Origin of the sequence: Pelagibius sp. (genome assembly GCF_965227505.1) — a bacterium.
Classification (GTDB): Bacteria; Pseudomonadota; Alphaproteobacteria; order Kiloniellales; family Kiloniellaceae; genus Pelagibius.
In genome coordinates this window covers 1,859,703-1,915,996 of the sequence record NZ_OZ245757.1, presented here as the reverse complement: position 1 = coordinate 1,915,996, position 56,294 = coordinate 1,859,703, and the positions used below count along the sequence as shown (strand labels likewise).

Here is a 56,294-nt window from a genome sequence, read left to right as displayed (position 1 = left end):
GCGCTCACCGGCATGTTCGCTGCCAAGTTCTTCGGGCCCTACCAGACCGCGCGGGCCGCCCTGCCGCAGATCGGCGACGGGGGCTCCATCACCTTCTTCTCCGGCGTCCTCAGCCGCCGTCCCGGCCTCAACTGCGCCGGCCTCGGTGCGGTCAATGGCGCCGTCGAAGGCCTCACGCGGGCGCTGGCGCTGGAGCTCGGCCCCGCAATCCGCGTCAACTGCGTTTCGCCGGGCATGGTGCGCTCGGAGGCCTATGCCGCGATGCCCGCCGAGACGCGCGAGCGCATGTACGAAGCGACCGGCGAATCCCTGCCGCTCGCCCGCGTCGGCGAAACGGATGAAGTCGCCGAGGCGGTCCTGTTCCTCATGACAAACAGCTTCACGACCGGCGCCGTGCTCGACGTCGACGGCGGCCACATGGTCCGCCAGTACGCGACGCGCTGAGGGTCTCTGGTGATCCGCGTTTCGCTTGCGGGCCGCAGTTCGACGCCGCACACGGGTTTTTCGGTCGAGCAACCGCCAACCTGTTGAGTCTCATCAACGGTTTCTTTGGTAAGCCTAGAAGTCCGTTGTCCACACCGTCTTCTGCTTCTCGTCTTTCTCCCATCCAGCAATCAATGCGTCTCCAAGGCCTGCGAAATCATTGTCCAAGACGCTGCAACGGATGATGCGGTCCAGCCTGAAGTGACGCAGTCCTTGGCGCAGCTCACACCAGGCGACCATCAAGGCGTTGTCGACATAGTAGATCAATGCCAGCGGCCAGATGATGCGTTTGGTCTCCCGCTCTTCCGCATCGCGATAGACCACATCCAGCTTCGTTTCGCTTCGGATTGCCTGGCGGAGCGCGGACGGATCGACGCTCAGGACGTTCCCGACACCCCAGGATGATGTCAGCAGTCTGCGCGTCGCGGGTGCGGCTTCATGCAGTTTTCGCGCTGCCCGGCCAGCCGCCTGCCACAGACCGGGATCGCCCGTGCGCGCGATGAGACTGAGGCCAACGGAAATCGCCTCGGCCTCATCCGCATCGAAATTGATGGGCGGCAGGTCGTAGCCCTTGCGCATGACATACCCCACACCGGGCTCCCCCAGGATGGGTGTTTGCATGGCCTGCAGGCTGGCGATGTCCCGGTAGACGGTCCTCACCGACACCTCGAGCGTACGGGCAATGTCGCGCGCCTGGACCGGACCGTCGGCGGCGCGGAGCAACTGGATCACGTCAAAGAGCCTGGTCGTCTTAGGCATTCCACCACCTCCAAGTTTCAGCATTCTGGCACATCACTCCTGACACACAGATGGCAGGAGTGATTCGCTATTGATGGCGCCGCCCGGTAAGCGCGGCATCAAAGAGGCAGTCGATGAAAACGCCAGGAACCGGAAACGACATCGCGCGCGGGACGGTCTACATGATCCTCGCGGCGCTTTTGTTCTCACTAGGGGCTACATCCGCAAGGTTTGCGGCCAGCGACTTGAACGTCCTTGTCCTGGTGTTCTGGACGAACCTGGGGATGTTCATTCTGATGTGCGGGGCAGTCTTGTTCAGACGGCCGAACGGCGGGCTCGGAACCAGGAGGCTTCCTCAACATTTTCTGAGGGCGGTGTTTACCTATGCGGCTTTGGTGACCTATTTCTATGCCTTGGCAAGGATACCCTTCGCCAATGCGGTCATCCTGCAGTCTCTGGGACCGTTGTTCGTTCCGGTTTTGGCTTTCCTGGTCTTTCGCCGCCTGTCGGATCGCTACGTCTGGCTCGGCGTGGCGATCAGTTTTGCCGGCGTGACGCTGATCATTCAGCCGGGGCAGGTCGGGATGTCCTTGGGGGATGCCGCAGCCGTCCTTGCTGCCCTCGGCGGAGCGGCTGCTGCGCTGGTTATCTGGTCGCTGTCGGCGACCGAGCCTGCAGACAGGCAGATGTTCTACTTCTCACTCTTTGCGTTGCTGCTGTCAGCCCTTCCGCTCCCCTGGACATGGCAATGGCCCGGTATCCTGCAATCGATGCAGATTATCTGCGTGGCGGCCTTCACGATTGTCGGACAGTTCTTTTACGCAAAGGCGTTCTCCGCTGCACCGGGTGACAAGGTCATCACCTGGAGTTACATGGCGATTGTCTTTGCCGCAGGGATCGGGTTTGTCGCGTGGGACGAACCAATCCTGGCGACGACCGCCGTCGGGGCTGCTCTGGTTGTCGGCGGTGCACACCTTGCGACGCGGGAGCGCAAGACGTGGAAACCGCCGACGCCTTCAGTCCGGAAGACCAAGTGGCTGCGCTCACCGGCCGACCACCTCTAGGTGCCGCCTTCGCTTCCGCCAGACCGCGCTCACCCGATCAGCGTCTGCCATTCCTCTTCGCTGAGCATCTCCACGCCGAGCTGTTCGGCCTTCTTGGCCTTGGAACCGGCGTCGGCGCCGACCACCACGTAGTCGGTCTTCTTGGAGACCGAGCCGGCGACCTTGGCGCCGAGGGACTCGGCCTTGGCCTTGGCCTCGCTGCGGGTCATGGTGACCAGGGTGCCGGTGAAGACCACGGTCTTGCCGGCGACGGGTGAGTCGGTCGTGGCCGCGGCCACGGCTTCGACCTCCAGCTCCGCTGCCAGGTCGTCGACCATTGCCTTGTGCTGCGGATCGCGGAAGAAGGCGCCGATGTCGTCGGCCATGTTCATGCCAATGCCCTCTATGTCGCAGAGCTCGGCATAGGCCTCGCCGACCTCGGCCGGCTTCTTGGCCTCCGGCGCGGCGGCGCGCTCCGTGGCGGCCTGGATCATGGCGGCCTGCCAGGCGGCCAGCTCGCCATAGCTGCGGGCCAGGAGCTTGCCGGTCGACTGGCCCACCTGGCGGATGCCGAGGGCGTAGATGAAGCGGTCGAGGCCGATGCGGCGCCTGTCCTCGATGGCCTGCAGCAGGTTGGCGACGGACTGCTCGGCCCAGCGCTCGCGCTCCAGGATCGCCTCGCGGTGGTCCCTGAGACGGAAGATGTCGGCAGGGGCCTTGATCAGGCCGGCGTCCCAGAACTCCTGGATGTTCTCCACGCCCAGGCCTTCGATGTCGAAGGCGTCGCGGCTGACGAAGTGCATCAGCCGCCGTACTTGCTGATACGGGCACTCCAGGCCGCCGCTGCAGCGCGCCACGGCCTCGCCCTCGGGCCGCACCACCGGGGTCGCCAGTGGGCAGGGGCAGGTGGTCGGAAAGACGAAGGGCTTGCTGCCCTTTGGCCGCTTGGCCTTCACCACCTCGACCACCTGGGGAATCACGTCGCCGGCGCGCTGGATGATCACGTGGTCGCCTTCGCGGATGTCCTTGCGGGCGATCTCGTCCTCGTTGTGCAGGGTGGCGCGGGCCACCACCACGCCGCCGACGCTGATCGGCTCCAGATTGGCGACGGGGGTGAGGGCGCCGGTGCGCCCGACCTGGATGGTGATGGCGTTGAGGCGCGTCTCCGCCTGCTCTGCCGGGAACTTGTGGGCGACGGCCCAGCGCGGCGCACGGCTGACGAAGCCGAGGCGCTGTTGCAGGTCCAGGCGGTTGACCTTGTAGACCACGCCGTCGATCTCGAAGGGCAGCTCGGCGCGCTCCGACATGATGCGCTGGTAGTAGGCCAGCAGGTCGTCGAGGCCGCTGCAGAGCGCCGCCGGCTCGTTCAGGGTGAAACCCCAGTCTGCCAGACGGTCCCGCGCCTCGGCCATTGTGGCGCCCAGCGGCGCGGAGATCTCGCCCCAGGCATAGCCGAAGAAGTGCAGGGGGCGTGACGCCGTGATCTTGGGGTCGAGCTGGCGCAGCGAGCCGGCGGCGGCATTGCGCGGGTTGGCGAAGACCTTGGCGCCGGCCGCCTCCTGGCGTTCGTTCAGCGCCGCGAAGTCGTGGCGTGACATGTAGACCTCGCCGCGCACCTCCAGCACCTCGGGCCAACCCTTGCCCTTCAGGGTCTGGGGCAGGTCGGCGATGGTGCGCACATTGGCGGTGATCTCTTCGCCCGTCGTGCCGTCGCCGCGGGTGGCGCCCTGAACCAGCTTGCCGTCCTCGTAGCGCAGCGCGCAGGACAGGCCGTCGATCTTCGGTTCCGCCATCACCTCGACCGCTTCCTCCGCGTCGAGGCCGAGGAAGCGGGCGATGCGGGCGAGGAACTCGGCCACGTCTTCCTCTGCGAAGGCATTGCCGAGGGACAGCATGGGCACCGTGTGCTGCACCTTGCCGAAGCCCGCCGCCGGGGCCGCACCGACCTTCAGGCTGGGGCTGTCGGCGCGCTGCAGCTCGGGAAAGCGCGCCTCGATGGCCTCGTTGCGCCGGCGCAGCGCGTCGTAGGCTGCATCGCTGATCATCGGCGCATCCTGCTCGTGGTAGAGCCTGTCGTGCTGGGCGATCAGCGCGGTGAGGCGCGCCAGTTCGGCCCCGGCCTCGGCGGCGGTCAGCTTCTCGACCTCTTTCTCCGCAGTGGCGGTTCTGGATTTGGACGGCGGCATAGGTGCGGTGCGTATCCTCCTAGGCGGCGCCGATCAGACGGTCGGCCGCGGCGCGGGCTTCGTCGGTGATCTCGGCGCCGGAAAGCATGCGGGCGATCTCTTCGCGGCGTTCCCTGTCGGCCAGGTGTTGAACACGGGTCGCCAGCTGGCGCCCGGCCGGCTGCTTCTGCACCTGCCAGTGCCGGGAGCCGCGGGCGGCCACCTGGGGACTGTGGGTGACCACCAGCACCTGGCGGTCGCCGGCCAGCCGGGCCAGCCGTTCGCCGACGGCATGGGCGGTGGCCCCGCCGACGCCGCTGTCGACCTCGTCGAAGACCAGACTGCGTTCCGGATTGATGCTGGCGAGCACCACCTTGACCGCCAGCAGGAAGCGCGCGAGTTCGCCGCCAGAGGCAATCTTGCCGATCGGCCCCGGCGTACTGCCGGGGTTGGTCGCCACTTCGAAGGCGATGCGGTCGAGGCCCTGGGCCGACCAGTCGTCTTCCTCCAAACGGGTAATGGCCGTGGCAAAGCGCGCCCGTTCCAGCTTCAGCGGCGGCAGCTCGCGGGCGACCGCCTTGTCGAGGCGTTTGGCGGCCTTCTGCCGCGCCTCCGACAGCGCTTCGCCGGCGGCCAGATAGTGGCGCCGCGCAGCCGCAGCCTGCTCGGCCAAGGCCGTCAGTTCGGCTTCACCGCCGTCGATGGCGGCCAGACGGGCGGCCAGGTCCTCGCGCAGCGCGATCAGGTCGTCGCAGGCGCAGTGGTGCTTGCGCGCCATGTCCTGCAGGGCGAAGAAGCGCTCCTCCACCGCCTCCAGGCTGTCGGCCTCCAGTTCCATGTCGCCGGCAAAGGCGTTCAGCTGGGCGGCCGCCTCCTCGCACTCCAGCAGGGCGCGCTCCAGGGTCGCGATCGCGGGGGCCAGCGCCTCGCCGCCGGTCTCGGCAATGCGCGCCAGGGCACGCTGGGCGCGGGCAAGGCCGACAGTGGCGCCGGCCTCCTCGTCGTCGATGGCCTGGCGCGCGGCATTGATGCCTTCGATCAGCTTCTCGCGATGCATCAGGCGGTTGCGCTGCGCGGTCAGGCGGGCTTCCTCGCCGGGCTGCGGCTCGAGAGCCGTCAGTTCCTCTACCGCATGGCGCAGAAAGGCTTCGTCGCGCTGGGCCTCGGCCATGCGCCGGGCGGCGTCCTCGCGGGCCGCCACCGCGTCGCGCCAGCCGCGCCAGGCCTGGGCGACCGCCTGGGCCTTGGGCTGCAGGCGGCCATAGGCATCCAGCAGGCCGCGGTGGGTGGCGGAGTCCATCAGGCCGCGCTGGTCGAACTGTCCCTGGATCTCGATCAGGCTGTCGGCGAGGCGGCGCAGCAGTCCGGCCGCCGCCGGCTGGTCGTTCACATAGGCGCGGCTGCGGCCGTCCTTGGCGAGCACGCGGCGCAGGATCAGCACCGCGTCTTCGACCTCCAGGTCCTGCTCCTTCAGGATCGACCAGGCGGGATGCCGGGCCGCGATGTCGAAGGTGGCCGTCACGCTCGCCTGTTCGGCGCCGGAGCGCAGCAGCCTTGCGTCGGCGCGGTTTCCGAGGGCGAACCCCAGGGAGTCCAGCAGGATCGATTTGCCGGCGCCGGTTTCGCCGGTGAGGACGCCCAGTCCGCGATCACCCAGTCCGCGATCACCCAGTCCGCGATCACCCAGTCCGCGATCGTTCTGTTCGGCGTGCGCTCCGGGCGCGCCACCGTCGAAGGTCAGGTCCAGTTTCTCAATCAGGACAATGTTGCGGATCGACAGGGAAACCAGCATTCACCTGTTCCGGTGCAGCGCCGGCCCCTGTTTTAGAAGATGCTGGAGATCCAGGATTCTTCGCTGTCCTCGGGCCGCAGGTTCTCGCCGGTCAGGAGCGCATAGCTGTCGATGTACCAGTCACTGCCCGGGAAGTTGTGACCCAGCACGGCGGCGGTTGCCTGCGCTTCGTCGATGATGCCGAGCGCCATATAGGATTCGACCAGCCGATGCAGGGCTTCGGGCACATGCGTCGTGGTCTGATAGCGCTCGATCACCATGCGGAAGCGGTTGATCGCCGCCAGGTATTCGCTGCGGGACTGATAGAAGCGGCCGATGTCCATGTGTTTGCCGGCCAGATGATCGAGGGCCAGATCGATCTTCAACTCGGCATCGCGGGTGTACTTGCTGTTCGGGAAGCGCCGCGCCAGCTCTTCCAGCGAGTTCAGCGCCTCCGTGGTCATACTCTGGTCGCGCCCCACGTCGGAGATCTGCTCGTAGTAGGAGATCGCCTTCAGGTAATAGGCGTAGCTGACATCGGGGCTGCCCGGATGCAGTTCGATGAAGCGGTCCAGCGCGTTGATCGCCTCGTCGTAGCTGTTCTCCTGATAGAAGGCGTAGGCGGCCATGAGCTGGGCCTTGGAGGCCCAGGCGGAATAGGGGTGCTGGCGCTCGACCTCGTCGAACAGCCGGGCGGCCTCCTCGTACTCCCCGGCCTGCAGGGCATCCAGGGCGCCGTTGTAGAGCTCCTCGACAGGGCGCTCGACGTAGGCCGGCGGCTCGTCGGAACTGCAGGCGGCAACGAAGACGGCGAGCAGAAGGAAGGCTGCAAAACGCCGGAATGGCGCCCCGAAGCGGCGCATGAGGTTTCTCAAGATCATGTCTCTCTACGTGCGTTTGCACGCACCCCGAAGGTCTCGACCTGGAGTTGGAGGCTCGCCATCGCTGGCGGGCCCGGCCAATCTCGCCTGACTGAATCTTGCCTGACTATAGGTCCTCGCGGCGGGCGTCTCAAGCAACCTCGTAGGCTCGGAAACCCTGGAGCGGCCTGCAAAAAAGAGACCGGCCCGGCATCGAAGATGCCGGGCCGGCCCCCTTGGCCCCTAAAGGCCCCTCACCAAACCGTAAAAGCCTTCTCAGGCCCGCGCAGCCACCGCCCGGTCCGGCTGCACCGAAGCGGCGCGGCCGCTGGTCACCGGGACCTCCGACCACTCCCAGGCCTCGGAATCGGCGAACAGCGTATTGAGCAGCCGCAGCGTCAAAGCGTGGCCGGCCTTATCCCCCTGGAAGTGACCGATGATCGGACCGCCGGCCAGGTAGAGATCGCCGATCGAATCGAGCACCTTGTGGCGAACGAACTCGTTGCCGTAGCGCAGGCCTTCTTCGTTCATGATCTCCTTGCCGTTGACCACGATGGCGTTGTCGAGCGACCCGCCGCGGGCCAGGCCCATGGCGCGCATACGCTCGATATCCTGCACGAAGCCGAAGGTGCGGGCCCGGGCGACGTCGCGTTTGAAGGCGCTTTCGGTGACCTCGGTGAACCACTCCTGCTGGCCGATGAGGGTATCACCGAAATCGATGTCGAAGCCCACCGTATAGCCGGCGCCCGGCGACAGCACCGCCGAGCGGTGCGGCTCGGAAACGGTCGTCTCGCTGAGGATACGGATAGCCCGGCGCGGGCTGTCCTGCACCGCCACGCCGGCACATTCGACCAGGAATACGAAGGGCGCGGCGCTGCCGTCCATGATCGGCACTTCCGGCCCGTTCAGCTCGACCACCGCGTTATCGATGCCGCAGCCGCAGAGCGCAGACATCAGATGTTCGATGGTGGCAATCTGGTTGCCCCTGCCGTCCACCAGCGTGGTGCAGAGCGGGGTCTCAACGGCATTGCTCCACAGCGCCTGTACCTCGGACCCGCCGTCGGCGTCCGTGCGCCTGAAGACGATACCCGTGTTCGCCTCAGCCGGATGCAACGTCATGTTGACCTTCGCACCGGAGTGCAAGGCCACGCCCGAACAATGGATGGAATTCTTCAGCGTCTGTTGGCGGACAAAACCACCCGCCGAGGCGCGATCGCTTACCATAGTGCCAGTCTCAATCCTTAGGTTCATCTACCCGTAAAACACCCGAACAGCCGCCGATTTTGTCCTTTACCCCGGCGCACCTCGTGGGCGCGCAATGCAGGGCAGCACGCAGTCTGCTCGGGCAAAGCCACGAATTCAGCCGTTTTCCGCGGGTCCGGACCGTCCGATCCAGCCAGCAACAGCCGCTTCCCTTATTGGATTCCCCCCTTTGGAATCGACCTACGTAAAAACAACTAGGGGGACTATAAAAAGTCCCCCTGAAGTACTCAAATCACTCTTTGTTACAGTATGTTACCGCGCTGCACAGCGGGTTTTGGCCGTTCTTTTGTGCATTTCTTGCTGTCGCGGCGGTCTGACTAGTTTGCCTGGCGGCGCAGGAAGGCCGGGATATCCAGCAGGTCCTCCTCCGCCTGGCTCTGCCCGATGCGCTCGTTGGGGTCCAGGCCGGCCAGGTTCGGCTGAGCCGTGCCCGTGGAGGTGCTACGGGCCGCTGCCGGCGTCTCGCGCTGGGGCTGGGCAATGTTGCTGCCGCGGGCCGGGGCCGGCTGGGGCATCGGCTGCGGACGGGCCTGCCCTGCCTGGGCGGCACGTGCGGTGCTGTCCGACCCCTGGGTCGCCGCCTGCAGTGCCCGGGCCGCGCCGCCGGTGACCTTGGCGAAGAGGCTCTGACCACTGCGCTTGGGGGCCGGCGCCGGTGCCGCCTGCGCGGGTGCGGGGTTTGCGGCGGGCGTGGACGCGGGGGCAGGGGCTGGAGATGGCGCCCCAGACGGCGCTGTTGTATCGAGCGAAGGATAGCGCGTCTCCTTCAGCGGCGGCGGCGCCGCGGGGCTCTCCACGGTCCTGGCCTCGGGCCGCACCGCGTTGGCGATGGCGGCTTCGGCAAAGGGATCGGGTTCGGCGTGGATGATCTGCTGATCCGGTGCCTCTGCCTCCGGCGTCATCGGCGGCGGCGCGATGAAGCTGTCGGCCTCCATGCGGGCACGAACCGGCTCGTTCCGGGGTGCCGGCTGAGCTGCCGCGGCGGCATCGAAACCCGCCTGGACTTCCGGCTCGGGTTGGGCGAGAGCGGTCTGCCCGACGACCATCGGTGCCGCAGTTCCGGCGGAAGGGGCCTGACCGGCGGGAATGGTCATTGCCGGGGCCGCCGGCTGACTCGCCATCTGGGCCGTAGTCTGGGCCGTAGTCTGGGCCGTGGTCTGGGCCGTGGTCTGGGCCGTCGTCTGGGCGCTGGGCGCCTCGGCAAAGAGCCCCGGGTTGCCGCCCGGCTGGGCCGCAGCGCTCTGACCGGCCGCGACTGCCGCACCGCTGTCCGGGGTGCCTTCGCCCAGATCGCGCTGTCCGGCCGGCCTCTGGCCGCCGACGACGCTGAGGGTGATCGGCTTCGGCCGCGCCTGGGCGTCGACGTCGATCCCGGTGGCCACGACGGAGACCCGCATGCGGCCTTCCATCGACTGGTCGAAGGTGGAGCCGAAGATGATGTTGGCTTCGGGGTCCACCTCGTCGCGAATGCGGTTGGCCGCTTCGTCGACTTCGAAGAGGGTCAGGTCCATACCGCCGGTGATGTTGATCAGCACGCCCCGCGCGCCCTTCATGGACACATCGTCGAGCAGCGGGTTGGAGATCGCCGCCTCCGCCGCGCCGACGGCCCGGTTCTCGCCGTCGGCCTCGCCGGTGCCCATCATCGCCTTGCCCATCTCGGACATGACGGCGCGGATATCGGCGAAGTCCAGGTTGATCATGCCCGGGTTCACCATCAAGTCGGTGACCCCGCGCACGCCGGAGTTCAGCACGTCGTCGGCCATCTTGAAGGCGTCCGCGAAGGTCGTCTTCTCGTTGGCGACGCGGAAGAGGTTCTGGTTGGGGATGATGATCAGTGTGTCGACGTACTGGGTCAGTTCGTTGATCCCCGATTCCGCCAGGCGCATCCGGTGCACGCCCTCGAAGTGGAAGGGCTTGGTCACGACGCCGACCGTCAGGATGCCGGCCTCGCGTGCGGCCCGGGCGATGACGGGGCCGGCTCCGGTGCCGGTGCCGCCGCCCATGCCGGCGGTGATGAAGACCATGTGCTGGCCTTCCAGATCGGTGAGGATCTCGTCCAGCGCCTCCTCGGCGGCGGCGCGGCCGATGTCCGGACGCGAGCCGGCACCCAGGCCCTGGGTGATGTTGCGGCCAAGCTGGATGCGCCTTTCGCAGAGCGATTGGCTGAGGGACTGTGAGTCCGTGTTGCAGATCAGGAACTCGACCCCTTCCAGGTTGGATTGGATCATGTTGTTGACGGCATTGCCGCCGGCACCGCCCACGCCGATCACCGTGATCCGCGGAGACAGGTCTGGTGTGGTCGAAGGTACGTTCAGGTTAAGGGTCATATCTGCCTCCAGTCGCCCTAGACTTTCGTAAATCTTGGGATAATCCCCAGCCGGCCTTGCCGGTTCTCGTTGCTCCGATCCGGCCGGAACGTCCGCATAGCCTTTGCAAAACCTCTAAAAGTGTTCACGAAACCAATGCCCCAGGCGGCCGATCAGGCCGCCCATCTCCTGTGCCTCCAGCGAGGCTTCGCCCGGCACCGCGGCATCCGCCGTGACGGCATAGTTCAGTAGGCCCGCGCAGGTGGCGAAAGCGGGGCCGGAGGTGGCTTCCGCGAGGCCCAGCACGCCGGCCGGCCGGCCGATGCGCACCTGCTTGTCGAGCACCATCGACGCCAGTTCGCGGGTGCCCGGCAACTGGCAGCCGCCGCCGGTCAGCACGACGCGGCGGCCGGCGATCTTGTCGAAGCCGCTGAGTTCGAGGCGCGAGCGTACGAGCTCCAGCGTTTCCTCGAGCCGTGGCTGAATGATGCCGACCAGCAGCGAGCGTGGGATCTGCTGCGACTCGGCGCTGTCCTCTTCGCCCACCTGGGGCACGTCGATCAGTTCGTTCTCGTCGGTGGGCACCGCGACGACGTGGCCGTAGAGCGTCTTCATGCGCTCCGAGTGCGCCAATGACGTGGAGAGGCCGCGGGCGATATCGCTGGTCACGTGGTTGCCGCCGACCGGAATGACGTCGGTGAAGATCACGTTGTTTTCGTAGAACACGGCGATGGTGGTGGTGCCGCCGCCCATGTCGATGACGGTCACCCCCAGCTCGCGCTCATCGTCCACCAGGCTGGCGAGGCCGGCGGCGTAGGGCGAGACGACGAAGGCCACCGGGTCGAGATGACAGCGCTGGATGCAGGTGGCGACATTGCGCACCGCGCCGGAGGCCGCGGTGATGATGTGCATGTGCACGCCCAGATGCTCGCCGTACATGCCGCGCGGGTCGCGGATGCCGCGGCTGCCGTCGATGGAATAGCCGGTGGGGATGGAGTGAATGAGTTGGCGGCCGTGATCCTCGCGCTGACGCATCACCTGGGTCTGGTGCCCATGTTCCAGCGCACGGCGCAGGTCGGCCTCGCCGACCTCGTGACCGTTGAGCGAGACCTCGACACCGACGGTGGTCGAGGCCGGATAACCGCCGGAGAGGTTGACGACGACCCGGTCGATGGTCTCGCCGGCCATCTGCTCGGCGGCGTGGACGGCGTTCAGCACCGAGGTTTCGGCCAGGTCCATGTCGATGATGGCGCCGCTCTTGATGCCGCGGCTGATCTGCTGGCCGATGCCGATCACCCTCGGCACCTCGTTGTCGTCGACGCGCGCGATGAAGCAGCAGACCTTGCTGCTGCCGATATCTAACGCTGCGACAACGCCGCCTTTCACGAGGCCCTTTCTCATTCTGCGACTTGCGCTCCTTTCTTCTGCGTCAGCGGATCGAAGCTGCTCACGTGTTTTCACCCTCTTCGGCGCCGTTCTCGAGATCGCTGTCCGGCGAAGTGCGGACCACCAGGCGGTCCGGAAGCCGCAGGTCGATCACCACCACGTCGCGCGACAGCAGGCCCTGCCGGCGCTCGATTTCGGCCAACTGCGCCCAGGCCGCCGCCGCGTCGTCCTCCGGCAGGCGCACGTCGATGCGGCCTTCGATCTGAACGTTCCAGCGCCGCCCGGCGACCAGCACTGCTGAGGTCACGCGCTCGCGCAGCTCGGGTTCGCTGTTCATCACCGCGATGACTTTCGAGGCATGGCTGGCTGCATCGGGCCCCACCACCAGAGGCAGGTGGGCAAAGCGGCGCGGGTCGATCCCCTGAATGACGCTGCCGTCCCGGTCGATCACCGCCACCTTGCCGCGCTCCTGCCAGAGCGCCATGGGCTCGCGTTCCTGCAGGCGGATGTAAACGGTATCCGGCAGCTGACGCTGTACGCTGGCCTGCTGCACCCAGGGCAGGGCCTCCAGCGCCTGCTTGGCCTGCTGCGGATCGACGGCGAGGATGGGAAGGCCGCGCTCCAGGCCCAGGCGCGCCAGAATGACATCGCCCGCGGTACGGTTCCGGCCCTCGATCAGCACATCCTCGACCCGCAGGCCGATGTCGGCCGTGCCCTGCAGCGCGGCGGCCTGCAGCGCGTCGGCCTGGCGCCCGAACCAGCCGTCCTGCCACAGCCAGACCAGACCGCCGACCAGGGCGACGGCAGCGCCCGCCGGCAGCCCGCGGCGGACCAGGCGCCAGTTGATGCCGGCGCGCGGCCGGCGCTGGTTGCGCTTGCCGCGCTTACCACGCTTGCCACCGGGGGCCTTGGTCTTCTTGGTGTTGCGGGCAAAGGGGTTCAGGAATCGCATGCGGCGTTCTCCACCATCCAGGCGCAGAGGTCGGGAAAGGACAGGCCGATGTAGCGGGCCTGCTCGGGCACCAGGCTGGTCGCGGTCATGCCCGGCTGGGTGTTGGTTTCCAGGTAATAGAGGTCGCCCGGCTGGCGGGCAGTGTCGTCGTAGCGGAAGTCGGAGCGGCTGACCCCGCGGCAGCCGAGCGCCCGGTGCGCGGCCAAAGAGGCGGACATGGCCTCGTCGTAAGTGCTTTCCGGAATCTCCGCCGGGACCACATGCACTGCGGCCACGGCGTTGTCCTCGGAGTACTTGGCGTCGTAGTCGTAGAAGCCGTCGCCGAGGGGGCGAATCTCGGTGACCGCCAGAGCGCGGTCGCCCATCACGCTGACGGTGAGTTCGCGCCCGGGAATGAAGGGCTCGACCAGAATGTCCTGCTCGGGGCGCCAGCCGTGCACTGTGATCGGTGGCTGATTGTCGCCCTCGCGCACGATGCGCACGCCGACGCTGGAGCCTTCGCGCAAGGGTTTGGCGACATAGGGCCGCGGCAGCGGGTCGCTGTTGCTTTCCAAGTCCTTGGCCTTGATCACCCGGCCCTCCGGGCTGGTCACGCCGGCGGTGGCGACCACGGTCTTGGCCATCACCTTGTCCATCGCCAGCGACGAGGCCAGCACGCCGGAGTGGGTGTAGGGAATCTGCAGCAGCTCCAGCAGGCCCTGGACGCAGCCGTCCTCGCCCCAGCGGCCGTGCAGGGCGTTGAAGATGGCATCCGGCGCCGGCGTGAGGGCCGCCACCAGCGCGCCCATGTCGCGCGACACGTCGATCTTGCTCACCTCATAGCCCGCTTCGCGCAGAGCTGCGGCGCAGGCGTGACCGGAGTTCAGCGAAACCTCCCGCTCGGCGGAGAGGCCGCCCATGAGAACGGCGACCGACTTAGCCATGATCGCCTCCCTCGGTTGCGGGCACGCCGAGACGGCGGATCTCCCACTCCAGCTCCACGCCGCTGTCGTCCTTCACCCGGCGGCGCACCTCTTCGCCCAGGGCTTCCAGCTCTGCGGCGGTTGCCGTGCCCGTGTTGATCAGGAAGTTGCAGTGCTTCTCGGAGACCATGGCGCCGCCGATCTTGAGGCCGCGGCAACCGGCCGCGTCGATCAACTGCCAGGCCTTGTGTCCCTGCGGATTTTTGAAGGTGCTGCCGCCGGTGCGGGTCTTCAGCGGCTGGCTGTCGGCGCGCTGGCGCTGGATCTCGCGGATCCGGGCCTCGATGAGCTCGGGGTCGCCGGGCTCGCCGGCCAGGCGTGCACCGAGGGCGATCCAGTCCGCCGGCAGCGCCGAGCGCCGGTATTGAAAGCCCATCTCGTCAAGGCCCAGGCGGTGGACACCGCCCTGCGGATCAGCGGCTTCGGCCCAGACCAGAACGTCCTTGATCTCTTTGCCATAGGCGCCGGCGTTCATGCGCAGCGCACCGCCGATGGTACCGGGCACGCCGGAGAGGAATTCCAGCCCGGCGATGCCGAACAGCTTGGCGCTGGTCGCCACGTTGATGTCGAGGGCGGCGGCACCGCAAATCAGGTCACCCGCCTCCGCCTCGATGTCGGCAAAGCCGCGGCCCAGGCGGACCACCACGCCGGGCAGGCCGCCGTCGCGAATCAGCACGTTGGAGGCGACGCCCAGCACGGTCACGGGCACGTCTTCCGGCTTGCCGGCGAGGAAGGCCAGCAAGTCCTCGCGGTCGGCAGGCCGGAACATGACCTCGGCGGGACCGCCGACCCGGAACCAGGTGACCTGGCTCAGCGGCGCCTGCTCGCTCAGGCGTCCGCGCACGGCCGGCAGGCGGTCGATCAGGCGGTCCTTTTGCATGGCTGCCATCGCGGTCATCGCCCCCCTCCGGCCGAAGAGGGGGCGGAACCGCCCTGCAGGGTCTGCAACTCCGCCGGCAGGGCATTGGCCCAGGCGGTGATGTTGCCGGCGCCCAGGCAGACGACGAGGTCACCCGGCGCCGCAAGCTCGTTGACCACTGCCGCCAGCGCCTGGGGAGACTCCAATGCGATCGCCTGGCGATGACCGCGGGCACGCAGGCCCTCGACAAGACCGTCGCGGTCGGCACCCTCGATCGGCTCCTCCCCGGCGGCGAAGACATCGGCGACGATTACCGTGTCGGCGTCGTTGAAGCAGGTGCAGAACTGCTCGAAGAGGTCGGAGAGGCGGCTGTAGCGATGCGGCTGAACCACCGCGACGACCTTGCCCTCGGCAGCTTGGCGGGCGGCGGCCAGAACGGCGGAGATCTCCACCGGGTGATGGCCGTAGTCGTCGATCACCGTGATGCCGCCGGCATCGCCGGTGCGGGTGAAGCGCCGCTTCACACCGCCGAAGCCCGAGAGCGCCGTGCGGATGTTGTCTTCCTCAAGCCCCATCTCGCGGGCCACGGCAATCCCTGCCAGGGCGTTCATTGCGTTGTGCTGGCCCAGCATCGGCAGACGCAGGTCTGCCATCCGTGCTTCGCCGCCGCCGCCGCGCTCGGTGATCGCAACGTCGAAGGTAAGACCGCCGCCTTGGACCCGGATGTCCTCGGCGCGATAGTCCGCCTGCGGGCTGATCCCATAGGTGATCATGCGGCGGTCTTCGATGCGCCCCATCAGGGCCTGCACCGAGGGATGGTCGATGCAGAGCACGGCAAAGCCGTAGAAGGGGATGTTCTCGACGAAGGCCTCGAAGGCGCGGTGCAGCGCCTCTTCGCTGCCATAGAAATCCATGTGTTCGGGGTCGATGTTGGTGACCACGGCGATGGTGGCCGGCAGCTTGACGAAGGAGCCGTCGCTTTCGTCGGCCTCCACCACCATCCAGTCGCCCGCGCCGAGCCGCGCGTTGGTGCCGTAGGCATTGATGATGCCGCCGTTGATGACGGTGGGGTCCAGGCCCGCGCCGTCCAGCAGGGTGGCGATCATGGAGGTCGTGGTGGTCTTGCCGTGGGTGCCGCCGACGGCGATCGACCACTTCAAACGCATCAGCTCGCCCAGCATCTCGGCACGCCGCACAATGGGGATGAAGCGCTGGCGCGCGGCATCGACTTCCGGATTGCCCGATTTGATGGCCGAGGAGATGACGACGACCTGGGCATCGCCCAGGTTCTCGGCGCGATGGCCGACAAAGATCTCGACGCCCATGGCGCGCAGGCGCTGGACGTTGGCGTTCTCCGACATGTCGCTGCCCTGGACCTGATAGCCCAGATTGCACAGCACCTCGGCGATGCCGCTCATGCCGATGCCGCCGATGCCGACGAAGTGGATGGTGCCGAGGTTGAGGGGAAGGCCTCTCATGCGGCCGCCTCCTTGCCCGGCTGCGTGCCCGGACGCAGGCGCCCCCCGCCGCCGTTTTCGATGTCGCAGACCAGGTCCGCCAGATCGCTGGCCGCGTTCAGGTGCGCGGCCGCCCGCGCGCAGGAGGCGGCACGCGCCAGCAGCGCCGGCGTCGAGAACAGCGAGGTCAGGCGGTCGCAGAGGCTCTCCGCGTCCAGACCCGACTGCGGCATCAGCCAGCCGCCGCCGACCTCCACCAGGGCCTGGGCGTTGCCGGTCTGATGGTCGTCGGTCGCCAAGGGGTAAGGCACCATGACCGCCGGGCGCCCGGCCGCGGCCAGTTCCGTAACGGTAGAGGCGCCGGCGCGGCTGATCACCAGGTGGGCCGCCGCCAGCCGCTCGGGCACGTCATCGAAGAAGGGGGCGAGGTCGTGGGCGACGCCGCAGTCGCTGTAGATCTTGGCGACGGCGTCGCCGGCTTCGCCGGGTACCTGCTGGTGCACTGTCAGGCGGCGGCGCAGCGCCTCCGGCAGCCTGGCGATGGCCGCGGGAACCACGTCATTGAAGACCCGCGCGCCCTGGCTGCCGCCGACGACCAGCAGGCGCAGCGCGTCCTGCTCGTTGGGCACCGAATAGGGCCGCGCGCCGATGGCGGCGATGGCCGCGCGCACCGGGTTTCCGGTGATGCGCAGCTTGTCGCGGTCGCCGGCGTTCACGCCGTCGACCTGCTCGAAGGAGATGGCGAGAATATCGGCGCGCGGCGCGAGCAGTCGGTTGGCCCGCCCGAAGACGGAGTTCTGTTCGTGCAGAATAACGCGCAGCCCGCGATGTGCCGCGGCCAGAATCGTGGGCACCGAGGGGTAGCCGCCGAAGCCGACGGCGACCTGCGCCCCGCTGCGCTTCAGGTGGCCGCGCGCCTGTAGATAACCAAGGGCAAGCTGCGTGACGGACTTCAGCTTCTTGGTCAGCCCGGCCCCGGCCATAGCCCCGGCAGGGATGCGGAAGGTTTCCACCTGCGGCAGGTCGGGGCCGAAGCCGCCGCCGCGCTGGTCGGTAATGAGCATGACCTCGACGCCGCGTGCCAGCAGCTCGCGGGCGAGCGCCTGGGCCGGGAACATGTGGCCGCCGGTGCCACCGGCTGCCAGGGCCACTTTTTTGGGAAGCTTCGCCGTCTCGGTCATGGCTTCGCCTCCCCGCCGACCCGGCGCCGCGTGAGCGCCAGCAGCATGCCCATGCCCAGCGCCAGCGCCATCAGCGACGAGCCGCCGTAGCTGAGGAAGGGCAGGGTCATGCCCTTGGTGGGCATGAGGTGCAGGGTCGAAGCCATGTTGATGAAGGCCTGAAGGCCGAACTGGACCAGCAGGCCGCTGGCTGCCAGGAGGACGAAGAGCGAGTTCTCCTGCAACAGGCGGGCGAAGCCCCGCAGCACCACGAAGGCGAAGAGCCCGAGGATCAGGAGGCAGGCGATGAGCCCCAGTTCCTCGCCCGCCACCGCGAAAATGAAGTCGGAATGGGCGTCGGGCAGCTGCGCCTTCACAGTGCCTTCGCCGGGCCCGCGACCGAGGAGACCGCCGTTCATGAAGGCTTCGATGGAGCGGTTGATCTGGTAGCGGTCGCCGGCTGCCGGATCGAAAAAGCTGTCGACCCGGGCAGAGACGTGGGGCAGCGCGAAGTAGGCGGCGACGAGGCCGCCGGCACCGACCACGGCCAGCACCGCGATCCAGGCCAGAGGCAGGCCGGCCAGGAAAACCTGGGTGCCCCAGATGGCGGTCAGCAGCACCGCCTGTCCGACGTCCGGCTGCAGCAGCAGCAGGGCGACCATCATCAGCCAGAGGGCCACGGCGATCTTGGCGCCAGGCACGCCGGTTTCCTCCGACTTCAGCGAGAACATCCAGGCCGCGACCACGGCGAAGCAGGGCTTGGCGAACTCGGACGGCTGGATCGACAGGCCGCCCAGGGAAATCCAGCGCGTTGCGCCTTTGATCTCCGGTCCGACGAAGAGCGTCACGATCAGCAGCACCACAGACCCCAAAAGGCCGACGCAGGCGATGCGGCGCACCCAGCGCGGCGTCGCCAGGGAGACCGCGATCAGCACGGCCGCGGCAAAGGGCAGCAGAACGATCTGGCGGCTGGCGAGCTGAAAGGACTTGAGGCCGATGCGCTCCGCCGCGGCGGGGGAGGCGGCCAGCATCAGCACGGCGCCGAAGCCCATCAGCGCGATCAGCGACAGCAGGGTCCAGCGGTCGACGGTCCACCACCAGCGGCCCAGCAGGCTGGTATCGGTGCGCGCGAAGCTGCTCATGACGCGCCCTCCGGGCTGAAGGCAGCGCCGACGTCGCCGCGTTCGCCGGGCAGGGCGGCCACGAGGTCGCGGAAGGCATCGCCGCGGATCTCGAAATTCCGGTACTGATCGAAGGAGGCGCAGGCCGGCGACAGCAGCACCACGGCGCCCGGATGCCGCGCCGCTTCGGCGGCGGCGGCCGGCACCGCCTCTTCCAGCCGGCCGCTGAGGGTGAAGGGCGCCTGGCCCTGCAGAATGCCGGCGATTTCCTCCGCCGCCTCGCCGATGAGAAAGGCATGGACGATGCGGGGGAAGTAGCGTTCCAGCCCGGCGATCCCGCCTTCCTTGGCGCGGCCGCCGGCAATCCAGACGATCTTGTCGTAGCAGGCCAGCGCCATGGCAGCCGCCTCGGCGTTGGTGGCCTTGGAATCGTTGATGAAGGGCACCCCGTCGATGACGTCCAGAATCTCCTGGCGGTGCGGAAGGCCGGGAAAGCTGCGCAGGCAGGCGGCGATCACCGGGGCGTCGACTCCGATGGCCCGGCAGGCGGCATAGGCGGCCGCGGCGTTCTGCCAGTTGTGGACGCCCGGCAGGCTGGCAATCTCTTTCAGGTCCAACGCCGGAACCCGGGCGCCATCCATGTCGTCGATCAGCACGCCGTCCTCGACGTAGACGCCGCCCGGCACGATACGCTGGCCGGAGATCGGAACGACCTCCTGCTCGTCGGCGGCCTTCAGGGCGCTGTAGATCTCCGAACAGGTCTCGTCGTCGACCCCGATGACGGCGCTGCGCGGCTTGGTCTGGCGGTGAAAGATCATGCGTTTGGCGGCGACATAGCCCTCGAAGCCGCCATGCCGCTCCAGATGGTCGGGGCTGATGTTCAGCAGGACCGCCACGTCGAAGGTGATGGAGCGCGTCAGTTCCAGCTGGTAGGACGACATCTCCAGCACGTAGACGCCTTCGAGATCGAGCGGCTCCAGCGTCAGGGCCGGCGTGCCCAGGTTGCCACCGACCGCGACCGCCCGGCCGGCGAGCTGCAGGATGTGGCCCACCAGCGCCGTGGTGGTCGACTTTCCGTTGGTGCCGGTGATGCCCAGGAAGCGTGCGTTGCGCTGGGCGCGGCCCAGCAACTCGATGTCGCCGATGATCTCCACGTCATGCGCGCGCGCCGCCACCACCACCGGGTGCGGCTCAGGGTGGGTGTGGGGAATGCCGGGTGAGAGGATGAGGCTCGTCACCTCCTGCCAGTTCACCTGATTGAGGTCGACCAGCGGAATCTCCGCCGCGCGCGCGGCGGCGCGCTGGTCTTCGCTGTCGTCCCAGGCCCAGACCTCGCCGCCGCCGGCCTGAAGGGCCCTGGCCGCAGCCATGCCCGACTTGCCGAGGCCGAGCACGGCGACGGGCAGACCGGAGAAGAAGGAGAGGTCGATCATCGTCCGGCCGGCCTCACCGCAGCTTCAGGGTGGAGAGCCCGGCCAGCGCCAGGACGGAGGCGATGATCCAGAAGCGGATCACGATGGTGGGTTCGGCCCAGCCCTTCTTTTCGAAGTGGTGGTGCAGCGGCGCCATACGGAAGACGCGCTTGCCGGTCAGCTTGAAGGAAGCGACCTGGACGATCACCGAGACCGTTTCCAGAACGAAGAGCCCGCCGATGATGCCCAGCACCAGCTCGTGCTTGGTCACCACGGCGATGGAGCCCAGCGCCCCGCCACAGGAGAGCGAGCCGGTATCGCCCATGAAGACCATGGCCGGTGGCGCGTTGAACCAGAGAAAGCCCAGGCTCGCCCCCACCAGCGCACCGCAGAACACCGCAAGGTCGCCGGTGCCGGGCACGTAGTGGACTTCCAGGTAGTTGGCGAAGAAGGAGTTGCCGACCAGGTAGGCGATGAAGGCAAAGCAGCCGGCGGCGATCATCACCGGCACGATGGCGAGACCGTCCAGGCCGTCGGTCAGGTTCACCGCGTTGGAGGCGCCGACCATGACGAAGACGGCGAAGGGCACGAAAAACCAGCTGAGGTTGATCAGCAGGTCCTTCAGAAAGGGCACCGCCAGGTGGGTCGCCATCTGCGGCGGTGCGATGTAGGAAATCCAGACCGCCGCGGCGGTGCCGATGATCACCTGGACCAGAAGCTTCAGCCGCCCCGGCAGGCCGTCGCTGGAGCGCTTGGTGAGTTTCAGATAGTCGTCGAAGAAGCCGATCATGCCGAAGCCGACGGTGACCAGCAGCACAGCCCAGACGTAGGGATTGGCCAGATCCGCCCAGAGCAGGGTGGAGATCGTGATCGCGATCAGGATCAGGAAGCCCCCCATGGTCGGGGTGCCCTTCTTGGTCAGCAGATGGGCTTCCGGCCCGTCCTCGCGGATCGGCTGGCCTTCGCCCTGCTTCGACTTCAGCCAGGCGATGATGCGCGGTCCGAGAAGAAAGGAGATGACGAGCGCCGTGATCACCGCTCCGCCGCTGCGGAAGGTGAGGTAGCGAAAGAGATTGAAGACGATGTGCTCATCGGCCAAAGGGGTGAGCAGGTTAAAGAGCATCGAGGTGCTGTCCCCTTACTGTCCGTTTGCCGCGCGGGGCAGGTCGGTGCCGAGCGCCAGCAGCGCCTCGACCACTACGGCCATACGCGACCCGAGCGAGCCCTTCACCAGCACGCTGTCGCCGGGCCTGACGGCTGCGGCGACCTGGGGGGCCAGCGCCTTGGAGTCTTCGCAGTGAACCGCGCGCAGGTCTTCCGGCAGTGCCGCGTGCAGGGCCGCCATGTCCGGCCCGCAGGTGAAAACCAGATCGATGCCGCAGTCCCTCAGGGCTTCGCTGAGGCTGGCGTGCATCTCCTGCGACTGGTCGCCCAGCTCCAGCATGTCGCCGAGCACGGCGATGCGGCGCCCATCCTCGCCGACGGACGAGCGGCCCAGCACTTCGAAGGCCGCACGCATGGAGGTCGGGTTGGCGTTGTAGCTGTCGTCAATCAGTTTGAAGCTGCCGCCCGGGGTTTCGACGCTGTGGCGCTCCCCGCGTCCCTTGATGGGCCGCAGGCTGGCCAGCTGCGCGGCGGCCTTGGCCACGTCGCCGCCGGCGGCCCCGATGGCCGTCAGCACGGCCAGGGAGTTCATCACCCAGTGGGACCCCGGCATGGCCAGGCAGTAGTCCAGTTCCATCCCGCGGACCGCGGCCTTTACCGAACTGCAGGTGGCATGCAGCGACTCCTCGATCACCCGGGTGTCGGCCTCACCGTGGCGGCCGAAGCTGAGGATGCGGCTCAGGCCCGCCGCCTCCGCCTTGTCGCGCAGGTGATGAAAGAAGGCGTTGTCCCGGTTCAGCACGGCGTAGCCGTTGGCATCCATGCCTTCGAAGATCTCGGCCTTGGCATCGGCGATTCCGGCGATGGAATCGAAATTGCCGAGATGCGCCGGCTCGATGTTGGTGATGATCGAGACGTGAGGGCGGACCAGGGCCGTCAGCTCGCTGATCTCGCCGGCGTGGTTCATGCCGAGCTCAAAGACCCCGTAGACCGCCTGACGCTGCATGCGCGCGAGGCTGAGCGGCACGCCCCAGTGATTGTTGAAGCTGCCGACGCTGGCGGCGGTGAGGCCTTGGGGCTCCAGGCAGTGGCGCAGAGCCTCCTTGACCCCGGTCTTGCCGGCCGATCCGGTCACGGCGATCAGGCGGGCCTGGGTGCGTTCGCGCGCCGCGGTGCCGAGGCGCCAGAGCGCCGCGAAGGTGTCGTCGACGATGATCAGCGGGTCGCTTTCGTCGATGCCGTCGGCGCGGCGGTGCACCATCGCCGCCGCGGCGCCGGCCTTCAGGGCCTTGCCGGCATAGTCGTGGCCGTCGAACGTGGGCCCTTTGAGGGCGATGAAGAGGTCGCCGTCTTCGACGCTGCGGGAATCGATGGAGATGCCGCTGGCCCGCCAGTCGCCGGTCAGGCGCCCGCCGGTGGCCTGCGCCACCTCTTCCGCCGTCCAGAGACCCGCTTCGATCATCGCGCGGCCTCCGCGTCGGCATGAATGGCGGTTCGGGCGACGTCGCGGTCGTCGAACGGCAAGACTTGTCCCCCAACAATCTGGCCAGTTTCGTGGCCCTTGCCGGCGATGACCAAGACATCGCCCGAACCCAGCGCGGCCACCGCGGTGGCGATAGCCGCCCCCCGATCGCCGATCTCTTCTGCTTCCGGTGCCGCGGCCAGCATCTCCCGGCGGATCGCCGCCGGGTCCTCGCTGCGCGGATTGTCGTCCGTGATGTAGGCCTTGTCGGCCAGGCGCACGGCGATTTCGCCCATCTGCGGGCGCTTGCCGCGGTCGCGGTCGCCGCCGCAGCCGATGATGACCGCCAGCCGGTTGCGGGTGTGCGGCCTGAGCGCGTGCAAGACGGTCTCCAGCGCATCGGGCGTGTGGGCGTAGTCGACATAGACGTGGCCGCCGGCGGCGGTCTCGCCCACCAGTTCGACGCGGCCGGGGACGCCTTCCAGGCCGGACAGCGTGGCGGCGGCGCGGTCCAGGTCCTCGCCGCCGGCGATGACCAGTCCCAGGGCCGCCAGCACGTTGCCGGCCTGAAAGGCGCCGGCCACGCCAAGCGACACGGTCATTTCGCGCCCCAGCAGCTTCAGGGCCAGATCCTGGCCGGTCGCCGTGGGCGTCTGTTCCAGCAACTGCAGGTCGGAGACTGCTTTGCCGTAGGTGAGGATCTTCAGGCCGCGGGCCTTGCAGACTTCGACCACCTGCACCCCGGCCGGGTCGTCCAGGTTGACGACCGCCGTGCCATCGGGCTGCAGCAGTTCGGCGAAGAGCCGCATCTTGGCGGCCAGATAGGCCTCCATGCTGCCGTGATAGTCCAGATGGTCGCGCGTCAGGTTGGTGAAGGCTGCGACGCTGACCCGGATCCCGTCCAGTCGAAACTGGTCGAGTCCATGGCTTGAGGCTTCCAGCACAACGTGATCGACGCGATCACGGGCCAGCGACGCAAGACAGCGGTGCAGCTCCACCGGATCGGGCGTGGTCAGCGACGCCGGTGCATCGGCACGCGGCGGCTGCAGCCCGAGGGTGCCGAGACTGGCGGCCTCGTGGCCGAGGGCGCGCCAGATCTGGCTGGTGAAACTCGCAACCGAGGTTTTGCCATTGGTGCCGGTCACGGCCACGGCCGTCGCCGGCTGGCGTTGGTAGAACCGGGCCGCCAGCAGGGCGAGGCGCCGGCGCGGATTCTCATCGGTGATGAGCGCAACCGCCGGCGTGCCGGCAGGCAGCGTGGTGCCCTTCGGCGCCAGGACAGCGGCGGCCCCTCTGTCCAATGCCTGGGGGATGAAGTCGCGGCCGTCTGCGCGGCTGCCGGGCAGGGCGGCAAAGAGGGAGCCGGCGGCGACCTGCCGGCTGTCCGCCGTCAGTCCGCTGATCTCTACCTCTGCGAATGCCGCTGCGGGCTGCATTCCGTTGTCTTCCTCTGCGAGCAGGTCAGTTAGACGCAAGCTGGCGCCCTTCCACGCTCTGGTTCACTTCCATCAGCAGGTCGGCGATCATCGCCTCGCCGTCGGCCTCGGGCATGACGCCCATCAGCGGGGCCATGCGCTGGACGATGCTGCGCATCACCGGTGCGGCAACCCAGCCGCCGGTGGCGTAGCCGTGGGTTTCCTTGGTCGGCTTCGGTTCGTCCACCATGACGAAGACGACGTAGCGCGGCGCGGTCATGGGAAAGGCGCCGACGAAGGAGGCGATGCGCGAATTGCGGGAGTAGCCGCGACCGGCCAGCTTCTCGGCGGTGCCGGTCTTGCCGCCGACGATATAGCCCTCGGCGTTGGCCTTGCGCGCGGTGCCCTGGGAGACAACCAGACGCATGAGCCTGCGCACCGTCGCCGAGGTGGACTCGGAGATCAGGCGGGTTCCCTCCGCCGCCCGCGCGGGATCGCGCTTGAGCAGCGTCGGGCGTACCGCCGTGCCGCCGTTGACCATGGCCGACATGGCCGCAGTGAGCTGCACCGGCGAGACCGCCAGACCGTGCCCGAAGGAGATGGTCATGGTGTTGATCTCGCGCCAGGGCGAGGGGATCAGGGGCTGGCCCACTTCCGGCAGTTCGATGCTGGCCGGCTGCAGGAGGCCGAGGCGCTTCAGGAAAGCCTGCTGCGCCGGCGTGCCCGCGTCCATGGCCATGTGGACGGTCCCGATGTTACTGGAATACATCAGAATTTCCGGGATCGAGAGCCACCGGTTCTTGGGCTTGAAGTCGCGGATGGTGAAGCGCGAGATCCGGATCGGCTTGCGCGTGTCATAGCCGTCCCGGAGCGTCACCACGCCCTCGTTGAGGGCCATGGCGGCGGTGAAGATCTTGAAGACCGAGCCCATCTCGTAGATGCCCAGGCTGGCCCGGTTGAAACGGGCATCGGCCGGGGCGGCGGCGGGCTTGGCGGGATCGAAGCTGGGCAGCGATGACAGCGCGACGACTTCGCCGGTCCTGGCATCCATCACCACGCCGGCCGCGCCGATGGCGCTGAAGGTCTCCATGGCCCCGGCCAGTTCCTCGGTCAGGATGTGCTGGATGCGGATGTCCAGGCTGAGTTGCAACGGCTTGGCCGAAGAGCGCAGAACGTCGTCGAAGGACTGCTCGATGCCGGCCAGGCCCTGGTTGTCGACGCCGGTGAAGCCGACCACGTGCGGGGCCAGCGGGCCGTGCGGATAGAAGCGGCGATGCTCGCGCTGAAAGTAGAGACCGGGAATGCCAAGTCGGTTGACCGCATACTGCTGGCGCGGCGTGAGATTGCGCTGCAGCCAGACGAAGGAGCGGTCGCTCGCCAGCCTGGCGCCGAGCTGGGCGGGGCTGGCTTCCGGCAGGACCGCGGCCAGCCGCTCGGCCGCCGCCTCCGGATCGCGGACATGACGGGGATTGGCGTAGAGCGACGCGGTGGGCAGCGTCGTCGCCAGCACGATGCCGTTGCGGTCGACGATGTCGGCACGGCCGGTCTCCAGGCCCTCGGCGCCCAGCGAGCGGGCGATGGAGGGCTCGTGGCGGTCGGTCATGAAGCCGAGATCGACGAGGCGCCAGCCGATCAGCGAGAAGGCCAGCGCAAAGCTGACCGCCGCGACCAGCAGCCGGGTGCGCCCGATCTCCAGGGCCTGTTTGCGGGTGCCGTCCAGGCGCAGTTCGGCCGGGCGCCCGCCCTGCAGGTCGAAGCTCGGCAGGTCGGCCGGTGTTGCCGGGGGCAGGGGCTTGGACTGCGCGCGGACCAGATAGCGACGGATCATCGGGCAAGTCCTTCCCGAGTGTATGCCGGGGCCTCAAAGGACGCCGGTGCGGTGACCAGGGTGGCGGTGCCGCCGGCGGCGGGCGGGGCCGGCTGGTTTTCGGTTTCGCCGGCGTTTCCGGTGCCCCCGGGGCCGTCTTCATCCTCCCCGCGCGGCAGCGGCAGGTCGGCGAAACCGACGATCCGCTCGGCCGGGATCGGGCCGAGCTTAAGGTGGCGCTCGGCCAGCGAAGCGATCCGCGCCGGGTTGTTCAGATAGCTCCACTCCGCTTCCAGGACGTGGATGGCTTCCTGATCGCGCAGGATGTCGCGGTGCACGCCTTTGATTTCGGCTTCCAGCTCCGTCACCTCTTGCTTGATCTGAAAGAGCGTGAGGGCGGTGACCGAGCCGGCGAGCACCCAGCAGAAGATGACGAAGCGCCTCATGACGGCCTCGCTTCCCGACGCGGCGGGCTGGCGCTGCGTTCTGCGGCGCGCAGATGGGCCGAGCGGGCGCGGGGGTTGTCCCGGCACTCCGCCTCGCCGGCACGCTTGCTGCCGCGGAAGAGCAGGCGAAAGGTCGGTTGCTGGTCAGGGTCCTGGCGCGCAGGCGGCAGATGGCGCGATCCGCCCGCGGTCTCGCCGCTGCGCGCGCGCAGAAAATGCTTCACCTGGCGGTCTTCAAGGGAGTGAAACGACACAACCGCCAGCCGGCCGCCGGGGGCCAGCAGCGCTTCGGCTGCTTCCAGCCCGCGCTCGAGCTCGCCCAGCTCGTCGTTCACGTAAATGCGCAGGGCCTGAAAGGTGCGGGTTGCCGGGTCGATGGCCTTGGCGCCGCCATGCCGCGGGCCCGGCTTCACCGCGCCGCGCACCAGGTCAGCCAGTTCCCCGGTGCGCGTGATTGCCTTGTCGCGCCGCGCCTCGACGATGGCCTTGGCGACCTGCCGGGAACGCCGTTCCTCGCCGAAGCGATAGATAATGTCAGCCAACTCCGTCTCGGGCAGGGAGTTCACCACCTCGGCGGCGCTTGGCCTCTGGTCCGGGGCCTCGCCGTCTTCCGGTCCTTCCATGCGCATGTCGAGCGGGCCGTCGAAGCGGAAGGAAAAGCCGCGTTCGGGTTCGTCGAGCTGCATGGAGGAGACGCCGAGGTCGAGGGCGATGCCGTCCACCGGCCGCGCCACGCGTCCGGCCAGCAGGGCCTCCATCTCGCCGAAGCGGCCTTCGAGGATATGCAGGCGGCCGGGATAGTGCTCCGCCATCCGGCGCCCCTGCCGGACGGCCTGACGGTCGCGGTCGATGCCCCAGACAGTGCAGTCGGCGGCCTCCAGAATTGCGCGGCTGTAGCCGCCGGCCCCGAAGGTGCCGTCAACGTAAATGGCGCCGTCGCGCGGCGCCAGGGCTTCCAGCACTTCGGCAAGCAGGACCGGCTTGTGTGGACTGCCGGGCATGTCGGTCCGCGCCGTCATCGCGAGCCTCCGGCCCCGGCGGGGATGGTCAGGCGCTGCGCGCGGGCGCGGTCGCGGGCGGAAGCCTTGTGGCGCTCCAGGGCGCCGGGCTCCCAGATCTGAAACAGCTGACCCATACCGACGAAGGCGGCGCGGTCGGTGATGCCGGCATGCTCGCGAAAGCCCTGCGGCAGCATGATGCGGCCGGTGCCGTCGAAGGGCAGCTGCTGGGAATCCGAAAAGATCGTCGTCGCCAGGTCGTCGTGGATTTCCGAGAACAGGTCGATCTCCGACACGCGGGCGATCATCTGCTCCATGAAGTCCATGCCGCAGCCCTCGATCGCATCGGCGCGATGCGAGCGGAAGGCCACAATGCCGCTGAACGACAGGCCGGCGAGCGACTGGCGGAAGACAGCAGGGACGGAAACCCGCCCCTTCTGATCCACCTTGTTCTCGAAGGTGCCAATAAAGACCGCCACCTTTTGCCCCCGCGGCTCCTTTCCAGCCGTTGCCCAGGTCTAGCCGTTCCTCGGACTGCCCTGCCCACATGCCTGCTCTTTCCGGCCCCACGATCCGGCAAAAATCGCCGGAGCCTACCCCTAAAATGGGATGATTTGGGATATCATGGGATTTCATGGGTGTCAATGCCGCAACAAGTAATTATTGCGGGTTAACAAGAGCTTAAAGCACTCATTCTGGGGCATTTTTCTGTACTGAAGCCAGTCCTTGTGGGTCAGTTCAGAATATCCACAAGTAAGAGTGACAAGAGATTGGGGCGACAATATGTTCTTTCTTCGTTCCAATCCGGTCAGGCAGTAGGCCTCGGCACGGCGGTGGAGGGGTGGCGGCCGAGGGATCGCGAACGAGATTCCCGTGCCTCGCCAAGGACCCAAGGGCGGTCAAAGCCACAGCTAAGCGGTTGATTTATATAAAGGTAAGCGCCAGACGGCCTGTAAGCCGGGTTCTGTCCCGCGCTTGCGCGCGGGGATGGCCATTCATCTGGGGCGCCCGTTGCCGGGCGCCTCGCGCGATCGACCCGGACGGCGGCGCGAAAACCCGCCTGGCCCCGCCCCCGAAAGGGCTGGCCCGGCCGTCCCTACTTGATCTTGCTCCGGGTGGGGTTTGCCCTGCCGCCGCCGTTGCCGGAGGCGCGGTGCGCTCTTACCGCACCCTTTCACCCTTGCCGGCGCGAGGCCCGAGAGCCTTGAGGCCGGCGGTTTGCTCTCTGTGGCACTTTCCCTGGGGTCGCCCCCGCCGGGCGTTACCCGGCACCCTGTCTCCGTGGAGCCCGGACTTTCCTCCCCCGCCGCCGCAGAGCGCCGGCAAAGGCGGCCATCCGGCCGTCTGGCTCCTGCTAGCTAGGCCCTCTGCCGGCGGGCGTCAACCACTGCCCGTAAATGAGGCCCGTAAAGAGTCTGTTAACACTTCGGTAAGCTCTAGGGGAAATATGAGGCAAAGAGCGACCCTGGGTTGCGCCTATGGAGTAGAGCGGTCAGAACTGCGTCATCAGAAGCAGAAAGACCGCCGACGGCCCGGGGGAGACGGCTGCGGCGGCAACAGGGAAGGCTTGTGCAACACATGAAACGCAGGATCGCGACACCATATGAGCACAGTCTTGAACGCCAGGGGGGTTCCCCTTTCTTACAGCGCTGCAGCTGAGGCCAACCTTTCCGCCAACGCCGGCACGCCCGAACTTCAGGGCAGCGACGCCAATGAGATCTTCTGGGGCGATGCCGGTGTCACCGTCACGATGTACGGCCAAGGCGGCGACGACTTCTACAATCTCTACGCGGCCGGCAACCGCGCCGTCGAAAACGCCAATTCCGGGGTCGACACGGTCAAGACCTGGATGAACTACAGCCTGCCGGACCACTTTGAGAACCTGGTGGTCACCGGCGACGGCCGCTATGCCTTCGGCAACGACGCCGACAACATCATCACCGGCGCCGACGGCCGCCAGACCCTGGACGGGCGGGCCGGAGACGACGTTCTGAAAGGCGGCGCCGGCTCCGATGTCTTCGTCATCGAAAAGGGCATGGGCAGCGACCTGATCCTCGATCTCGAGGGCGGTGACGTCGTCCGCCTCGCCGGCCACAGCTTCAAATCCTTCGGCGATGTTCTGAACAAGGCCACCCAGGTCGGCGACGACCTGCGGATCGGCCTGGGCGACGGCGAGATCCTGGTGCTGGCCGACACCAGGGCGCAGGATCTGAGCGCAAGCCAGTTCCAGGTCGGTATCGACCGCTCCGGGCTCGAACTGACCTTTGCCGAAAACTTCAACACCCTGGACCTGTGGAACGGCCAGAGCGGGACCTGGGACTCGAATTATTGGTGGGGGGCGGAGAACGGCACCACCCTGAACGACGAACTGCAGTGGTACGTCGACCATGACTATGCGCCGACCGCCAGCGCCAACCCGTTCAGCGTCAACAACGGGGTCATGTCCATCACCGCCGAGCGCGCGGCGTCCAACATCAAGCCGGAGATCAACGGCTACGATTACACCTCCGGCATGCTCACCACCTATGAAAGCTTCGCGCAGACCTACGGCTACTACGAGATCCGCGCCGACGTGCCGGATCAGAAGGGTCTCTGGCCGACCTTCTGGCTGCTGCCGGCGGACGGCGGCTGGCCACCGGAGCTCGATATCCTGGAGATGCGCGGCCAGAACCCCACCGAGCTGGTGCTGACCGCCCACTCGGAGGCGACCGGGAGCCATACGCGGGACATCAACATCGCCAAGGTGGCCGACACCTCGGGCTTCCATACCTACGGCGCGCTGTGGGATGCGGAAAAGATCGTCTGGTACTTCGACGGCGTCGAGGTGGGGCGCACCGAAACCCCCGACGACATGCATGACCCGATGTACATGATCGTCAACCTCGCGGTCGGGGGCTTTGCCGGCGCGCCGGTCGAGGGGCGGGAGACTCTGGGCAGCCTCAAGGTCGACTACATCCGAGCGTACTCCTTCGAGGGGGCGACCTATGATCCGGACCGCGACCTCTCCGGCAACGACCGGCTCGTCGGCACCGCGGAGGACGATGTGCTCGCCGGGGGCGCCGGCAAGGACATGCTGCTCGGACGGGCCGGCGACGACCGACTGCTGGGTCAGGGTGGCAACGACACGCTGCGCGGCGAAGCGGGCAGCGACACTCTGGACGGCGGCAGCGGTATCGATACCGCCGACTACAAGACCGAGACGAAGGATTGGCTGATCGACCTGGACGCCGGGGAGGCCAGCGGCGGCAACGATGTCGAGGTTCTGATCTCCATCGAAAACGCCCTCAGCGGCAAGGGAAACGACACCCTCATTGGCGATGACGGCGACAACAGGCTGGTGGGCAATGGCGGGCGCGACCGCATCGAAGGCGGTCTGGGCGACGACCGCCTGACCGGCGGGGGCATGGCCGACACCTTTGTGTTCGGCCGGCTGGACCGGGCCGGCGGTGACGGCGACGACCGCATTTCCGACTTCAACAAGTGGGGCGACAAGCTCTCGTTCAAGGATCTCGTCGACCGCGACGATGACTCCGACGTCGACCTCGACGATCTGCTGGCCAGTGTGTCCAGGGTCGCCGACAAGGGTGCGGGGAAGTCTGTGGTGGTGGACTTCGACAACGGCGCCTCGGTGGTCTTTGCCAAGGCTGGCACCGGGGCCGTGGAGTCGCTCACCGATCTCGTGAACGACGCGGAAACTCAGATCCTGATCAGCTCGACGAGTTGAGGCTAGGCGGCTAAGCGCCGCCACCGGCCTCCAGCATCGCAAGGAGGCCGGCCAGGCGGCCGCGCGTTTCCGCGTCGGCCTCGCCGGTGACCGCGGCCGGGCGGTAACGGCGTTGGAAGGCGCGGATGACCGCCGGCAGATCCTCCTCGACATAGCCGTAGCCGACGGCGCTCAGGCCCGAAGCCACGGCGTCCGCGGAGAGCGCCCCGGCCTCCCTTTGCTCTCCGGGCCAGAGACCGATGCCTGCGGCGGCCAGGGCGGGCCAGTCGAACAGTTCGCCCGGGTCCTCCTTGCGCAGCGGCGCGACGTCGGAATGGCCCAGCACCCGCGCCGGCGGGATCGCATGGCGCGCGACAATGTCTTCGGCGAGCTGTATCACCGCCGTCATCTGGGCGGCGGGGAAGGGGCGGTAGCCGAACTCGTGGCCGGGATTGACGATCTCGATGCCGATGGAGCGGGCGTTGATGTTGCTCGCCCCCTTCCAGAGCGCGACGCCGGCGTGCCACGCGCGCCGGTCTTCGTCGACCAGTTGAAAGATGCGCCCGTCCTCTTCGACGCAGTAGTGCGCGCTGACCTTGGCCGCAGGGTCGCACAGGCGCGCCAGCGCCGCCGCGCCGCTCTCCATGCCGGTATAGTGCAGCAGCAGGATATCCACGGCCGGCCCGTCCGGTCGCGGGTCGTGGTTCGGCGAGGGGCGCTGGAGGATCGAAAGGGCGCTCATTGACCGTGTGGTGACGGTCTGAAGCGCCCGAGTCAAGTACCGGAACCCGCTTCAGCCCAGCGCAGAGAGAATCGCGGGGCTGTCGACGACCCTTGCGAACTCGGTGTTCAGCGTCGTCAAGTGGACACGGTGGACAACCTCGGCGGGGATCGTCTGCCGGTCCCGCGTCTTCAGGTCGAAGGTGGCGCAGGCATCGGCGACGACCAGCACCTCGAAGCCCAGATTGGATCCGACCCGCACCGTGGTCGAGACGCACTTGTCGGTGGTGAAGCCGAAGACCACGATCTGTTCGATCTCCTCTTTGCGCAAGTCGGCCTCAAGGCCGGTGCCGATGAAGGCCGCATTCACGGTTTTCTCGACCAGGGCTTCGCCGTCCCGAGGTCCGAAGCCGGGCTTGAAGGCGTTGCCGCGTCTTTCGGGGCGCAGCGGGGAGTTCGCTTCGACGGAGTTGTGTTTGACGTTGACAACCGGCCTGCCGGCGCCGCGCCAGGCCGCGATCAGGGCCAGCGCCTTGCGCTCCATCTCCGGATTGTTGCGCCGGCCCCAAAACGGGTCATCGAAGGCCTGTTGGATGTCGATGGGCATCAGTACGGACTTGCTTGCCAGCATCGCTAGACTAAGCTCCCTCTTCGGTCAACGGCGCGGCGAGCCTAGGGTAGATCACGGACTACCGGACCGCCTGCGGCAGTCCGGTAAACCCAGTGACTCCACTCTAGGGCCTCCGGGCGCCGGCCGGCAGTCGGCAATGTGACCGGCAGCCCGGCATTCCGCCGGGAAGAAGCCGGGAAGAGGCCGGGAAGAGGCCGGAACGAGAAGGACGATCCAGATGAAACGCCGGCTTGACGACATAGACCGCGCAATTCTCGGCCGGCTGCGCGCCAACGCGCGTGAGCCGCTTTCCGCGCTGGCCGCCAAGGTGGGGCGCTCGCGCAGCGCGGTGCAGGAGCGTCTGCAGCGTCTGGAACGGGACGGCGTCATCGCCGGCTATACGCTTCGGTCCGGCACGCCGCGGCAGGCCGCCGGGCTGCAGGCCTATCTCTTCATCAAAATGACCGGCCCTCTCTGCGCGCGGATCGCGCCGCAGATCGAGCGCTTTCCCGAGGTGCAGCGCTGCGTCAGTCTGGCCGGGGACATAGACATGGCGCTGCTGGTGGATGTAGAGGACATCGCCGCGTTGGAGGAACTGCGCGAGCGCATCGCCCGGATGGCCGATATCGTTACAGTCACCACCGCCCCGATCCTCTCGGTCCATTTCGACAGGCGCTGAAACGCCTTACAGCCGCCCCGCCTCCGGGGACGTGGCCTTGGGACGTCTGAGGATGATGATCGCCACGCCGGCGACGGTCACAAGGCCGCCGATGACGAGATTCACGGTCAGCGTCTCACCCAGAAAGACAATGCCGGAGAACACGCCGAAGACCGGGATCAGCAGCATCGCGGGCATCACCTGGTTCATCTGGTAGCGGCGCAGCAGCCAGTACCAGGCGCCATAGCCGACCACCACCACCGCCACGGCCTGGTAGACGATGGCGAAGTAGGCCCAGAAGCCGGCGTTGCGCAGCGCCTCGACCTGCCCTTCCTCGATCAGCAGGGAGGCCAGCGCAAGCTGCGGCGTCGCGAAGACGGCGATCCAGGCATTCAGGGTGAAGCCGTCCACCGGCGGGTCCAGACGCTTGATCTGAACGTTCGCGACCGACCACATGCAGGCGGCGAAGATGACGAAGGCGAGGGCCAGGTACTGTCCGCCAAGGCGCGGCTCGCCCGCGATGATGGCGACGCCGGCGAAGGCCAGCAGCATGGCGAGACCGCGGCGCCAACCGAGCTTGTCGTTGAAAAAGAACGCGGCCAGCAGCGCGGCGAAGGGCACCTGCAGCTGGATCGCGATGGCTGCCGTCGCCGCGTCCAGCGTCGTCAGCCCGGTGAACATAAAGGCGAAGTGGAGGATGCCCAGAGTGAAGGAGATGGCGATCAGCGGCAGCCATTGACCGTGCGGGCGCTTGGCGAACGGGAGGAGGAGCGCGGCCACCAGCAGGAAGCGCAGGGCCATGAAGATGAGGGGCGGAAGCTCCTCCAGCCCGGTCTTGGCGACGGCGAAGTTCAGCCCCCAGACCGCCATCACACCGAAGAGCACGACGGTGTCGAGGGCGCGCAGCTGACCCTCCGCCACAGGGGCGCCGCTGTTCATTGGGTCAGGGCTTCCCGCAGCGACTCCAGCTCCAGCCAGCGCTCTTCGGCGGCCTCAAGCTCCGCATGCAGTTGTGCCAGGTCTTCGGTGGCGCGGGTGAAGGCGCCGGGGTCGCGGCTGAAAAGCTCCGGATCGGCGAGGTTGCCTTCCAGCTTTGCGACCGCGGTCGTCAGCTTCTCGATGCGTGCCGGCAGCGCGTCCAACTCCCGCTGGTCCTTATAGCCCAGCTTGTTGCGGCTGCGCGCCTTTGTTTCGCTGCCTTTTTGGGTTTCGCTGCCTTTTTGGGTTTCGCCGCCTGTCTTGCCGGCCTTTGCCGGCGATTGCCTGGCGGGGCGTGTCGCTGCACCGGCCGCCTTGCGATGGCGCTGGTAGTCGCTGTAGCCGCCCGGCACCTCAAGCGTGCGGCCGTCCCCCTCCATTGCGATGACGGCGGTGACCAGGCGGTCCAGGAAGTCGCGGTCGTGGCTGACCAGGATCAGCGTGCCCTCGTAATCGTCGATCACCTCCTGCAGCAGATCCAGGGTTTCCATGTCCAGATCGTTGGTCGGCTCGTCCAGAACGAGGAGATTGCTCGGCCTGGCGAAAAGCCGCGCCAGCAGCAGGCGCGCTTTCTCGCCGCCGGAAAGGGCCTTGACCGGCTGGCGGGCCTGGCCTTCCTCGAAGAGGAAGTCCTTCAGATAGGAGACGACGTGGCGCTGGCGGCCGCGCACCAGAAGCGTGTCGCCGCCGTCCGGGATGAGGCTTTGCCAGAGGCTGGCCTCCGGGTCCAGGCTCTCGCGCCGCTGATCGAAGTAGAGCGGCGCCACGTTGCTGCCGAGGCGCAGGCTGCCGCTGTCCGCCGCGAGGGCGCCGGTCAGGATCTTCACCAGGGTGGACTTGCCGGCGCCGTTGGGCCCGATGATGCCCAGACGGTCGCCGCGGCGGATGCGGGTGGAGAAGTCTTTGAGGATCGGCAGAGGGCCCTCCGGCCCTTCGAACACCTTGCTGATGTCCGTCGCTTCGATGACGAGGTCTCCGCTGCGTCCGCTGCTCGCGCTTTCCAGCTTCGCGGTGCCGGTCTGGCGCAGCCACTCGGCGCGTTCTCTGCGCAGGCCCTGCAGCCGGGCGAGGCGGCCCTGGTTGCGCTTGCGCCGCGCGGTGACGCCGCGCTGCAGCCAGCGCTCCTCGCGCACGATCTGGCGGTCCAGCTTGTGCTGGGCTTCCGCTTCGCGCTGCTGCAGTTCCTCGGCCCAGGCCTCGAAGTATCGGAACGACTTGTCGAGGCGCCGCAGCCGACCGCGGTCGAGCCAAAGGGTTGTGTTGGTGAGGTTACCCAGAAAGCTGCGGTCGTGACTGATGACCAGCAGTGCGCCGCGGAAGCGCTGCAGTTCGCCTTCGAGCCACTCGATGGTCGGCAGGTCCAGGTGGTTGGTCGGCTCGTCGAGCAGAAGGATCGCCGGGTCGCCGAGCAGGCAGCGGGCCAGCGCCGCGCGGCGGCCTTCGCCGCCGGAAAGACTGTTCAGGCGGCGCGTGCCGTCCAGACTGAGCCGCAGGAGGGCCGCCTCCACGGCGTGCGGCGGGGCGTCGGGGCCGCCGGCCGGGTCCTGCGCCACATAGTCGGCGACACTGCCGCCGCCGGAGAAGTCGGGGTCCTGCGGCAGATAGGAAACCACCGTGCGCGGTTGTACGAAGCGCTCGCCGCCGTCCAGATCCTGCAGCCCGGCGATCACCTTCAGAAGGCTCGACTTGCCGCTGCCGTTGCGCCCGACGAGGCAGGCCCGCTCCCCCTTCGACAGCGTCAGGGAAAGGCCGTCGAACAGCGGCCGGTCGCCGAAGCGCAGCCGCGCGCCGTTCAGCGCGATCAGCGGGGGATCGGTCGCCACGGTCAGCGAATCCCGCGCAGCTTGCGGATCTCGTCGTAGGCGGCGTTGATCTTGGCCAGCTTCTCGTTGGCCATCTCCACGAACTCGGGCGGCATGCCCTGGGCGACAAGGCGGTCCGGATGGTTCTCCACGACCAGCTTGCGGTGGGCGGCCTTGACGGCTGCGTCGTCGGCATCGCGGTCGACACCCAGGATGCGGAACGGATCGCTGTCCGCGGCAGCGACATTGGCGGCGCGGATGCGGTCCCAGTCATGGGCGTCGAAACCGAAGATGACCGCCAGGCTCTCCAGATAACCCAGTTCGTCCGCGCTCACGGTCCCGTCGGCCCGGGCGATGTGGAAGAGGCCGCCCAGGAGTTCTTCCAGGACCGCGGGGTTGTCGGCGAACATGCGCGCCAGCTGCTTGGCATAGGGTTCGTAGCCGCCCGCGTTCTTGCGCGCCTGATCGAAGACGCGCCCGACGTTCTTCATCTCCTCCGGCGGAATGCGGAACACCTGCTTGAAGGCGTCGACCTCGTCGCGGGTCACCTGTCCATCCGCCTTCGCCAGCTTGGCGCCGAGCACGATGACGCCGATGGTAAAGGCGATCTGCTTGGTGGCATCGGCCGTCTCGGCCGTGGCCGTGCCGCCGCTCATCTTGTCGACGGCATGGCCGGCGACGGCGCCGATCAGCGCACCGAGCGGACCGCCCAGGGCAAAGCCTGCGGCGCCTCCGAGTATCTTCCCCCAAACGCTCATGATTTCGCTTAGTTTTCGAGATGCAACATGCGGACTGCGCTATCAGCATGGCGGCGGTGGCCCGGCCGCGTCAAGCGTACAGCAATGTGCCCGGTGTTCTCTTCCGCAAATCGGGCTGCGGTTCCGCAATTCAGCCGGAAAGCGCGGACATGCGGCCCAGGCCGGGCAGTTTCACCGCGAGGTCCAAGGGGTCGATCCCGAAGGTGAGGCCCAGGATGTTGATCTCCAGCCCTTCTTCCACCGCGACCAAACCGCCGAGCAGCCCGAACAGCGAAACCTGGTATCCGGTGCCGCTGGGGGCCGGCGCCACAAACTCCGTTGGCCCAAGGTAGTCCTTTCCGACCGCCGTCGGCGGCAGGTCCAGGTTCAGCGCCGGCACCTGGCGGGCAATGGTGGCGGTGAAGGTGTTGGAATTGGGTCCCGGCCAGGTCTTGTACTCCCGGGCATAGGCATAGCTGGCGATGGCCGCATTGATCTGATCGATCGCCGCCTCCGCCTCGGACCCGCGCAACTCGGCATAGAGTTCCGGCTTGGCGCCGAACCAATAGCGGTCCGGCGGGCCACCGCGCTGTCTGACGGCTTGCCCGCTGTGCCAGAAGCGCCAGCCGGTGACCTCGTGGGTCGTGTAGCTGTCCGCGCCCTGGGGCTTGACGGAGATCCAGGTATGCACGGCGAAGGCGCCGCGCCAGCGCACGGTGCGGGCGCCGTAGACCTGAACGATCGCTTCCGGCGTCGCGGCCGGGTCGGGCGCAAGGCCAGCGCTCCCGCGGGACCCGGTCTGCCAGCTACGGTCCAGGGACACGTCGTCGGTCATCGTCGCCAGCGCCGGGCCTGCCAGCAGGAAGGCCAGCAGCAGCACCAGACGGCGCAGGTTAAGGGCAAGTATTGCCAAGGTCGGATCTCCCGAACGCGACACCCTATCATTACCTAAGGCGCGAGGCTGGCCATGCAATGTGGCAAGGTGATGGCGGAACCGACCTGGGGTTTCGTTGCCGCGTGCTTCGTTGCTCCGCGCGGATGCTCTCGAGAGCCAGGCAACGGCCGCCTGGGCACCGCCGGGCCGCTTCCGCCGTCTTTCATTAAAGCTTTGTGACATCGTGACTTTTCGCGCTTCGGCTTGATCTGCGTCATGGGCGCTGGAAGGTGGCTCAAGCACATTCCGGGCGAACGATCCGAAACCGGATCAGCCATGGGAGGAGGCAGACGATGCGGAGCATTGACAGGTTTGCCAACAAGTTTGCCGACAAGACTCTAGACAAGGTGTCTGGAATGACCCGGCGACAGGTTCTGCGGTCTTCTCTGGCGGCTGGCGTGTCAGCGGGACTGGCGGCCTTGCTGCCCGGTGCCGCAGCAGCCCAGACCTCCGGGGCCACCGCGGGCAGCGTCCGGGTTCTCACCAATTCCCACTGGGGCGCTTTCGAAGCCATCGTCAGCGAAGGGCGGCTGACCGGGGTGATTCCCTTTGCAGCCGACACCCATCCCTCGCCGATGATCCAGAACTTTCCGGCGCTGGTCACCGACCGCACGCGCATCGCCCAGCCCATGGTGCGCGAGGGATGGCTGCGGCGGCGTCTGGACAGCGACCGCACCGCCCGCGGCAGCGAGCCCTTTGTCGCGGTGGGTTGGGACGAGGCGCTGGATCTTGTGGCCGAGGAGCTCACGCGCATTCGCGCCGCGTATGGCCACGAGTCGGTCTTCGGCGGGTCCTACGGCTGGGGCAGCGCCGGGCGATTCCATGTCAGCGACAATCTCACAAACCGCTTCCTGGCGCTCACCGGGGGCTACACCGGCAGTGTCGGCAACTACTCCTACGGTGCGGGCATGGTGTTGCTGCCGCGCGTGCTGGGCTCCAACCAGGCGATCAGCGGGCCGTTGACCAACTGGTCGGTGATCGCCGAGCACAGCGACCTGGTCGTCCTGTTCGGCGGTGCGGCCTTCAAGAACGGACAGATCAGCTGGGGCGGTACCGGCGCGCACACCACCGAGCCCGCCATGCGCGCCGCCCACGCGGCCGGCGTAAAGTTCGTCTCCGTCAATCCCGTGCGTGAGGACGACGCCGAAACGGTGGGCGCGGACTGGCTGAAGATCCGCCCTAACACCGACACCGCCTTGATGCTGGCGCTCTGTCATGAACTGCTGTCCGGTGGAAAGGCCGACGAGGCTTTTCTGGCCCGCTGCACCGTCGGCTGGGAGCGCGTGAAGGCGTATCTGACCGGCGAGAGCGACGGTGTTGCCAAGAGCGCCGACTGGGCCGCAACGATCACCCAGATCCCCGCTGAAGAGATCCGGGCTCTGGCCGCCCGCATGGCCCGGGGCCGCACCATGATCATGACGGCCTGGTCGCTGCAGCGCGCCGATCATGGCGAGCAGCCCTGGTGGGCGACGATTCTGCTGGCCAGCGTGCTGGGGCAGATCGGCCTGCCCGGCGGCGGCTTCGGCTTTTCCTACACCTCGACCAACGGCGTGGGGATGCCGGTCGGCGGCCACTCTTTCCCGAGCCCGAGACGCGGGCGCAACCCCGTGAAGCGCGACATTCCCGTTGCGCGCGTCGCCGACATGCTGCTGCAGCCCGGCGAGACCGTGGACTTCAATGGACGCGAAGTCACCTATCCGGAGATCCGCTACATCCACTGGGCCGGCGGCAACCCCTTCCACCACCATCAGGACCTCAACCGGCTGAGCCGCGCCTGGGCGGTGCCGGAGACCATTGTGGTGCAGGAGCCCTGGTGGACGGCAACCGCCAGGCGCGCCGACATCGTGCTGCCGGTGACCACGACGCTGGAGCGCAACGACATCGGCGCTTCGGTGCGCGACCGCTGGGTGGTGGCCATGAAACAGGCCATCGCGCCGGTCGGCCAGGCGCGCAACGACTTCGATATCCTCGCCGACCTTGCCGAGCGTTTCGATCAGCGCGCCGCCTTTACCGAGGACCGGAACGAGATGCAGTGGCTGCGCCATATCTGGGACCGGGGCCGCCAGCGCGGCGCGCGCAGCGGCCTGACGATGCCCGACTTCGATACTTTCTGGGCCGAAGGTGCGTTCGAGGTTCCCGCCGGTAACGAGGACTTCGTCTTCCTGGCCGACTTCCGCGCCGACCCCGAGGGCAATCGGCTGCGCACGCCCTCCGGCCGTATCGAGCTGTTCTCGGAGACCATTTCAGGCTTCGGCTATGCGGACTGCCCGGGCCACCCGGCCTGGCTGGAACCGCGGGAGTGGCTCGGCGCGGCTGCACAGACGCAGGCGGCACCGCTGCACCTCATCTCGAGTCATCCGCGCCTGCGCCTGCACAGCCAGATGGACAACGCGCCTCTGGCGCGCGCCGCCAAGATCGCCGGGCGCGAGCCGGTCATGATTCATCCGGAAGATGCCGCGGCCCGCGGGATCGAGGCCGGTGAGGTGGTGGAGATCTTCAACGCGCGGGGCCGGCTGCTGGCCGGCGCCACCTTGACGGAGCGGGTGCGCCCGGGGGTCATCGTGGTCTACGAGGGGGCCTGGCTCGACCGCGACCCGGAACGCGGGCTCGACCGCCACGGCAATCCCAACATGGTGACCGCCGATCATGGCACCTCGAGCCTGACTCAGGGCTGTGCTGCGCAAAGCTGCCTGGTGCAACTCCGCCGCCACGATGGCCCGGCGCCGCCGGTCAGGGCGTTCGAGCCGCCTGCGACGGTGCGATCGCCCGCCCCCTAAGCCTCGCCCCGACATGCAGAGACCGAGAGACTGGAGAGACAGACCATGCCCCTCGTGACACCTGGAGACAGCGCCTTGCAGCGGTTGCGCCGGACGATCCGCGAGACGGCGCCGCGCCCGGTCGGCCGCCGTCATGCGATCCTCTCATTTGCCGGCGGGCTGGTGCTGCTGGCCAGCCCCCGCTTCGCCGCGGAGGTCCTTGCCGCCCCCGCGCTGCCGCCCGTGCGCTGCCCGGACACCGAGTGCGGTTACCTCTACGATCCTTCCTTCGGCGATCCCGATGGCGGCATCCCGCCCGGCGTCGCATTCGAAAACCTGCCGGACGACTGGGAATGCCCGGAATGTGGCACGCCGAAAGAGCTTTGGTAGAGATGTTTCAGCGTCGACGCCGACCGCCACTGACGCAACCCCGGCTGCCGACCGCATCTCGCCCTCGGGTTGCTTGGCTCTAAAGAATTATTAACCATAGGATTTGCATACTCGGCATTGCAGAAAGCAGTGCCCGAACGCCGCACCGCGCGGGGTCCAGGGCGGAACGTCCCAAGGACACAAGCACCCGATGTCAGGCACCAACGGCGAAGCGCGGATCATCGACGGATTGGCCGAGGAAACCGCCGGTCTGGGAGTCGAGATCGTCGATGTCGCCGGCGATATCGAAAAGGTTTCGCAGCAGATTGCCCAGCAGGCCGAAGCCTTCCGCGGCATGGTGCACTCTGCCGGGCAGGTGAACGAAAGCAACAGCCGGATCGCCTCCGCGGCGGGCCAGGCGCGCGAAAAGGCCTCGCAGACCGCCGAAAGCGTGCGCAACTCGGAGCAGACGGTGCAGACGGCGGTCAAGGACATCCATGCCTTGGTCGAAGCCGTGGCCGTTATCGAATCACAATTGGGTGGTCTTCAGGAGGCCCTGGCCGAGGTCGCGCAGGTCGCCTCCGGCATCGAAGCGATTGCAAAGCAGACCAACCTGCTGGCGCTCAACGCCACCATCGAAGCTGCGCGGGCCGGCGATGCGGGCAAGGGCTTTGCCGTGGTCGCCGGCGAGGTCAAGGCGCTGGCCGCCCAGACCGCGACCGCCACGGCGCAGATCGACGACACCCTGAAGCGGCTCACCGGGCAGGCCGAACAGTTGATCGCACAAGGGAGCGAGACGACCGGTAGGGCCGAGTCGGTGCGCAGCGGCACCCAGACCATCGGCGCAGTGATCGGCGCCGTCGGAGAGGCCGTGACCGGCATCGAGGAGGACACCGCGGCGATTGCCGAGAGCGCGCGGAGCATCGACGAGGACTGCGGCGGTTTCGTCGCCACGCTGGAATCCATGAACGGCGAAGTGGCGACCGCCAGCGACACCCTGAGGGCCGCGCGCGACCGGGTGAACCGCCTGATCGCTGTGAGTGAGAAGGTGATCTCTCTCACCGCCCAGAGCAGCCTGAACAGCGTCGACGGACCCTTCATCGCCAAGGTGAAGGCGGTGGCTGCAGCGGTGTCGGAGGCTTTCGAGCGGGCGCTCAGCGAGGGGCGCATCGCGGAAGCCGCGCTGTTCGACCAGGACTACAAGCCGATTCCCGGCAGCGATCCGGAACAGCTGATGGCAGGCTGCGTCGCGCTGACGGACGACGTCCTGCCGGCGATCCAGGAACCGGTGCTGGACTTCGACGAGCGGGTGGTGTTCTGCGCCTGCGTCGATGTGAACGGCTATCTGCCCACCCATAACCTGAAGTTCGCCCAGCCCCAGGGCGACGACCCGGTGTGGAACGCCGCCAACTGCCGCAACCGCCGTATCTTCGATGACCGCGTCGGCCTTGCCGCCGGACGGAACACCGAGCCCTTCCTGTTGCAGACCTATCGCCGCGACATGGGGGGCGGCACCTTCGTGATGATGAAGGATGTTTCGGCCCCGATCATGGTTGCTGGCAAGCACTGGGGCGGTCTGCGCCTGGCCTACAAGGTCTGACGCTCCGCGGCGGCGGGCGCTGCCTTCCGCTTGCCTATCGACCCCGTGGGGCGCATCGCCTAAGCTGGCGCTGCCGCGCGACACCCGTCCCGGGTATCGCCGTTCTCTCGCAGGACTTTCCGCTTTTGCTGTCGGAGGCTGACATGCAGCTTTTCTACTCGCCCACGTCGCCCTATGCCCGCAAGTGCCGCGTCGTCGCGCGGGAGCGCGGCCTGCAGGACCGGATCGAGGAAACGTCGCTCAATCCCTATGACGACCCGGGCGAACTGCAGGCGAAGAACCCGCTCGGCCGGGTTCCGGCCTTGGTGCTGGACGACGGCACGGCACTCTTCGACAGCCCGGTGATCTGCGAGTATCTCGACGGCCTGGGATCGGCGCCGGCGATGATCTCCGCGAGCGGCGCGGAACGCTTTCGGGTGCTGGTCGCCGCCGCGCTGGCCCAGGGCATGACCGATTCCGCCTTGAACGTCACCATGGAGGGGCGCCGGCCGGAGGGCGAGCGCTCCCCCGCGGCGGTCGCGCGCTGGGAAGGCTCCATCCTGCGCGGACTGGACGCGATGATGGATCATCTCTCCGGGCTGCCCGGCGACCTGACCCTGGGACACGTCGCCTGCGGCTGCGCGCTCGGCTATCTGGATCTGCGCCACGGCCACCTGAACTGGCGCGGTGGCCGTGAGCCCCTGGCCGCATGGTTCGAGGCCTTCAACGCCCGGCCCTCCATGCGGGAAACCGACCCCAACTGAGACGCTTGGAGGGCAGCAGGCCGAGGGCCGTCACCATGCCGAGGGTCACCAGTCCGCCGCCGAGGAGTTCGCGCCAGCCCGGCACCTCGCCGAGCAACGGATAGGCCAGGGCCAGGGCGATGGCGGGGACCAGGGTGACGAAGACCGCGCCGCGCCCGGCCCCCAGCAGCGCCACCGCGCGGCTGTAGCAGACCAGCGCCAGGATCGCCGCGACGAGGCCCTGAAACACGGCTTGTTCGGCGACTTCACCCAGGGGCGCGGTGAAGAGCTGCGGCTCTGCGGTGAGCAGGTAGATCGGTCCGTAGATCAGCAATGACAGCACCGAGACCAGCGCCGTGGCCTGCAGGGGGTCGGCGCCCCAGGCGCGCAGAGCAACGGTGTAGCTGGCCCAGAGCAGGCCGCCGCAGGCGAACATCAGGTGGCCTTTCCACTGTTCGGCCTGATAGTCCCCAAAGGTCTGCGTGCCGATCAACAGCACGCCGGTCAGCATCAGGGCGATGCCGGTCAGGCGTTGGCGCGGCGGGCGGTCGCCCAGCAGCAGCCAGCCGCCCAGGGTCGCGAAGACCAGCATGCAACTCGGTCCGATGATGCCGCCCTGACCGGCCGGTGCGTAGGAAAGCCCGCCGGCGGTCACCAGCACATAGGGCGCGCCGGCGCCGAGGCTGAGGAACAACGCCCGCCCCCAGCCGAGGCCGCCAGTTCCCAGATTGCCGGTTCCGTTTCGGATCACCAGCGGCAGCAGGATCAGCCCGGCGACCAGGAACCGCAGGGCGGCAATGTCGGCGACGGCCAGGCTCTGGCGGATGCCGAGCGCCGAGACCACCGGCCAGGCCCCCCAGATCAGGGATGCGGTCAGGCCATAGAGTACCGCCGTCGGCAGGGCAGGGGCCTGGGTTTCGGAAAGATCGGTCATGGCAGCGGCATCCCTTGTCTGGTTGTCTCCAAGGGACAAACCTAGAGATTCGCCGTGCCGCCAACCGGCGAATTTTGATTTCAGGCGACGAAATTATGCGTTCGAGCGGGAAAATCGATGATAATCTGCATAAATGGATGATTTGGACCAGTTCGACGTCGCATTGCTGGATCAGCTTCAGCGCGACAACCGCCAGACCTCGGAGGCTTTGGCCGCCGCCGTCGGTCTTTCCGCCACCGCCTGCCAGCGCCGTATGAAGCGGTTGCGGGAGGCCGGCTACATCGCCGCCGATGTTTCGATTCTCGACCCGGCCAAGGTCGGGCGGCGCACCACCTTCATCGTGCAGGTGGATCTCGTCCGCGGCCGCGCCGATATCGTCGACGGCTTCAAGCGGGACATGCTGAAGGTCCCGGAGGTGCAGCAGTGCTATTACGTCACCGGCGAGGCCGACTTCGTCTTGATCGTGATCGCCGAGGACCTTGCACACTATGAGCAACTCACCCGGCGGCTGTTCTACGGCAACAACGTCATCGGCAAGTTCCACACACAGGTGGTGATGGACAGCGTTAAGTTGGGCCTAACCGTTCCCCTCTAGGCTTCGCGCCGGAAAAGGGGAGGACTCCGTGCCGGACTGGCTCGTTTTCCTGTTGCTCGCGGTCTCAGCGCTTTGGCTGGGGCGCTGTGTGCTCGCCCTGCTGGAGCAGCGGCGCTGCGGCGGGCTGTGCGTCCTGCCGTTGGTCGCGGCGGTCGTCTTGTTCAGCGATCTGCCGGACATGGGCATCCACCTCTATGATCTCGCTTCCTTGGCCATCGGGTCCGTCAACCTGCCCCAAGGCCTTACCGGCACGCTGTTGATGGCCGGGGTGATCTTTGTCTTCGTCCTGGCCTCTCTCCACGGTCTGCTGCGGCTCTACGAGCGTGCGAAGCGCAGGCGCCGCGAAGACAGAGCGGCAGCGACTGCCGAAGCGACTGCCACCTCGATCGGAGACGGGGGCCTCGCAGCGGAAGACTGGCAGCGGCTTCTGAAGCGGGCCGACCGTCGCCTGGACCAAAGCGACGATGGACTCGATATGGGCGGCGCCGACACGGACTAAACGCTCCAACGGCTCTTCCGATGTCTCGTGCGAGACAACGTTGACAATTTATCGATAAAATGTCTTTGTAAGGGAGCGCCGAAAGGGCGCTTTCACATCAAAGGTCGGGACCGAAGGGGCAGGGCAATGGACGGCGACGCGCGGGCTGCGGCATGGCAATTCTGGATCGACCGGGGTGGGACCTTTACCGACGTGGTGGCGCGGCGGCCGGACGGCGGTCTGGTGACTCACAAGCTGCTGTCGGAGAACCCGGAGCAGTACAAGGACGCCGCCGTCCAGGGCATCCGCGAGATTCTGGGCCTGGAAAAGGACGCGGCTCTGCCGCCGGGTGCCGTCGCGGCGGTGAAGATGGGCACCACGGTGGCCACCAACGCGCTGCTGGAGCGCAAGGGCGACCGCACGCTTCTCGTCACCACGGAAGGCTTCGGCGACATCCTGCGCATCGGCTACCAGAACCGCCCTAGGCTTTTCGACCGCCACATCGTGCTGCCGGAGATGCTCTACGAGCGCGTCGTCGAGGTGAGCGAGCGGGTCTCCGCCCAGGGCGAGACCGTGACGCCTTTGGAAGAGGAGCCGGCGCGCGCCGCCCTGAAGGCGGCCTACGACGACGGCATCCGCGCCGTCGCCATCGCCTTCATGCACGGCTACCGCTTTCCGGATCACGAGAAGCGCATCGCCGCCATCGCCGAAGAGATCGGCTTCACCCAGATCTCCACCAGCCACGGCGTCAGCCCGCTGATGAAGCTGGTCAGCCGCGGTGACACCACGGTGGTCGATGCCTACCTCTCGCCGATCCTGCGGCGTTATGTCGACCAGGTGGCGGGGCAGCTCGACGCGGACGATACCGAAGGCCCGCGGCTCATGTTCATGCAGTCCAACGGCGGCCTCACCGACGCGCGGCTGTTCCAGGGCAAGGATGCCATTCTTTCCGGTCCCGCCGGCGGCGTGGTCGGCATGGTGCGCACGGCGGCCATGGGCGGCTTCGAGAAGCTGATCGGCTTCGACATGGGCGGTACCTCCACCGACGTCTCCCACTACGACGGCGAGTACGAGCGCACTTTCGAGACCCTGGTGGCCGGGGTGCGCATGCGCGCGCCGATGATGCACATCCACACGGTGGCCGCCGGCGGCGGCTCGATCCTGCACTTCGACGGCGCGCGCTACAGGGTGGGCCCGGATTCCGCCGGGGCCGACCCGGGCCCCGCCTGCTACCGCCGCGGCGGCCCGCTCGCCGTGACCGACTGCAACGTCATGCTGGGCAAAATCCAGCCGGCCCATTTCCCGAAAGTCTTCGGCCCCAAGGCGGACGAGGCCCTGGACGCCGAGGTGGTGCGGGCGAAGTTCGCCGCCCTGGCCGAAGAGATTGCCGGGGCGACCGGCAAGCCCAAGACCTCGCCAGAGGCGGTGGCCGAGGGCTTCCTGCGCATCGCCGTCGAAAACATGGCCAACGCCATAAAGAAGATTTCGGTCCAGCGCGGCTACGACGTGACCGAGTACACGCTGAACTGCTTCGGCGGGGCCGGCGGGCAGCATGCCTGCCTGGTGGCCGACGCGCTGGGCATGACCAAGGTCTTCCTGCATCCCTTCGCCGGCGTGCTCTCGGCCTACGGCATGGGCCTGGCCGACGTGCGGGCGATCCGCGAGCGCCAGGTCGAAGCGGCCTTTGCCGAAGCGGTGCTGGCGGAGATCGAGGCGGCTTTTGAAGAGCTTGCCGTCGGTGCCAAGGACGAGGTCCTGGCCCAGGGCGTGGCGCCCGCGCGCATCGCGCTGGTGCGCAAGGTTCAGCTCCGCTACGAGGGCACCGACAGCCCGCTGCAGATCGACTTCGCCGATCTCGAAGCCATGCAGGCGGCCTTCGAGAAGGCGCACAAGCAGCGTTTCGGCTTCATCGCCCCGGACCGCAAGCTGGTGGTGGAGGCGGTCTCGGTGGAAGCCATCGGCTCCACCGAGGAGGTCGCCGACCCCGAGCGGGCCGTGCCTGCCGATGCCGTCGCAGCCGAACCGCTCGACCGGGTGGCCATGCATAGCCATGGCGAAAGCCACGACACGCCCCTCTACGATCGCGAGGCCCTGCTGCCCGGCCAGAAAGTGGATGGCCCCGCCGTCATCATCGAGGCCACCGGGACAACCGTCGTCGAGCCGGGCTGGCAGGCGGAGATGACGCCGCGCGGCCACCTGGTGCTGACCCGCGTGGTGGCGCGCCCCAAGACCGAGGCCGTCGGCACCGAGGCCGATCCGGTGATGCTGGAGGTCTTCAACAACCTCTTCATGTCCATTGCCGAGCAGATGGGCGCGACGCTTTCCAACACCGCCTACTCGGTGAACATCAAGGAACGGCTGGACTTCTCCTGCGCGATCTTCGATCCCGCCGGCAACCTGGTGGCCAACGCGCCCCACATGCCCGTCCACCTAGGTTCCATGGGCGAGTCCATCAAGACGGTGATCCGCGAGAACGCCGGCAGCATGAAGCCGGGCAACGTCTACGCCCTGAACGCGCCCTACAACGGCGGCACTCATCTGCCCGATGTGACCGTGATCACCCCGGTCTTCGACGACGTGGGGCAGGAAATCCTCTTCTACGTCGGCTCGCGCGGCCACCATGCCGACATCGGCGGGCGCACGCCGGGCTCGGCGCCGCCGGATTCGACGGTCATCGAGGAGGAGGGTGTCCTCATCGACAACTTCCTGATGGTGGAGGAGGGGGTGCTGCGCGAGGCGGAGACCCTGGCGCTGCTGAAGTCGGGCAAGTATCCCTGCCGCAATCCGCAGCAGAACATGGCCGACCTCGGCGCCCAGATCGCCGCCAACGAGACCGGCGTGCAGGAGGTGCGCAAGATGCTCGCCCACTTCGGCTTCGACGTGGTGCAGGCCTACATGCGCCACGTGCAGGACAACGCCGAGGAGTCGGTGCGCCGGGTGCTGGACGTGCTGAAGGACGGCGCCTTCACCTACCCGCTGGACAACGGCAGCCAGATCCAGGTGAAGATCACCGTGGACAAGGCCGCGCGCGAGGCGACCATCGACTTCACCGGCACCTCGCCGCAGGACCGCGGCAACTACAACGCGCCGACGGCGGTCTGCAAGGCTGCGGTGCTCTACGTCTTCCGCACCCTGGTGGAAGACGAGATCCCGCTGAACGAGGGCTGCCTGAAGCCGCTGAAGCTGGTGATCCCGGAACGCTCCATGATCAGCCCGGTCTATCCGGCGGCCGTCATCTCCGGAAACACCGAGGTCTCCCAGTGCATCACCGATGCGCTCTACGGCGCGCTGGGCGTGCTGGCCTCGGCGCAAGGGACCATGAACAACTTCGTCTACGGCAACGAGCAGTATCAGAACTACGAGACCATCTGCGGGGGTACCGGCGCCGGGCCGGACCACGACGGCACGTCCGCCGTGCACTCCCACATGACCAACACCCGCATGACCGACCCGGAGGTGCTGGAGTGGCGCTTCCCGGTCCGGCTGGAGACCTTCCGCATCCGCCACGGCTCCGGCGGCGCGGGGCGACACCGCGGCGGCGACGGCGTCATCCGGCGCATGCGTTTTCTGGAGCCCATGACCGCCACCATCCTTTCGCTGCACCGGGCGACCGACCCTTACGGCCTCGACGGCGGTGCCCCGGGGCGACGCGGTCGCAACGCGGTGGTCCGCGCCGACGGAACCGTCGACGAGCTGAAGGGGAGCGACGAGACGGAGATGAACGCCGGCGACGTCTTCGTCATCGAAACGCCGGGTGGCGGCGGCTACGGGCTTGCGGCGGAGCGTGCGGAGGCGGCGGAATGAGCAAGGACGGCACGACGGTGAAGAAGAAGGCGGCCCCCAAGGAAGGGGGACGCCAGGCCCCCAGCGCGCAGGCGCGACAAGCTATCGTTTCCTCCGCCCACCTGGTGTCGGAGCGGGCGGCGGAGCTGAGCTCCTTCGAATACGGGCTCTACGTCGCCTCCAACGCTTTCGAGCGCTGGATCGTGCGCTGCATGGCGGCGGCCGGTCAGCCGGAACTGGGCGCCCTCGATGTCATGGTGGTGCACAGCGTGAACCACCGCGCCCGCGACAAGCGCCTGGCGGACATCTGCTTCGTCCTCAACATCGAGGACAGCCACACGGTGAATTACGCGCTGAAGAAGCTCAGCCGCCTCGGCCTCGTCGCCGGCGAGAAGCGCGGCAAGGAGATCTTCTATGCGACGACGAAGGAGGGCGAGGCGCTCTGCCTGAAGTACCGCGAGGTGCGCGAGGCCTGCCTGGTGAATTCCTTCAGCGCCTTCGCCGGCAGCCAGGGCGAGGACTTGAACGAACAGATCGGCCAGGCCGCCGACCTGCTGCGCGCCCTCTCCGGGTTGTACGATCAGGCAGCCCGCGCGGCGACGAGCCTTTAGGGCGTTTGTTCCAAACGGCGGATGGCCTTCGCCGCATCGGCATCGCCCTTCTGTGCCGCCTTTCGGTACCATTCCAAGGCGTGTTCATGGTCTTGTTCGACGCCGATTCCGCTTTCGTAGAAGTAGCCCATGTTGTACAGCGCCTTGGGATTTCCGTTGTCTGCGGCTTTCTTTATCCACCGCATACCCTCAAGCAGGTCTTCTTCGACTCCTCGGCCGTAGAGATACATGACCCCAAGCGCGTTCTGGGCCTCAGGCTCTCCCTGGTCGGCGGCGAGACGAAACCAGTCAGCAGCTTCGTCGTCATCCTGCTCGATACCTTCGCCCAACCTGTACATGCCGCCGAGATTCAGCTGCGCCGTGGCGTCCCCGGCCTCGGCAGCTTCACGGTACCAGCGAAGGGCTTCGGAGTAGTCCTGCTCAACACCGAGGCCATGTCGATAGAGGTTAGCGAGCTCAGTCTGTGAGTCTTTATGTCCTTGCTCAGCGGCGAGACGAAGCCACGTGGCAGCCTCCGCGTAGTCCTGATCGACGCCAAGCCCTGTCAGGTAGAGCTGTCCAAGGTTCGCATAAGCATGAGTGTTGCCTTGCGCTGCGGCGAGGCGATACCAACGCTGGGCCTCATCAAGGTCGAGGTCAACGCCCAAGCCGAAGTGATGCAGAAAGCCCATGGCGTTCTGTGCTTCCGGGACACCGGCTTCCGCTGGCGCACGGTTCCAATGCAATGCCTTCTGGTAGTCAAGCTCAACGCCAAATCCAAACGCATACATAAAGGCAAGCTCCGCCATTGCCTGGAGGTTGCCTTCGTCAGCGGCGTCCTGCAGGTAACCGATGGCGCGCTCTGGTGCGCCGTCGAGCATGTGTTTTCGGGTGATGCTTTGCCGTAGCGCATCGTTGTGGAGATCGCCGGAAATTGCGGTCTCGCACTGCGCCCAGGTTTCTGCAGACGCAGGTGCGGCGGCGGCGGCTCTGAGCTCCGCGATGCAGCGTTCTGACAATATCGGCGCATCCTGCGCCAAGCTTTCTGTGGTTGCAGTCATTGCCCAGGCGCCGGCGGCCAACCCGATCCAGAACGCTCGCCTCATCTGTTGACCCTATCGATCGATTTTGTTGTCTTCCCCCTGCGCGCATTCTACCGTCGATTGTTATGGCCGTCTATCAGGGGGTGCAGATGAAGGCGTGGAGGGTTCCGACCGTGATGGCGCTCGCGCTTGCAGCGGCGACGCTGGCCGGCTGTGGAGCCAGCACGCCCGGAAGCGCCGAAGGCGGGCCCGAGGCCTGGAGGGACTGCGTCTTTAACGACGGCTCCGTTGGGCATATGCAGGTCAGGGACTGCGTTGCACAGGGTGGCCGGCAGCGTGCGCCCCGCCTGGGGCCGGAGATCGCCTACAGCGTGACGGTGGACTGGGAAGGCGAGACGGGGCCGGTTCTGGGGACGCTCTCTGCGCCCGAGTACGGCCATGCCGGCTTCCTTTCCATAACCCTGCGTAGCATCGAGCGTGAATGCGCCGGGACCTTTCGCACCCTGCGCACGCCGCGCGGTATCTGGTCGGTCGCGTGCGAGGACGGTCTGACGGCCAGCGGCACGCTCTATCGCTACGGCATCAGACACGCCCTGGTGGGCAACGGCCTGGACAGCAACGGCAACGAGATCGACTTCGAGGCGATGCCCTCTCGCCAGTAGCGGCATCGCGGCTGCAGCACAGTCGTGGGTCTCTGTGAAACCCGCGCGCCACGGTCTGCGTAACTCCTTCCAAGAGGTCGCCGCCCCGCCACGCTCGAGAGCCGATGTTCGCCGACAATCCCGATCTCACCCTGCGCCGGGCGGCGCCGGACGACGCCAAGGCCGTCCACGACCTGGTCTGCGCTGCCTTCGCCCGCCATGTGCCCGTCCTGGGCCGAAAACCGCGCCCGATGCTGGCCGACTATGCCTTTGCCGTGCGGGCCCACCAGGTCTGGCTGGTGGACGCACCGGAGAGCCCGGTGGCCGTGCTGGAACTGATCGCTGCCGAGGATCACCTGCTGGTGCAGGCGCTTGCCGTGCGGCCGGACCATCAGGGCCGGGGCCTTGGCAAGGCCTTGTTGCATCTGGCCGAGCGCGAAGCGCGCCGCCAGGGCCGCTGTCTTTTGAAGCTCAGCAGCCCGGAGGTCATGACCGAGAGCCTGGCGCTCTGCCTCGGTCTCGGCTTTCGCGAAACCCGACGCCAGACCTATTGGGACAGCCAGATCGTGTTCCTGGAAAAGGCCCTGGCATGATCAGGGGCGCGCGCCTTGTCGCGAAAGCGCTGCTGTTGCGCCGCGAAGCTGCGCCTGCCGTGCCGTGGAGCGAAGCGCCGTCAGTCCGCCCGCAACGGCGCGGCCTCGACTGGCTGAAGATCTTCCGGCGTCGGGCGCCGGCGCAGGCGCAGATAGACCAGCAGGACTGACCCCATCAGGATCAACGGATACACCGCCATGACCAGGACTGGGGGCGCCAAGGTGACGCCTATGATCGGGTTCAGCTTGTCCGCGCGAACAACCATGTAAAGCAGATAGCCCAGGATGCCGAAAGCCAGGCTTTTCCAGACGAGACCCCAAAGACCGGTTTCTCTGCTCATGACCATCGCTGCCCGGATGTGCGGCCACCAGTGGCTGAAGAGCGACAGCTTTCGAGCCGAGGGATAGTGGTGCAGGAAGGCCTTGGGCTCCGCGTGGAAGCTGCGGACAACCTCTCGGTAGAAGGTGAAGGATATATAGAGCATGAGCGCGGCAGTGAGTGCGCTGGGGGCGATGGCGCGCTCCACCACCCAATCGATGAGCGGAGTGGCCAAGACCCAAAGGAAGATCATAAAAAAAGACGGCTTCGCCATGTGCCGTTGCCACCACGACTCTGCTTCGGGCTGCGGGACTTCGTGGTCCGCCCGCGCGCAGTAGCGGATGAACTCCCATTCCGGCAGGTGAAACCCCGGGCCGTGAAAGCCGCGTGGAAAGACAACGCCGCCGCCGTCCTTCGTGATCAGCCGGTGGGCCTGGGCGAAGGGTCGTGGGCTTGCCGGCTCGGCGCGCAGACTGCGGTCGCTCACACCGGTTCCAGATCGTCCGCAGTCGGCGCACGCCCGAGGCTGTTGTGGACCGTCCGGTAAGTCACCAGGACTGCAAGCAGGAAAACCAGTTCACCCAACCCGAACATCGCCAACGCGTAGACGATCGGGTCGGGGACTGCCTCCGCTCCCGTCTTCTGGGACGCCTGCCAGGCCATCAGCAGGGGAAGGAAGCTGCGGTTAAAGCTCATCCACTTCCAGTCGTTCGAGGGCGCGGTGACATGAAGGCAAACGCGCGGCTTCCAGTACCTGAAATAGGGCACCGGACGGGCGCTCGGATATCCTGGCAACAGGCGTTGCGCCGTTGTGCGGAACGTGCGGTGCAAGCGGCGCAGGGCGATCACTGCGTAAAGCGCCACCAAACCGCCGTAGAGGGCGGAAAAGCCCAAATCCGTCGCGTCGGCTATGCGGGTCAGAAGCAGGATTACGATCACGACTGCCGCGAGTTCGGGCAGGGCATCGACGATCTTGGCGCGGAGAGGCTTCATCTTCTCAGCGTGGTCGGCCTCACTGCTGGCTGTGCTGTAGCGAATGAAGGACCATTCATCGAGGTAGAAGCCGCGGCTCAGCGGTCCGAACGGAAAGACGATGCCTCCGCCATCCCTGGTCGGCAGAGCGTCGGTCCGCAGAAGCGCCATTGCTTCGTCCGGATGGCCGTCACCGGTTCCCGCCTCCTCGCTCACACCGGCTCTAGGTCGGCCGCGGTCGGCGCGCGGCCATGGCGTAGGCGGCAGACTGCAAGTGCCGTCAGAATCGCAAGGGTATAGCCAATTCGAACAGCAAAGGCAGGTGCGACGGCGATGATCAGCGCTGTGCTCAGTTGATCTCTTGCAAAGACAATGAGGACCGCTGCAGCGAAGACTGCTTCCAAAACGACCAGCGCGAGAGGCCGAAAGTAGCTCTTCGCCGGGCAAGTGACCAAGGCCGCGAGGATATGCTGGTGCCAATAGGCAAAGAAGGGCAGTTCTGTCGCGGAGGGATAGAGTTCGCGCATGCGCCTCGGCAGTGTCACGAAGGCCGTCCACATACCCCAGTAGAAGAAGAACCCGAACCAGATGACCAGTGCGGAGATAATCTGTCCCGTGCTTATGCCGACAAGGCCCGATCGGCTGAGTTGCGATATGCCGAAGCCCAATCCTAGCCCCAGGAAAATCCACCGGTTTCGCCCTAACCAGGGGGGAGGGCGCCATCGCCCTGACGAAGGCCGCGCCGACTCCTCGACATGGGTTGCCCGGCTGAAAAACCGGATGAACTCCCAGTCGTTCAAGCGAAAGCCCGGGCCATAGAAGCCGGCAGGAAACACCACGCCGCCGCCATCGTGGGTCGGCAGGGCATGAGCGCCACGCAGGGCCCCCGCGGCCCGGCTGCCGGGCTTGTGATTCGGCCCTCTCTCATCCCTGGCCGTGCCGTCACTTGCGCTCATACCTGCGGTCGCTCTGCTCCCCGTGTCTTGCACGCGGGAGTTTAGCGGGACGAAAGCGGCTTGGGGAGCCTAAAGCGGCTGGGGCGCGGGTCTGGCGCGGCGCAGGCTGGCAAGGGCGGTGAGGAAGAAGAGGCCGGCCAGCAGGCCCGGCACGGCATCGGGGCCGAAGCGGTCGAGGGCTGCGCCGCTGGCCAGGGGGCCGAGGGCGCTGCCGAGGCCGTAGACCACCGCCAGGCAGGTGGTGCCGGCGACCAGCGACCCGCCGGCATAGCCTTCGCCCAGCAGCGTGATGGCGCCGGTGTAGAGGCCGACGGCGAGCCCGCCCAGGAGCAGCAGCAGGGCGCCCAGCAGCCAGACGCTGCCGAGCGCCGCCGGCAGCGCCAGGCAGCAGAGGGCGGAGACCAGGGTGCAGCCGCAGATCACCCGGCGGCGGGGGAAGCGGTCGAGCAGCCAGCCGATGGGCATCTGCAGCAGCACCATGCCGATCAGCAGGCAGGCCAGGGCGGCGCTGGACTGTTCGGCGGTGAAGCCGCTTTCCAGGAAATAGATCGGCAGAATGACCAGCGCGGTGCCGTCGAAGAGCGAGTAGACCAGCACCAGCGCGGCCAGCAGCGGCGCCAGCCGGAAAAAGCCGAGCACCGCCCAGAGACTGAGCCCGTCGAAGGCGCTGGCCGATGTGCTCCGCCCTTCGCGGCCTGTGTCGCCGTCCGTACTGCGTCCAAGCGGCAGCACCGTGAGCGCCCCCAGCAGCACCAGCCCGGCGCAAAGCTGGAAGGGCAGCGCCCCTTCGTCGCCGACCAGCAGGATCAGCAGCGGCCCGATGGCGAAGCCCGCCGCCATCACGGCGGTGAAAAAGCCGATGATGCGCCCGCGCTGCGCCTCGGCGGAGACGGTGTTCAGCCAGACCTCGGTGACGACGAAGGCGATGTTCATGCAGCAGCCCAGCATCAGGCGCAGCAGGTACCAGTGGCTCTGCGCATCGCTGTAGGGCGAAAGCGCGAGACAGGCGGCGGCCCCGGCAAAGCCGCCGGCCAGCACCGGCAGCGGGCCGAAGCGCCGCAGCAGGGCGGGAACCACCAGGTTGGAGAGCAGCAGCCCGAAGCCGGTCATGGCCCCGCTCAGGCCGATGACGAAGTCGCCGGCGCCCTGGCGCTCCAGCACCAGGGAATAGAGCGGATAGCTGAAACCCAGACCGAGGCCGCAGACGCCCATCGCCAGGGTCAGCAGGACCACGCTGGTCCACTGCGTGCTTGCTTCGCGGTGTTCGGCGGGCGCGTCTGTTTGCATGTGGGGAGGGTGACCCGGCGGGTGGCTGGGCGGGTGGCTGGGCGGGTGGCTGGGCGGATGGCCCGGCGGCACGGCCCTGGCGGCGGAGGTCTCCATAACGCCCCACCATGCACCGGAGCGGCACCGGCGGGGCAGGGGTGGATCGGAGGTAGCGCGCGCTATCCCGGGCTACCCCTTGCGGCGGCGCGCTCCTCCGTCCGCGCGCAGTGGTTTGCGGTGCGGGGGGTGCCGGCTAGCATGAGCCATGACCTCTGCGCAGTTGCCTGTCCCGGAGGCGCCCGTCCTGGGTGTTCTCATGCTGAAGACCGGCTTTCCCCGTCCGCCGGGCGATGTCGGCAACCCTGCGACCTGGCCGGGCCCGATGCTCTACAAAGTGGTAGAGACGGCGCCGGTTGCCGCCGTCGTGACCGAGCGCGCCCTGCCGTCCGAACTGATCGACGCCTTTGCCGCGGCCGGCAAGGCGCTGGTGGACGCGGGCGCCGGACTGCTCACCACCTCCTGCGGCTTCCTGGTGACGGCACAGGCGGACCTCGAGAAACGCCTCCCGGTGCCGCTGGTCACCTCCAGTCTGTTGCAGATACCGCGGGTGGCCGCGGCGTTGCCAGAAGGCAGGCGCGTCGGCGTCCTCACTTTCGACTCGCGCCGTCTCTCCGCGGCCCATCTGGCCGCCGCCGGGGCGCCGCCGGACACCCCGGTGGTGGGGCTGGAAGAGGGGGCCGAACTGCACCGGGTCATTGCCGACGATCTGCCGGAGCTCGACATCGCGGCGGCCGAAGCGGACGTGCTGGCGGCCGGGCGGGCGCTGGCCGCGCGCCATCCGGAGCTGGGTGCCATCGTGCTGGAATGCACCAATCTGCCGCCCTACCGCCGGGCCCTGGAAGCCGCCTTGGGCCTGCCGGTCCACGACCTTGTCACGCTGCTCTGCAAGGGTCCTCTCCGGCAGGACAGGTTGCGGTTCCGGCAATGAAGTTTCATAAGAATCAATGGATTAAGGGAATTCTAAAATAAAACGTTTATAATTTGTCGATAAAATGTCATTGTATGGCCTCGGTTGCCTGACCTTGGCGCGCATGGCTAGAGTCGGCGACTGGCCCCGCGGTTCTCCGGGTACGGATTTCCGCGGGTAGGAATTGCGGACGGCCGCGCGCCTCCGCAAACGGGCCAAACAGGGAGAACAAGAATGAAGAACGTCGTTACCTCCAAAGGCGGGGTTACCTCTCAGAGCGGGAGAGCGTCTTTTGGGATCGCTGCGGCCGCCGCGCTGGTGCTGACCGCCGGCACGATGCTGTCCACGGCCGCGCAGGCGGCGGAAAAGTGGGACATGCCGCTGGCCTATTCGGCCAG

At 67.4% G+C, this 56,294-nt stretch carries 49 protein-coding genes and 1 other RNA gene (2 of these 50 cut by a window edge); 16 read left to right on the top strand and 34 right to left on the bottom strand.

Features of this window, described 5'->3' with window-relative positions; genetic code table 11:
- Positions 1–444, top strand: partial view of an SDR family oxidoreductase gene (locus ACO06P_RS08980; RefSeq protein WP_420349775.1) — the 3' portion only. It extends 309 nt beyond the left edge of the window; only the last 444 of its 753 coding nucleotides appear in the window; the start codon falls outside the window, past its left edge; its stop codon occupies positions 442–444.
- 114 nt (positions 445–558) lie between these two features.
- On the opposite strand, the gene ACO06P_RS08975 is transcribed toward ACO06P_RS08980, so the two are convergent.
- Positions 559–1,242: a helix-turn-helix transcriptional regulator gene (locus tag ACO06P_RS08975; protein WP_420349774.1), complete on the bottom strand. Its 684-nt coding sequence runs from the start codon at positions 1,240–1,242 to the stop codon at positions 559–561.
- 113 nt (positions 1,243–1,355) lie between these two features.
- On the opposite strand from ACO06P_RS08975, the gene ACO06P_RS08970 reads away from it, so the two are divergent.
- Positions 1,356–2,285, top strand: coding sequence for a DMT family transporter (locus ACO06P_RS08970; RefSeq protein WP_420349773.1), 930 nt, complete (start codon positions 1,356–1,358; stop codon positions 2,283–2,285).
- A gap of 29 nt (positions 2,286–2,314) precedes the next feature.
- On the opposite strand, the gene ligA is transcribed toward ACO06P_RS08970, so the two are convergent.
- From ligA to rnpB, 21 genes are all read right to left on the bottom strand, one after another.
- Complete coding sequence (gene ligA, locus ACO06P_RS08965) at positions 2,315–4,450, bottom strand: NAD-dependent DNA ligase LigA (RefSeq protein ID WP_420349772.1); 2,136 nt, start codon at positions 4,448–4,450, stop codon at positions 2,315–2,317.
- A 19-nt stretch (positions 4,451–4,469) separates the two neighbouring features.
- Positions 4,470–6,221: a DNA repair protein RecN gene (gene recN / locus ACO06P_RS08960; protein ID WP_420349771.1), complete on the bottom strand. Its 1,752-nt coding sequence runs from the start codon at positions 6,219–6,221 to the stop codon at positions 4,470–4,472.
- Between the two features lie 32 nt (positions 6,222–6,253).
- Positions 6,254–7,081: an outer membrane protein assembly factor BamD gene (bamD, locus tag ACO06P_RS08955; RefSeq protein ID WP_420349770.1), complete on the bottom strand. Its 828-nt coding sequence runs from the start codon at positions 7,079–7,081 to the stop codon at positions 6,254–6,256.
- A 255-nt stretch (positions 7,082–7,336) separates the two neighbouring features.
- Entirely contained in the window at positions 7,337–8,284 is a 948-nt protein-coding gene (lpxC, locus tag ACO06P_RS08950; RefSeq protein ID WP_420349769.1) for a UDP-3-O-acyl-N-acetylglucosamine deacetylase, read from the bottom strand.
- 356 nt (positions 8,285–8,640) lie between these two features.
- Complete coding sequence (gene ftsZ / locus ACO06P_RS08945) at positions 8,641–10,650, bottom strand: cell division protein FtsZ (RefSeq protein WP_420349768.1); 2,010 nt, start codon at positions 10,648–10,650, stop codon at positions 8,641–8,643.
- A gap of 114 nt (positions 10,651–10,764) precedes the next feature.
- Positions 10,765–12,030, bottom strand: a complete 1,266-nt coding sequence (ftsA, locus tag ACO06P_RS08940; protein ID WP_420349767.1) for a cell division protein FtsA — start codon at positions 12,028–12,030, stop codon at positions 10,765–10,767.
- Positions 12,031–12,076: 46 nt separating this feature from the next.
- A complete protein-coding gene (locus ACO06P_RS08935; protein ID WP_420349766.1) occupies positions 12,077–12,967 on the bottom strand; it encodes a cell division protein FtsQ/DivIB in 891 nt (296 codons plus the stop codon).
- Positions 12,955–13,890: a D-alanine--D-alanine ligase gene (locus ACO06P_RS08930; RefSeq protein WP_420349765.1), complete on the bottom strand. Its 936-nt coding sequence runs from the start codon at positions 13,888–13,890 to the stop codon at positions 12,955–12,957. The genes ACO06P_RS08935 and ACO06P_RS08930 overlap by 13 nt, the downstream gene beginning before the upstream one ends.
- The gene (murB, locus tag ACO06P_RS08925; protein WP_420349764.1) at positions 13,883–14,827 is read right to left on the bottom strand and encodes a UDP-N-acetylmuramate dehydrogenase; all 945 of its coding nucleotides are present in this window, start codon (positions 14,825–14,827) and stop codon (positions 13,883–13,885) included. Before murB ends, ACO06P_RS08930 begins: the two co-directional genes overlap by 8 nt.
- Complete coding sequence (gene murC / locus ACO06P_RS08920) at positions 14,824–16,266, bottom strand: UDP-N-acetylmuramate--L-alanine ligase (RefSeq protein ID WP_420349763.1); 1,443 nt, start codon at positions 16,264–16,266, stop codon at positions 14,824–14,826. The genes murB and murC overlap by 4 nt, the downstream gene beginning before the upstream one ends.
- Positions 16,263–17,426 carry an undecaprenyldiphospho-muramoylpentapeptide beta-N-acetylglucosaminyltransferase gene (gene murG / locus ACO06P_RS08915; RefSeq protein ID WP_420349762.1) on the bottom strand — a complete coding sequence of 388 codons (1,164 nt, stop codon included), beginning with the start codon at positions 17,424–17,426 and terminating at the stop codon, positions 16,263–16,265. The genes murC and murG overlap by 4 nt, the downstream gene beginning before the upstream one ends.
- Positions 17,423–18,547 carry a putative lipid II flippase FtsW gene (gene ftsW / locus ACO06P_RS08910; RefSeq protein WP_420349761.1) on the bottom strand — a complete coding sequence of 375 codons (1,125 nt, stop codon included), beginning with the start codon at positions 18,545–18,547 and terminating at the stop codon, positions 17,423–17,425. The genes murG and ftsW overlap by 4 nt, the downstream gene beginning before the upstream one ends.
- The gene (gene murD / locus ACO06P_RS08905) at positions 18,544–19,959 is read right to left on the bottom strand and encodes a UDP-N-acetylmuramoyl-L-alanine--D-glutamate ligase (RefSeq protein WP_420349760.1); all 1,416 of its coding nucleotides are present in this window, start codon (positions 19,957–19,959) and stop codon (positions 18,544–18,546) included. Before murD ends, ftsW begins: the two co-directional genes overlap by 4 nt.
- Positions 19,960–19,972: 13 nt before the next feature.
- Positions 19,973–21,061 (bottom strand): phospho-N-acetylmuramoyl-pentapeptide-transferase, encoded by a 1,089-nt coding sequence (gene mraY / locus ACO06P_RS08900; protein WP_420349759.1) that lies wholly within the window; start codon positions 21,059–21,061, stop codon positions 19,973–19,975.
- 15 nt (positions 21,062–21,076) lie between these two features.
- Positions 21,077–22,504 carry a UDP-N-acetylmuramoylalanyl-D-glutamyl-2,6-diaminopimelate--D-alanyl-D-alanine ligase gene (locus ACO06P_RS08895; RefSeq protein WP_420349758.1) on the bottom strand — a complete coding sequence of 476 codons (1,428 nt, stop codon included), beginning with the start codon at positions 22,502–22,504 and terminating at the stop codon, positions 21,077–21,079.
- Positions 22,501–23,940, bottom strand: a complete 1,440-nt coding sequence (locus ACO06P_RS08890; RefSeq protein WP_420349757.1) for a UDP-N-acetylmuramoyl-L-alanyl-D-glutamate--2,6-diaminopimelate ligase — start codon at positions 23,938–23,940, stop codon at positions 22,501–22,503. The genes ACO06P_RS08895 and ACO06P_RS08890 overlap by 4 nt, the downstream gene beginning before the upstream one ends.
- Before the next feature lie 25 nt (positions 23,941–23,965).
- A complete protein-coding gene (locus tag ACO06P_RS08885; protein ID WP_420349756.1) occupies positions 23,966–25,747 on the bottom strand; it encodes a peptidoglycan D,D-transpeptidase FtsI family protein in 1,782 nt (593 codons plus the stop codon).
- On the bottom strand, positions 25,744–26,172 hold the full coding sequence (gene ftsL / locus ACO06P_RS08880) for a cell division protein FtsL (protein WP_420349755.1): 429 nt from the start codon (positions 26,170–26,172) through the stop codon (positions 25,744–25,746). Before ftsL ends, ACO06P_RS08885 begins: the two co-directional genes overlap by 4 nt.
- Positions 26,169–27,191, bottom strand: coding sequence for a 16S rRNA (cytosine(1402)-N(4))-methyltransferase RsmH (gene rsmH / locus ACO06P_RS08875; RefSeq protein WP_420349754.1), 1,023 nt, complete (start codon positions 27,189–27,191; stop codon positions 26,169–26,171). The genes ftsL and rsmH overlap by 4 nt, the downstream gene beginning before the upstream one ends.
- Positions 27,188–27,649 (bottom strand): division/cell wall cluster transcriptional repressor MraZ, encoded by a 462-nt coding sequence (locus tag ACO06P_RS08870; protein WP_420349753.1) that lies wholly within the window; start codon positions 27,647–27,649, stop codon positions 27,188–27,190. The genes rsmH and ACO06P_RS08870 overlap by 4 nt, the downstream gene beginning before the upstream one ends.
- Positions 27,650–28,107: 458 nt before the next feature.
- Positions 28,108–28,518, bottom strand: an RNA gene (gene rnpB, locus ACO06P_RS08865) — RNase P RNA component class A.
- A gap of 255 nt (positions 28,519–28,773) precedes the next feature.
- Here rnpB and ACO06P_RS08860 point away from each other — a divergent pair.
- Positions 28,774–30,894 carry a family 16 glycosylhydrolase gene (locus ACO06P_RS08860; protein WP_420349752.1) on the top strand — a complete coding sequence of 707 codons (2,121 nt, stop codon included), beginning with the start codon at positions 28,774–28,776 and terminating at the stop codon, positions 30,892–30,894.
- 10 nt (positions 30,895–30,904) lie between these two features.
- On the opposite strand, the gene ACO06P_RS08855 is transcribed toward ACO06P_RS08860, so the two are convergent.
- A complete protein-coding gene (locus tag ACO06P_RS08855; RefSeq protein WP_420349751.1) occupies positions 30,905–31,615 on the bottom strand; it encodes an N-acetylmuramoyl-L-alanine amidase in 711 nt (236 codons plus the stop codon).
- A 51-nt stretch (positions 31,616–31,666) separates the two neighbouring features.
- Entirely contained in the window at positions 31,667–32,224 is a 558-nt protein-coding gene (locus ACO06P_RS08850) for a cysteine hydrolase family protein (RefSeq protein ID WP_420349750.1), read from the bottom strand.
- Between the two features lie 217 nt (positions 32,225–32,441).
- Between ACO06P_RS08850 and ACO06P_RS08845 the strand changes: the two genes are divergently transcribed.
- Entirely contained in the window at positions 32,442–32,882 is a 441-nt protein-coding gene (locus tag ACO06P_RS08845; protein WP_420349749.1) for an Lrp/AsnC family transcriptional regulator, read from the top strand.
- Positions 32,883–32,888: 6 nt separating this feature from the next.
- Here ACO06P_RS08845 and ACO06P_RS08840 read toward each other — a convergent pair whose 3' ends face one another.
- The 4 genes from ACO06P_RS08840 to ACO06P_RS08825 all read right to left on the bottom strand — a co-directional run bounded on the left by ACO06P_RS08840 (position 32,889) and on the right by ACO06P_RS08825 (position 37,291).
- Positions 32,889–33,800, bottom strand: coding sequence for a DMT family transporter (locus ACO06P_RS08840; RefSeq protein ID WP_420349748.1), 912 nt, complete (start codon positions 33,798–33,800; stop codon positions 32,889–32,891).
- Positions 33,797–35,662, bottom strand: coding sequence for an ATP-binding cassette domain-containing protein (locus tag ACO06P_RS08835; protein ID WP_420349747.1), 1,866 nt, complete (start codon positions 35,660–35,662; stop codon positions 33,797–33,799). Before ACO06P_RS08835 ends, ACO06P_RS08840 begins: the two co-directional genes overlap by 4 nt.
- A gap of 2 nt (positions 35,663–35,664) precedes the next feature.
- Entirely contained in the window at positions 35,665–36,399 is a 735-nt protein-coding gene (locus tag ACO06P_RS08830; protein ID WP_420349746.1) for a TerB family tellurite resistance protein, read from the bottom strand.
- 130 nt (positions 36,400–36,529) lie between these two features.
- A complete protein-coding gene (locus ACO06P_RS08825; RefSeq protein WP_420349745.1) occupies positions 36,530–37,291 on the bottom strand; it encodes a DUF3750 domain-containing protein in 762 nt (253 codons plus the stop codon).
- A gap of 377 nt (positions 37,292–37,668) precedes the next feature.
- Between ACO06P_RS08825 and ACO06P_RS08820 the strand changes: the two genes are divergently transcribed.
- From ACO06P_RS08820 to ACO06P_RS08805, 4 genes are all read left to right on the top strand, one after another.
- Positions 37,669–40,089: a molybdopterin-dependent oxidoreductase gene (locus ACO06P_RS08820; protein WP_421935174.1), complete on the top strand. Its 2,421-nt coding sequence runs from the start codon at positions 37,669–37,671 to the stop codon at positions 40,087–40,089.
- 45 nt (positions 40,090–40,134) lie between these two features.
- Positions 40,135–40,458, top strand: a complete 324-nt coding sequence (locus ACO06P_RS08815) for a rubredoxin (RefSeq protein ID WP_420349743.1) — start codon at positions 40,135–40,137, stop codon at positions 40,456–40,458.
- A 190-nt stretch (positions 40,459–40,648) separates the two neighbouring features.
- Positions 40,649–42,037: a methyl-accepting chemotaxis protein gene (locus tag ACO06P_RS08810; RefSeq protein WP_420349742.1), complete on the top strand. Its 1,389-nt coding sequence runs from the start codon at positions 40,649–40,651 to the stop codon at positions 42,035–42,037.
- Between the two features lie 143 nt (positions 42,038–42,180).
- A complete protein-coding gene (locus ACO06P_RS08805; protein ID WP_420349741.1) occupies positions 42,181–42,780 on the top strand; it encodes a glutathione S-transferase N-terminal domain-containing protein in 600 nt (199 codons plus the stop codon).
- Here the strand turns inward: ACO06P_RS08805 and ACO06P_RS08800 are convergent.
- Positions 42,740–43,693 carry a DMT family transporter gene (locus ACO06P_RS08800; protein ID WP_420349740.1) on the bottom strand — a complete coding sequence of 318 codons (954 nt, stop codon included), beginning with the start codon at positions 43,691–43,693 and terminating at the stop codon, positions 42,740–42,742. The two genes, ACO06P_RS08805 and ACO06P_RS08800, sit on opposite strands and share 41 nt — an antisense overlap.
- 133 nt (positions 43,694–43,826) lie before the next feature.
- Here ACO06P_RS08800 and ACO06P_RS08795 point away from each other — a divergent pair, with 133 nt between their 5' ends.
- The 4 genes from ACO06P_RS08795 to ACO06P_RS08780 all read left to right on the top strand — a co-directional run bounded on the left by ACO06P_RS08795 (position 43,827) and on the right by ACO06P_RS08780 (position 49,160).
- Positions 43,827–44,288 carry an Lrp/AsnC family transcriptional regulator gene (locus ACO06P_RS08795; protein WP_420349739.1) on the top strand — a complete coding sequence of 154 codons (462 nt, stop codon included), beginning with the start codon at positions 43,827–43,829 and terminating at the stop codon, positions 44,286–44,288.
- A gap of 28 nt (positions 44,289–44,316) precedes the next feature.
- Entirely contained in the window at positions 44,317–44,787 is a 471-nt protein-coding gene (locus ACO06P_RS08790; RefSeq protein ID WP_420349738.1) for a hypothetical protein, read from the top strand.
- A 126-nt stretch (positions 44,788–44,913) separates the two neighbouring features.
- A complete protein-coding gene (locus ACO06P_RS08785; RefSeq protein WP_420349737.1) occupies positions 44,914–48,570 on the top strand; it encodes a hydantoinase B/oxoprolinase family protein in 3,657 nt (1,218 codons plus the stop codon).
- Positions 48,567–49,160 carry a winged helix DNA-binding protein gene (locus ACO06P_RS08780; RefSeq protein WP_420349736.1) on the top strand — a complete coding sequence of 198 codons (594 nt, stop codon included), beginning with the start codon at positions 48,567–48,569 and terminating at the stop codon, positions 49,158–49,160. Before ACO06P_RS08785 ends, ACO06P_RS08780 begins: the two co-directional genes overlap by 4 nt.
- Here the strand turns inward: ACO06P_RS08780 and ACO06P_RS08775 are convergent.
- Positions 49,157–50,245, bottom strand: a complete 1,089-nt coding sequence (locus ACO06P_RS08775; RefSeq protein ID WP_420349735.1) for a tetratricopeptide repeat protein — start codon at positions 50,243–50,245, stop codon at positions 49,157–49,159. The two genes, ACO06P_RS08780 and ACO06P_RS08775, sit on opposite strands and share 4 nt — an antisense overlap.
- 86 nt (positions 50,246–50,331) lie before the next feature.
- On the opposite strand from ACO06P_RS08775, the gene ACO06P_RS08770 reads away from it, so the two are divergent.
- Positions 50,332–50,844, top strand: coding sequence for a hypothetical protein (locus ACO06P_RS08770; protein WP_420349734.1), 513 nt, complete (start codon positions 50,332–50,334; stop codon positions 50,842–50,844).
- A gap of 104 nt (positions 50,845–50,948) precedes the next feature.
- Entirely contained in the window at positions 50,949–51,416 is a 468-nt protein-coding gene (locus ACO06P_RS08765; RefSeq protein WP_420349733.1) for a GNAT family N-acetyltransferase, read from the top strand.
- 80 nt (positions 51,417–51,496) lie between these two features.
- On the opposite strand, the gene ACO06P_RS08760 is transcribed toward ACO06P_RS08765, so the two are convergent.
- The 4 genes from ACO06P_RS08760 to ACO06P_RS08745 all read right to left on the bottom strand — a co-directional run bounded on the left by ACO06P_RS08760 (position 51,497) and on the right by ACO06P_RS08745 (position 54,950).
- Positions 51,497–52,222 carry a hypothetical protein gene (locus tag ACO06P_RS08760; RefSeq protein ID WP_420349732.1) on the bottom strand — a complete coding sequence of 242 codons (726 nt, stop codon included), beginning with the start codon at positions 52,220–52,222 and terminating at the stop codon, positions 51,497–51,499.
- On the bottom strand, positions 52,219–52,923 hold the full coding sequence (locus ACO06P_RS08755) for a hypothetical protein (RefSeq protein ID WP_420349731.1): 705 nt from the start codon (positions 52,921–52,923) through the stop codon (positions 52,219–52,221). Before ACO06P_RS08755 ends, ACO06P_RS08760 begins: the two co-directional genes overlap by 4 nt.
- Positions 52,920–53,663 carry a hypothetical protein gene (locus ACO06P_RS08750; RefSeq protein WP_420349730.1) on the bottom strand — a complete coding sequence of 248 codons (744 nt, stop codon included), beginning with the start codon at positions 53,661–53,663 and terminating at the stop codon, positions 52,920–52,922. The genes ACO06P_RS08755 and ACO06P_RS08750 overlap by 4 nt, the downstream gene beginning before the upstream one ends.
- A 69-nt stretch (positions 53,664–53,732) precedes the next feature.
- Positions 53,733–54,950, bottom strand: a complete 1,218-nt coding sequence (locus ACO06P_RS08745) for an MFS transporter (protein WP_420349729.1) — start codon at positions 54,948–54,950, stop codon at positions 53,733–53,735.
- Positions 54,951–55,194: 244 nt separating this feature from the next.
- Between ACO06P_RS08745 and ACO06P_RS08740 the strand changes: the two genes are divergently transcribed.
- Together ACO06P_RS08740 and ACO06P_RS08735 are read left to right on the top strand one after the other, a co-directional pair.
- Positions 55,195–55,917 carry an aspartate/glutamate racemase family protein gene (locus tag ACO06P_RS08740; RefSeq protein ID WP_420349728.1) on the top strand — a complete coding sequence of 241 codons (723 nt, stop codon included), beginning with the start codon at positions 55,195–55,197 and terminating at the stop codon, positions 55,915–55,917.
- A 213-nt stretch (positions 55,918–56,130) separates the two neighbouring features.
- A protein-coding gene (locus ACO06P_RS08735; protein WP_420349727.1) for a TRAP transporter substrate-binding protein crosses the window boundary here: on the top strand, positions 56,131–56,294 show its start. It continues 871 nt past the right edge of the window; only the first 164 of its 1,035 coding nucleotides appear in the window; the start codon lies at positions 56,131–56,133; its stop codon lies off the right edge, out of view.

Bases quoted from the DNA above. Each gene is read 5' to 3' on its own strand.
- ACO06P_RS08805 (WP_420349741.1), top strand. From the start codon at position 42,181: ATGCAGCTTTTCTACTCGCCCACGTCGCCCTATGCCCGCAAGTGCCGC.
- ACO06P_RS08860 (WP_420349752.1), top strand. From the start codon at position 28,774: ATGAGCACAGTCTTGAACGCCAGGGGGGTTCCCCTTTCTTACAGCGCT.
- ACO06P_RS08820 (WP_421935174.1), top strand. From the start codon at position 37,669: ATGACCCGGCGACAGGTTCTGCGGTCTTCTCTGGCGGCTGGCGTGTCA.
- recN (WP_420349771.1), bottom strand. From the start codon at position 6,221: ATGCTGGTTTCCCTGTCGATCCGCAACATTGTCCTGATTGAGAAACTG.
- ACO06P_RS08780 (WP_420349736.1), top strand. From the start codon at position 48,567: ATGAGCAAGGACGGCACGACGGTGAAGAAGAAGGCGGCCCCCAAGGAA.
- ACO06P_RS08935 (WP_420349766.1), bottom strand. From the start codon at position 12,967: ATGCGATTCCTGAACCCCTTTGCCCGCAACACCAAGAAGACCAAGGCC.
- ACO06P_RS08745 (WP_420349729.1), bottom strand. From the start codon at position 54,950: ATGCAAACAGACGCGCCCGCCGAACACCGCGAAGCAAGCACGCAGTGG.
- ACO06P_RS08775 (WP_420349735.1), bottom strand. From the start codon at position 50,245: ATGAGGCGAGCGTTCTGGATCGGGTTGGCCGCCGGCGCCTGGGCAATG.
- ACO06P_RS08770 (WP_420349734.1), top strand. From the start codon at position 50,332: ATGAAGGCGTGGAGGGTTCCGACCGTGATGGCGCTCGCGCTTGCAGCG.
- murD (WP_420349760.1), bottom strand. From the start codon at position 19,959: ATGATCGACCTCTCCTTCTTCTCCGGTCTGCCCGTCGCCGTGCTCGGC.
- ACO06P_RS08800 (WP_420349740.1), bottom strand. From the start codon at position 43,693: ATGACCGATCTTTCCGAAACCCAGGCCCCTGCCCTGCCGACGGCGGTA.
- ACO06P_RS08830 (WP_420349746.1), bottom strand. From the start codon at position 36,399: ATGAGCGTTTGGGGGAAGATACTCGGAGGCGCCGCAGGCTTTGCCCTG.
- ACO06P_RS08750 (WP_420349730.1), bottom strand. From the start codon at position 53,663: ATGAGCGCAAGTGACGGCACGGCCAGGGATGAGAGAGGGCCGAATCAC.
- ftsZ (WP_420349768.1), bottom strand. From the start codon at position 10,650: ATGACCCTTAACCTGAACGTACCTTCGACCACACCAGACCTGTCTCCG.
- murB (WP_420349764.1), bottom strand. From the start codon at position 14,827: ATGACCGCGATGGCAGCCATGCAAAAGGACCGCCTGATCGACCGCCTG.
- ftsW (WP_420349761.1), bottom strand. From the start codon at position 18,547: ATGAGCAGCTTCGCGCGCACCGATACCAGCCTGCTGGGCCGCTGGTGG.
- ftsL (WP_420349755.1), bottom strand. From the start codon at position 26,172: ATGAGGCGCTTCGTCATCTTCTGCTGGGTGCTCGCCGGCTCGGTCACC.
- ACO06P_RS08785 (WP_420349737.1), top strand. From the start codon at position 44,914: ATGGACGGCGACGCGCGGGCTGCGGCATGGCAATTCTGGATCGACCGG.
- ACO06P_RS08740 (WP_420349728.1), top strand. From the start codon at position 55,195: ATGACCTCTGCGCAGTTGCCTGTCCCGGAGGCGCCCGTCCTGGGTGTT.
- ACO06P_RS08810 (WP_420349742.1), top strand. From the start codon at position 40,649: ATGTCAGGCACCAACGGCGAAGCGCGGATCATCGACGGATTGGCCGAG.
- murC (WP_420349763.1), bottom strand. From the start codon at position 16,266: ATGAGAGGCCTTCCCCTCAACCTCGGCACCATCCACTTCGTCGGCATC.
- ftsA (WP_420349767.1), bottom strand. From the start codon at position 12,030: ATGAGAAAGGGCCTCGTGAAAGGCGGCGTTGTCGCAGCGTTAGATATC.
- ACO06P_RS08840 (WP_420349748.1), bottom strand. From the start codon at position 33,800: ATGAACAGCGGCGCCCCTGTGGCGGAGGGTCAGCTGCGCGCCCTCGAC.
- mraY (WP_420349759.1), bottom strand. From the start codon at position 21,061: ATGCTCTTTAACCTGCTCACCCCTTTGGCCGATGAGCACATCGTCTTC.
- ACO06P_RS08890 (WP_420349757.1), bottom strand. From the start codon at position 23,940: ATGCAGCCCGCAGCGGCATTCGCAGAGGTAGAGATCAGCGGACTGACG.
- ACO06P_RS08855 (WP_420349751.1), bottom strand. From the start codon at position 31,615: ATGAGCGCCCTTTCGATCCTCCAGCGCCCCTCGCCGAACCACGACCCG.
- ACO06P_RS08970 (WP_420349773.1), top strand. From the start codon at position 1,356: ATGAAAACGCCAGGAACCGGAAACGACATCGCGCGCGGGACGGTCTAC.
- ACO06P_RS08885 (WP_420349756.1), bottom strand. From the start codon at position 25,747: ATGATCCGTCGCTATCTGGTCCGCGCGCAGTCCAAGCCCCTGCCCCCG.
- ACO06P_RS08895 (WP_420349758.1), bottom strand. From the start codon at position 22,504: ATGATCGAAGCGGGTCTCTGGACGGCGGAAGAGGTGGCGCAGGCCACC.
- ACO06P_RS08845 (WP_420349749.1), top strand. From the start codon at position 32,442: ATGAAACGCCGGCTTGACGACATAGACCGCGCAATTCTCGGCCGGCTG.
- ACO06P_RS08975 (WP_420349774.1), bottom strand. From the start codon at position 1,242: ATGCCTAAGACGACCAGGCTCTTTGACGTGATCCAGTTGCTCCGCGCC.
- ACO06P_RS08765 (WP_420349733.1), top strand. From the start codon at position 50,949: ATGTTCGCCGACAATCCCGATCTCACCCTGCGCCGGGCGGCGCCGGAC.
- murG (WP_420349762.1), bottom strand. From the start codon at position 17,426: ATGACCGAGACGGCGAAGCTTCCCAAAAAAGTGGCCCTGGCAGCCGGT.
- ligA (WP_420349772.1), bottom strand. From the start codon at position 4,450: ATGCCGCCGTCCAAATCCAGAACCGCCACTGCGGAGAAAGAGGTCGAG.
- ACO06P_RS08930 (WP_420349765.1), bottom strand. From the start codon at position 13,890: ATGGCTAAGTCGGTCGCCGTTCTCATGGGCGGCCTCTCCGCCGAGCGG.
- ACO06P_RS08850 (WP_420349750.1), bottom strand. From the start codon at position 32,224: ATGCTGGCAAGCAAGTCCGTACTGATGCCCATCGACATCCAACAGGCC.
- lpxC (WP_420349769.1), bottom strand. From the start codon at position 8,284: ATGGTAAGCGATCGCGCCTCGGCGGGTGGTTTTGTCCGCCAACAGACG.
- bamD (WP_420349770.1), bottom strand. From the start codon at position 7,081: ATGATCTTGAGAAACCTCATGCGCCGCTTCGGGGCGCCATTCCGGCGT.
- ACO06P_RS08815 (WP_420349743.1), top strand. From the start codon at position 40,135: ATGCCCCTCGTGACACCTGGAGACAGCGCCTTGCAGCGGTTGCGCCGG.
- ACO06P_RS08795 (WP_420349739.1), top strand. From the start codon at position 43,827: ATGGATGATTTGGACCAGTTCGACGTCGCATTGCTGGATCAGCTTCAG.
- rsmH (WP_420349754.1), bottom strand. From the start codon at position 27,191: ATGACGGCGCGGACCGACATGCCCGGCAGTCCACACAAGCCGGTCCTG.